Consider the following 56,629-nt stretch of genomic DNA (forward strand, 5'->3'; position numbering starts at 1 on the left):
CACGCCACCGGCGGGACAATCCCCCGCAATGTGACTCCTCGCTACACTGAAGGCATGGACCAGCACCCCGGCGCTGACGTATTCCCCGACCCCGACAGGGCCCCGGGCAAGGAACTCATGGGCCATTTTCGTCGGCTCGCCCGGTCCTCCCCCTGGCTGTGGAACACCCTCCAGATCCGGATCGGCGTCACGGACAAGGAACGGCATGCGCTGGCCTTTGCCGCCCCGAGCCTGCCCACCCACCTCACGGTGTTGATCAGGCGCCCGGACGCCATCCGTGTCGAGGACGAGGACGGTGCGGTGCTCTTCCGCACCGAGCACATCTATGATTCGCGCGATGCCGGATTCGTGGCGGCCACCCGCAAAAGCTGGTTGTTGCCGCCACAACTATTGGCCCCGGTGTACGGGGACGACGGCCTGGTCTCCCGGCGGCCCGAGGCCGCCTATGGCAACGCGTTAATGCCGGTGGGCCTGTGGAGTGCGTTCCTGGATCCGGTGGAAATCGCCGGCTTCGCACCGGGCCCTGCCGACATGGCCTTCCCCCATCCCAGCACCATCCACTCGCTGCGGGTGTTCGAGGACGAATCGGGCCGCGAATGCCTTGAGGCGGAACTCTCCCGCGGCCATTCCTACGCCCCAGTCATCGACGATGCGCCGCTGCTGGGCACTGGCCTCACGCTGATCCGCCTCGACCGGGCCACCGGCGTCTGCGTGCTGCGCCGGGTGCTCGACGGTCCTGAGTCCGGGCTCGAACACCGGGTGGCCATCACCGCCGTGGACGAATACATGATCGACGGGCTTTTCACCCAGCCGCGGGCCTCGCTCAGCGACGTGCGGCATGCACCGCTGTGGCCGATCCCGGGGCTGGCCGACACCCCCGGGCCGCAGGCTCCGGGCAGCGCGCGGCACCGGGGCGGGCCAGCGGCCTAGGACCGCGTGCCCGCCCCGACGTAACGCCCCCCTAGTGGTTCCGGTCCTCGAGCAGTTCGGTGACCAATGCCGCGATCTCGGAGCGTTCGGAGCGGGTCAGCGTGACGTGCCCGAAGAGGTGGTGTCCCTTGAGCTGCTCGACCACCGCGGCGACGCCGTCGTGGCGGCCCACCCGCAGGTTGTCGCGCTGGGCCACATCGTGGGTGAGGATCACCTTCGAGTTCTGGCCGATGCGCGAAAGCACCGTGAGCAGTACGTTGCGTTCCAGGGACTGGGCCTCGTCAACGATCACGAAGGCGTCATGCAGCGAGCGCCCGCGGATGTGGGTCAGCGGCAGGACCTCGAGCATGCCACGGCTCATGACCTCGTCGATGGCGTTCTTGGAGACCACCGCACCCAAGGTGTCGAACACGGCCTGCGCCCAGGGGTTCATCTTCTCGGCCTCGGCGCCGGGCAGGTAGCCCAGTTCCTGCCCGCCAACGGCATAGAGCGGGCGGAAGACCATGATCTTGCGGTGCTCGCGGCGTTCCATGACCGCTTCGAGTCCGGCGCACAGTGCGAGCGCCGACTTGCCGGTGCCCGCCCGCCCGCCAAGCGAGACGATGCCGATTTCCTTGTCCAGCAGCAGGTCCAGGGCCAGGCGCTGTTCCGCGGAACGCCCACGCAGCCCGAAGGCCTCGCGGTCTCCGCGCACCAGGCGCACCAGGTGGTTGCGGTCGACCCTGCCCAGGGCCGAGCCGCGCGGAGAGTGCAGGATCAGCCCGGTGTTCACCGGCTGCTCGGCGGCTTCCTCAAGCTCAAGGGATTCATCGGAGTAGAGCGCGGACATGTCCTCCTGGCTCACGTCCATCTCGTGCACGCCGGTCCAGCCGGAGTCGGCAATGAGCTCGTTGCGGTATTCCTCGGCGGTCAGGCCCATGGCCGAGGCCTTGATGCGCATGGGCATGTCCTTGGACACCAGGGTGACGTCGATGCCCTGATCGAGCAATGACTTCGCAACGGCCAGGATGCGCGTGTCGTTGTCCGAGTTGCGGAAGCCCACGGGCAGGACCTCGGACGCAATGTGGTTCAGTTCGACCCGCAGGGTTCCACCCTGCTTGCCCACTCCCATGTCGTTGGCCAACCCGCCGTGCTTGCGGCCCAGGTCCTCCAGGGTCCGCAGGGCCTCGCGGGCAAAGAAGCCGAGCGTGGGATCGTTGCGCTTGTGCTCGAGCTCGCTGATCACCGTCAGGGGCAGGACCACATGGTGTTCGGCAAAGCGCAACATTGCGTGTGGATCGGCGATCAACACCGAGGTATCCAGGACGAAGGTCCGGGTGCCTACCGCCGCTGCCACCTCGGTGGCTGTCGCGTCCGAGACGACGGGTGCGGTTGATGGGTTTTCCAGGTTCGCTGCCAAGTTTCGCTCCTCGCGGGGAGTTGCTCCCCCCGTTCGCCGGGCGATGACGGCTTCATCACCCGTTAAGCCCAAACCTACGCCGAAAACTTCGGCCGTACCTAGGGTTTGGACTGTGCCGCGGTGAAGAGAAGATGAAGATTTGGCATCGCCCGGATGTCACCGCGGGACGCGCCCCGGCAACAACGGATCAGGAACCGAAGCGGCGCTGCCTGTCGGCGAAGTCGCGCAGTGCGCGCAGGAAGTCCACGCGCCTGAAATCCGGCCACAGCGCCTCACAGAAGTAGAACTCGCTGTAGGCACTCTGCCAGGTCAGGAACCCTGACAGGCGCTGTTCGCCGGAGGTGCGGATGACCAGGTCCGGGTCCGGTTGTCCCTTGGTGTACAGATGGGTGGCCAGCTGGTCGGGATCCAGGTCCGCGGCGATCTGCGCGGCGTCCAGCCCGTTGGCATGGCCTTGGAGCAGGAGCGCCTTGACGGCATCGACGATCTCCTGCCGGCCACCGTAACCGACGGCGACGTTGACGTGGATCCCGGTGACACCGGCCGTGGAGGCTTCCAGCTCGCGCAGCTTGTTGGCCAGGTAGTCCGGCAGCAGGTCCAGCGCGCCCACCGGCTTCACGCGAACGGTCTTGGTCTCGCCCAACCGGTCCAGGGTGTTGGCAATGATGCCCATCAGGGCATCGAGTTCATCGCTGGAGCGGCTCATGTTGTCGGTGGAAAGCATGTAGAGCGTGACCAGGTTGATGTCCAGCTCCTGGCACCAGCCCAGGAATTCCAGGATCTTGTCCGCGCCGGCCTGGTGGCCGCTGGCAGTGGTTTGTCCCGACAGCTTGGCCCAGCGCCGGTTCCCGTCCACGAGCACGCCAATATGTGCCGGCAGTTTTTCCGGGGTCAACGTACCCCGCAACTGCCGCTCATAGAGCCGGTAGACGAATCCCGGAAGTTCCACGGCGATACTCCTGCTTAAAAATAGGGGGCCAACATGCGACCGCCCTCGGGCCGCGTGCTTGGCTTAACGCTACCGGGTTCCGTCCCCGGTGGTGCGCCAAGACGCGGGCATAGCGCGGTGCAATACCCCATACAACGACCCTTGTCCTCGGCGATCCCCCCGTTTTTCTCGGCATTCCGGCCACCGCTGCCGCCTTGGCCTCGATCCACAGATGGTGATCACGGCTGGGGCCGGGGGGATATACCGGCAATGCCCGTCTTGTCAGCAGAACAGGGCTAGTCACAAGCACTATTCGTTTCTGCCACGAAGGGCAGGACGCCCCGGCGAGCGCTGCGCCCGCCGGGGCGTCTGGTGAGGATGTTGATTAGTTCTTCTGCAGTTTTACCGTAGTCGTGGTTCCAAATGCGCTGAACTTGTAGACGATGGCGTCTCCAGCATGCCTGGACTCTTGTCGTCAGTTGATGCCAGGATCGCGGAATCAGTCGCCGCAGCATCCCGCTGTGAAGTCCACATGTACGACTCATTCGCTTCGGTCGGATCCTCGAAGGTTCTCATCCAATAGGTTTACGTCGCATCGCCGCCGTCGTCCCCAAAGCTACCGTCCGGTAGTTTAGGCTGGGGTCATGAGCCAAGCATCCGGGACCCCGTCACATCCAACGGTTCCGGCGCACCCGGCCAAGCCGTTGCTGCGCGGCTGGATCCATACAGTCACCGCACCCCTGGCCCTGGTCGCCGGCATCGTGCTGATCGTTATGGCCCCTGCGGGCGCCGGCAAGATCACCAGTGCCGTGTTCGCGTTCACCGGGGTCCTGCTCTTCACGGTTTCAGCTTTCTACCATCGCGGAAATTGGTCGCCGACCACCACTCGCGTGCTCAAGCGGATCGACCACACCAACATCATGCTGCTGATCGCCGGCTCCTACACGCCGCTGGCATGGGCCCTGCTTCCGGCCAGGTCGGCCACCATCCTGCTGGTCTCGATCTGGATCGGGGCCCTTGCAGGGGTTGGCTTCCGGGTGTTCTACACCGACGCACCGCGTTGGCTCTACACACCTGTCTACGTGTTGCTCGGCCTGGCATCCCTGCTGTTCATCGGGGAATTCTTCGCCGCCAGCCCGGCCGCGACAATCCTCATTTGCGCCGGCGGCGCCTTCTACATTGCCGGCGCGGTGTTCTACGCGTTGAAGGCCCCGAACCCCATTCCGGAAATCCTGGGATTCCACGAGCTGTTCCATGCATTCACGCTGATCGGTTTCTCCTGCCATTTCTCTGCCATTGCCATCGCGGTGCTCGGCACCACCTAGTTCCCCGGTCCGCTCACCGAAAGTCCCGGTGCGATGAGCGCGGCCAGCGCCGGCAGGTCACCGACCGGTGCGTGGCAAACACCTCCGCGGCACACATAGAGCCGCAGTTGCCCCTCGGGTCCCGCCGGGTAGACAGTGTCCAAAGTGTCCGCTTCGCCGGTCGGGCCGAGTTGGGCCACTGCCGCCAATGCGCCGAGGCGCACCGCTTCCCGGCGTTCGGTTTCAGTTCCTCCGGCCACGACCAGCTCCGTAGTGGAACCGTGGACGAATCGGGCAGCCACTCCCAGGGCGCTCCCGGTGCCATGGGGTGCGCGGTCGGCAAGCGCCGGCACGAATCCCAGCAACATGCGCACCAGCCCGAGGTCCGCCTCGCTGCGTTCGAACGCCGCCTCGGGGGCGTCCCCTCCCATGTCCAGCTGCCTTCGCCCGGCCCGGTTCAGCAGCGCGGCGGCCAGCAGCGAGGTCGCCGACGGCACCGCGTCATCCAGTGCCTCGGCGCTGCCCACTCCCCCGCGCATGGCCTGGACCCTGGGGTCGTTCGCTGCGCTGTCCAGTGGCATTCCCCCGTCAAGGAAAAGATCCAGGGCCGCGCTGAGCACTTCGTCGGCCCTGGCGAACCAGACCTGGTCCCCCGAGGCGGTACCGAGCTGCTGGAATCCCAGTGCCACGCCCGCATAGTCCTCAAGCACCGCGGAGATGGATGTGCTGGCCCGGCCCTGGTGGCTGATGCGGTGGAGCATTGCCCCGGCGCCACCGCTCGCCGTCACCCAGTGCACCCGGTACAGGTATTCGGCCGTCTTCGTGGCGAGGTCAAGCATGCGCGGTTCGCGCAACAGCACCGCTGCCTCGGCCAGCGAGGCAATGGCCAGGCCGTTCCACCCGGCGACGACCTTTTCGTCGCGGCCCGGCTGCACCCGCGTCGCACGCTCGGCGGCCAGTTTCCCCAGGGCATCTGCGAGCCCCGGCCATTCGGCGAGCGTCGGGGTGCGGGACAGCGCAACGGTCATCGGCACGTCCCGCGGTAGGAAATCACCCTGCCCGGCGCCTTCGCCCGGCAGCGGTGCGCCTGCCCACAATTGCTGGAAAACATTGCCGGAGGCCGGAAGCCCTTCCGTTCCCTGTTCTCCCAGGATCCTAGCGACCTCGCCCCGGCTAAAGGTGTAGGTGGCGCCCTCGTGGTGGGATCCGTCCGGCATGACGGTGTCGGCGTCAAGGGATGAGGCGAATCCCCCGCCGGGAAGCTGCATGTCTTCCTCCAGCCACTTGTGGATGCCGCGGGCGGATACGCGGCAGAGTTCGGCGACGTCCGCATCGGGCAACTGCACCGCCGCGCGGGCATACAGTCCCAGCAGCTGTGCGTTGTCGTAGAGCATCTTTTCAAAGTGCGGGATCTTCCACCCCGGATCCACGCAATAACGCGCAAAGCCGCCGCCCACGTGGTCGGCCAGTGCACTGCAGGCCATGATCCGCAGCGTCTCCGATGCCAGCGCGGTGGCCTGCGACGCCTCGGGCCCCGAGCCCAGCAGCGAAGCCCGCAGAAGGAAGTCCAACACGGAACTCGGCGGGAATTTGGGCGCCGGTGAAAAGCCTCCGGTGGGATCCTCCATGGCCGCCAACTTTCGCACGGCGGTGCCGATCAACTCGGCCAGCACCGGTTCATTGCCGGCAGTGGGCAGCGGCAGGGCCCGGGAGAACATCTTGGCCTGTCCGCCGGCGACCGAACCCAGGTGGTCGGCGAGCGTCGCTGCCTGCAGTTCCAAGGCGTCTCGGCGGTTGTCCCAGGCGTCGGTGACCGCTTCGAGCACCTGCATGAAGGCGGGCATGCCCGGCCGGGGCACCGGCGGGAAATAGGTCCCGGCATGGATGGCGCGGCCGTCGGGGAGCGTGAATACGCTCATGGGCCAGCCACCGGCACCGGTGAGCGTTTGGGTTGCGGCCATGTAGGCACTGTCGACGGCAGGATGTTCCTCGCGGTCGACCTTGATCGGCACGAAGTGTTCGTTGAGGTAGGCGGCGATCCCGGGGTCGTCGAAGGATTCGCGGGCCATCACGTGGCACCAGTGGCAGGCGGCGTATCCGATGGACAGGAAGACCGGGACGTCGCGGGACGCGGCCTCGGCGAATGCCTCGTCCCCGTAGGGCCACCAGTCCACCTGCTGGTGGGCATGCTGCCTTAGGTAAGCGGAGGCGCTCGAGGCGATTCGTTGTCCCATGTTTCCAGTCTCCCCCACGAGCGTCCTTCATGGCAGAGACCGGGAAATCGAGCGCAGGCCAATCCCGACGACCGTCGTACCTGGAGGTTCCAAGCCGGAGACATATGGAGCGTAGACATCGAGCTGGTTGCCAAGTGGTTCGCTTCGTTGGACGCCTGCAGCAGCCGGCTTCAGCTGTCCCGGCCCCGCAATGCCGCATACCCGGCACCGAGGAACACCGCCGTCCAGGCCGCCAGCACGGCAACCGCGGTGACCGGGCCGTAGGGTTGTTCCGCTGCGGTGCCCAGCACCGCCGCGGCATTGGTCGGAAGGTAGGAGGCGGCTTCCTGCACCGTCTCCGCGGCGAACAGCGGCAGGATCTGCGGCAGCCCGAAGAGCAGCACGAACGCCGCGGTCACGGCCCCGGCGCTGCTGCGCAGCACCGATCCGACGCCCAGCATCATCATGGCCAGCAGCCCCAGGTAGGTGCCGGCGCCGAGCATGGCCGTGGCCAGCTTGCCGGGCGTGAACTCGCCGTAGGATCCCGCGGCCGGTGCCGCCACCAGAGTGCCGACCCCCACCAGGACGGCCCCTGAAACGAATCCGACTGCACCCAGCACCGCGGCCTTGGATCCCAGGAACCTCAAGCGCACCGGGACCGCCTGCAGGGAGGTGGTGATGGTGCCGGAACCGTACTCGGAGGTGATGGACAGCGCCGCAAGAACGGCAATGAACAGCTGGGACAGCTGCAATGACACGAAGGCGATGAAGGGGGCCGGCATCGTCGTGTCGTAGCCGTTCTCCCCGCTGGCCTGCGCCGAGGCGCCCAGCAGCCAGGCCAGGCCGACCTGCCCGAGAAGCGCCAGCGACAGGATGATCCAGGTGGAGCGCAGGGCGGCCAGCTTGGTGGCCTCAAAGGCCACGGCCCGGCGGGCGCGCCCGCGGCGGATGGCGGCGAGTGGGGTTCCCTGGATGGCGCTCATGATGCTGTCCTTTCATTTTCGGTTGGCACGTATTCGAGGCTGGATGAGGTCAATTCGGCGTAGGCCTGTTCCAGCGAGGCCTTGCGCAGGCTCAGTTCGTTGATCCTCAGGCCCAGCCCGTGGGCAATTCCCCCGACATCCTCCAGCGAGGTGCCGGTGACCCGCAGCGTCCCGGAGTCCGTCAAGGTGACAGGGCACCCGGCGCGGGACAGCGCCTCGGCGAGCAGCGCGGCATCGGGGGTGGCGACGGTGATGGAGTTCAGCGCGCTTTCGGCGATGACGTTGTCGATGGAATCATCCACGATCAGCCTGCCCCGGCCGATGACCACCAGGCGGTCGGCCGTGGACTGCATCTCGCTCATCAGGTGGCTGGAGACGAACACCGTCGCCCCGGCGGCTGCCTTGGTGCGCATGAGCTCTCGGATCCACACCACCCCGTCGGCGTCCAGCCCGTTGACCGGCTCGTCGAAGATGAGCACCTGGGGGTCCCCCAGCAGCGCACCGGCAATGCCCAGGCGTTGGCGCATGCCCAGCGAAAAGGTGCCGATGCGCCTGGTCCCGGCTTCGGCGAGCCCGACCTCCTCCAGCACCGTCCCCACCCGGCGGGCGGGGATGGAGTTGCTGCGGGCCAGGCCCAGCAGGTGGGATGCGGCGCGCTGCCCCGGGTGCCCGATGCGCGAGTCGACCACGGCCCCCACGGTGCGCAGCGGGGTGTGGAGGGCTGCATAGGGTTTCCCGTCGATCAGCGCGGCCCCGGAGTCGGGGGTGTCGAGCCCCAGCAGCATGCGCATGGTGGTGGTCTTCCCTGCCCCGTTGGGACCCAGGAAGCCGGTGACTTTCCCCGTTTCGACGGCCACCGACAGCCCGTCCACCGCCCGCTTTCGTCCAAAGTCCTTGGTGAGTTCCTCAAGCACGATCATGGTCCTGCTCCTTGCCCGGTTGGTGTTTCTTCCTTGCCTTCAACGCTAGGTTCGGTCCCGGGCCCACCGACACCGGCGTTCGTCGGTTCTTCGGCGGCGAACACCCCTGACTTTCGTCGGTGTTCCGGCGGGCGGCGGCTCGGTAGCATGGGGTGAATGAGGATCCGTTCCGGAGCCCGTTTCCGTCCGCAGCAGGCCGGCTGGGCCGTCGTGCTGTTGCTGGCCGCGCTCGTGATGCCGGCCCTGGGCCAGGGCAATGCCCTGGCCGCGGCACTGGCGGTGGTTGCCGCCTATCTGGCCGGGCGCAGGCTGGATTCCCTCGCCGCTTCGGTGTCCATGTTGGGGGCAGGGATCCTGGTCGCGGGTGCGCTGCGGCTGGCCGCCGATCCTTCCGGGGCCGCCTCGAGGTGGCTGTTGGACGTGCTGCTGGTCTTTGCTGCGGTGGTGCTGCCCTGGTGGTGGGGCCGCTACCGGATGCTGCGCACCGCCCACCGCCGGCGCGAACACGAGGTCGTTGCCGCCAACGCCAGGCTGCTCGAGCGCACCCGCATTGCCCAGGACATGCACGATGAGCTCGGGCACGAGCTGGCGCTCATTGCCCTGGGCGCCGGCGCCCTGGAGGTCGACGCAAACTCCACGGAGCAGGGACGCCGCGCGGCGGCCGACATCCGCGAGCGAGCCGCCCAGGCAATCGATTCGCTGCACGCGATCGTGGCGATGTTGCGCCAGGACACGTCCAACGGCGCTGCCCCGCTGGTACCTGCCGGCGAATCGATCCAGGCACTGGTTGCCCGGGTGCGAACCACCGGGCTTCAGGCGGACCTCGAACAGGTGTCGGCCCCGCCCGGAACCCCGGATCCTCCACGGGCGGTGCAGGCCGCCATGCACCGGGTGGTCCAGGAGGGGCTGACCAACGCGGCCAGGCATGCCCCCGGCACCGAGGTGCACATCGGGATCGACGAAGGCAGGGACCCGGTGACCATCACGATCGAAAACCGACGCACCTCACCGGCCCCGGTCGTGGGCACCGGCGGTTCCGGGCTCGCAGGGGTCGCCGAACGGCTGCGCATGCTCGGCGGCACCTTGGAGGCCGGAATGCACGGGCAGGATTTCCGCCTGGTCGCACGCATCCCCCGGGCATCCCTGCTTCCCGAACCCGGGCCCGGCACGCTGGCGGCCGCTCCTGCTCCGGTGGACGGGTCGGTGGCCACGGCGCTTGCGGATGTCCGTCGCACCACGCGCTCGCGGCAATGGGCCACCGCGTTGCTGCCGCTGGGGCTGGCGGTGCTGTTGGCCGGCATCCTGGTGACGGTGCAGGTGCTCACGGTGGTGGACAACGCCCTGGCGCCGTCCGCCTACGCGCAGCTGCGGGTGGGGCAGGCCCGCGCAGAGATCGTGCCGTTGCTGCCCGCCGGCGGCCTGGACGGCCCCACCCCGATGATTGCCGAGACCCCGGCACCAGGGAACACTTCATGCATCTACTACCAGGCACGCAACGGCTTCCTGGATTTCAGCACCGACATGTACAGGCTGTGTTTCGGCCGCGGGGTGCTCGTGTCCAAGGACCATCTGTTGCCGCGAAACGAAGGATGACCCCTGTGCCCCTGCCCGAAGTTCCACGACCCGCCTCCGGCCCCGGGGACAGGCCCATCACGGTGTTGTTGGCCGATGACGAGGCGCTGGTCCGCGCCGGGGTCCGGGCGATCCTGTCCTCGGATCCGGGCATCGAGGTAGTGGCCGAGGCGGCCGACGGGCGCGAGGCCCTGGAACTTGCCGCCAGGTTCCGGCCTTCGGTGGCGCTGCTGGATATCCGCATGCCGGTGCTTGACGGGCTCGCCGCTGCCCGCGAACTGGCCGTGCGCTTGCCCGGCACCGCCGTCGCCATGCTCACGGTCTTCGGCGAGGACGAGTACATCGACGCTGCGCTGAAGCTGGGGGCCAGCGGCTTTTTGCTCAAGGCCTCTGCGCCGCAGGAGCTGATTGCCGGGGTCAAGGCGGTTGCCTCGGGCGCCGCCTATCTTTCACCGCGCGTGGCACGGCGGGTGGTGGACCGGCTGCGCGCGGTCGACGTCGGTGCCCCCCAGGTGGCCCGCGCGGCCGTGGCGCAGCTAAGCGGCAGGGAAACCGATGTGCTCGTCCTGCTGGGGGCCGGCTGTTCAAATGCCCAGATCGGTGCTCGGCTGCACCTGACCGAGGGCACCGTCAAGGGGCACGTCTCGGCAATCCTGCTCAAGCTGGCGGCCGGGAACCGGGTGCAGGCCGCGGTGTTGGCGCACCAGGCCGGGTTGGTTCCGCCCGGTTCCTGAACCCAAGGGCCGCGGTCACTGCAAGGCCCCCGTGAAGAGATCTACACGGGGGCCTTGCAGGATGATGGTGAGCCTAACGCGCGGGTGTGTCCCCCGGCTCGTCGGGCTGGATGTCCTTGCCCTTTTCCACCAGCTCCTGCTGGCGGGCTTGGGCCTCGCCCTGGTAACGGACCCGGCGGATGCGGCGGGTCATGTCACGGATCAGGAAGATGGTCACAATGACGAGCGCCGCGGTGGCCACAAAACCCACGAAACCCGGGCCAATGGATTGTGCCGCGTCGCCGACGGGCGCGCCGGGAACCGGCGAAGGACTAACTGATGCTGCGTACAGCAGGAACGAATACACGCGCGGGGCTCTTTCTGAAAAAGTTGGCGGCCGGTTTCACCGGCACGTTACCTATCTTAGACCGGCAAACAGGTCGGTCTCTGGGAGTGTGGTGGGAACCGAGGATTCGATCAGGGTGAAGTCCTCCCACGGCCATGACTTGGCGTAGATCGCCTCGGGCACGGCAAAGAAGAAACCTGTCGGATCGATCTGGGTCCGGTGGGCCAGCAGCGCCCGGTCGCGGTGCTTGAAGAAGACGGCGCAGTGGATCTGCGTGGTGGTCTCGTGCGGCGAGACCCAACCGAAGAGCTGCTCGTCAGGGTGTTGCTCCCAGGCGGCAATGCGCTCGGCATACGGCGACTCGATGCCGGCGTCGACCATGGCGTAGTGCAGTGTCTTGAAACGCTCGGGCGCGAAGGCGCGGTCGTAGTACAGCTTGGAGGTTTCCCAGGGCTCGCCGAGTTCCGGGGAGCTGTCGGCCTTGGCCGCTTCCTTAAAGGCGTGCACGGCGACCTTGTGCGCCTGGATGTGGTCCGGGTGCGGGTAGCCGCCGTTTTCGTCGTACGCGATGATCACGTGGGGCTTGAAGTCGCGGATCAACTTGATCAGCGGGGCTGCGGCCCGGTCCAGCGGCTGCAGGGCGAAGGCGCCGAAAGGAAGTTCCGGCAGCGGGTCGCCCTCGGGCAGGCCGGAATCAACGAAGCCCAGCCAGCGGTGCTCGATGCCCAGCACCGCGGCGGCCTCGGCCATTTCCGTGCGCCGCACCCCGGCCAGGTCCCGGTGCGCGTGGGCAAGTTCGCCAACGGCCGCGTTGAGGATGTCTCCGCGTTCCCCCCCGGTGCAGGTTGCCACCATCACCGAAGCGCCGGCCGCAATGTACGCGGCCATCGTGGCCGAGCCCTTCGATGATTCGTCGTCGGGGTGTGCATGGACCGCCAGCAAACGCAGGCCCGTTGAATCAGCGATGTGCTCCACGTTTCGTTCTTCCACCTAGGTAGCTCCAACTTCTCATGCTCGGTGAAGGGTTCCCCTTGCCAAGGCTTAGACTGGTAGGGATGATTTCCCGGCCGCGACGCCCACGAGTCGAAAGAGGCGCCAATGTCCAGCTTAACTAATAGGTACGGTTCGCCCAAGCGGGCCCTTCCCAAAAAGACCCGCAAGACGTTGATCATCGGATCCCTGGGCGTTGGCATGCTGGCTGCACTCTACTTGGCCACGGCAACTCATTCGAACGTGCAGTTCAAGGACAATTCGTTCATCGTCCGCTCCCCCACGATGGCCACCGCGATTGTGGACATTTCCAAGGAGGCCAGCGCGACCGTGCAGTGCGAGGTGCGCGCCATGAGCGATTCCTACGCCATTGTCGGATGGAAGACGCTGACCGTGGGACCCACCGAGGGCCAGGGCATGACCACCACGCGCTTTGATGTCGATCTGCGCACCGAATCGTTGGCGACCACCGCCGGCATCGAGGAATGCAGAGTCCTCAAGACCTCCTAGATTCCACACGCCCCGAGCGTCTCGGCCATTGTGAAGTCTCCGAGACGCGCCGATACGCCAAAAGCTCAAACCTTGGGCAATTAGCCAAATGACGGCTAATATCTTTCTAATACGTTAATGCCCCGCTACAGAACGTGACGGACAAAGTTCTTCACCCACTGTGCGGGGTCTTTGCTTGCAAGATGTTCGTCGCATCATCGGGCGGGACCATCTCGGCCTGTTGTTCCCCTGGGGAGTAGCGGCCCTGATTACACAAGGAGTACCACGTGACCACGACCAATCATGAACCAGTAATCTGGCTGACCCAAGAGGCGTTTGACCGCCTGACCGTCGAGCTTGAGCACCTCGCTGGGCCGGGCCGCGCGGAAATCGTGGACCGCATTGAACAGGCACGTTCCGAGGGCGACCTCAAGGAAAATGGCGGCTACCACGCAGCCAAGGAAGAACAGGGCAAGGCCGAGGCACGCATCGCGTACCTCAAGGACCTTTTGCGCCGAGCCCACGTGGGCGAGGCACCTGCCGATGACGGAGTCGTCGAGCCGGGCATGCTGGTTCAGGCCATCATCGCGGGCGACAAGACCACCTTCCTGTTTGGCAGCCGCGAGGTTGCCGGGGACACCGACCTGGAGGTCTACTCCGAGCGGTCCCCGATTGGTGCCGCAGTGCACGGCGCAAAGTCCGGTGACACGATTAGCTACACCGCACCCAACGGCAAGGAAATCACCGTCGAAATCGTTTCCTGCAAGCCGTACAGCGCATAGTTCCCTTCACCCGCGCCTTGGCGTGATCGGTGGCCCGGTGGCCGCCAATGCTTCACCCGTTTGGATGCCCATTTCCCCCTCGGGGGCGATGGCCCGGCGGGTTGCAGCATTGGCGGCCATCGGCTTTTGGCCAGTGTTTCCCGTTCGCCCGGGCAAAGGCAAGGCCCCCTTGTTCCATCCACCGCGCCGGTGGATGGAACAAGGGGGCCTTGATGCGGGATGCGGAGCTAGCCGATGATCATCGGCTGGAAGCCCTCGGCCCGCAAGTTGTTCAGCACGTATTCCGAATGCGCGTGCCCCTTCGTTTCCATGTCGATGGTGATCGCCACGTCGCCCATGGACAGCGAACCCCCAACGCGGGTGTGGTCCAGTCGGGTGACGTTGGCATCGGATTCGGCGATAACGCGGGAGATCGTTGCGAGCTCACCGGGACGGTCGTCCAGCATCATCCGCACGGTGAGGTAGCGTCCCGCCGCGGAAAGGCCGCGTTGGATGACCTTGAGCATCAGCAACGGGTCGATGTTGCCGCCGGAGAGGATCACCGCGGTCTTCGTTGGCTTCAGCCCCAGCTCCTCCAACTTCCCTTCCAGCAGCGCCGCCACGCCCACCGCACCGGCCGGCTCGACGACCAGCTTTGAGCGTTCCATGAGGAACACCAGGGCGCGCGCCAGCGCGTCCTCGGAGACTGTGACGACCTCGTCGACGAGTTCACGGATGATCTGGAAGGGAAGTTGGCCGGGTCGTCCCACGGCAATTCCGTCGGCAATGGTGCGCACGGTGTCCAACGGGACCAGCGCGTCGGCGGCCAGCGAGGGCGGATAGGCGGCGGCGTTCTCGGCCTGCACGCCGATGATCTTGATGTCGCGCCCCAGCTCCTTGGCGCGTGACTTGATGGCCACCGCGACCCCGGCAAGAAGTCCCCCGCCGCCCACGCCCATCAACACGGTGTCGACGTCTGGCAGCTGATCAAGGATTTCCAGGCCGATGGTTCCCTGGCCGGCAATGATGTCGGGGTTGTCGAAGGGGTGAACGAAGACGGCACCGGTCGCGGTGGCGTAGCGTTCGGCCTCGGCAAGCGCCTCGTCGACGTTGTGACCGTGCAGGATGACCTCGGCACCGTGGTCGCGAGTGGCGGTGAGCTTGGGCAGTGCCACTCCCAGCGGCATGTAGATGCGGGCCTTGATGCCGAGCCGGCGGGCTGCCTGGGCGACGCCCTGGGCGTGGTTTCCGGCAGAGGCCGCGACGACGCCGCGGGCACGTTCCTCCGCGGTCAGCTTCGCCATCCGGACGTAGGCGCCGCGGACCTTGAAGGACCCGGCACGTTGCAGGTTCTCACACTTGAGGTAGACCTCGGAGCCGATGTCCAGCGACAGTGCGCGCGAGTGCTCCATCGGGGTTTGGACGCTGACGCCCTCAAGCAGGGTCCGGGCCTCTTCGATGTCGGACAGGCTCACCGGGAGTGTGGTCTTCTGGATCATGGGAGCGGCTTTCTTCTGGGCGTGTATGGACACGCAAATGCAATCGGGTCGGGAAGTCTTTCGGGCCAGGACCTTGTGCCGGGCGACTTGGGCGGCGTGCGGGATCAGGAACCTGGGTCTGGTTCTTCTCCGTCAAGGTCTGCGGGAGCCGGTTCCGTGGTGCGGACCGGCTTGGTAATTCGGGATTCTCCCACAGCGGCCATGGCCGCTGTCTGGGGACCGAACGGGTTCTCGTGTTCCCAGCCCCGGTCGGCAATGTACTTGACCACGGTGTTGGCCACGGCCAGCACGGGAACGGCAAACAGGGCGCCGGCGATTCCGGCGACGATGGAACCTCCGGCCACGGCCATGACGACGGCCAGCGGGTGCAGGCTCACCGCCTTGCCCATGATCAGCGGCTGCAGGATGTGGGATTCGGCCTGCTGCACAAACAGCACGACCAGAAGCATGATCAGCGCGTTCACCGGGCCGTTGGCCACCAGTGCCAGCAGCACGGCAACCGCACCGGTGACCAGGGCACCCACGACCGGGATGAAGGACCCGATGAAGACGAGCACGCCCAGCGGCAGTGCCAGCGGCACCCCGAGGATCAGCGCGCCGACACCGATGCCCACTGCGTCGATGAAGGCGACGAAGAGCTGGACGCGCACGTACACGACCATCGAGGCCCAGCCCCGGCGGCCGGCTCCGTGGGCGGCCGCGCGGGCGCGGCGCGGCAGGATGTTCACGAAGAAGCGCCCGATCCGCTGCCCGTCGAGCAGCAGGAAAATCAGCGAGAAGAGCACCAACAGCACCCCGGTAATCAGGTGTCCCACCGTAGTGCCCCAAGACAGCGCGCCGGAAAGGATCGAGGAGGAATTGCTCCTGAGCTCGTTCAGGGCGTCCTGGACCAGCTGGTCGACATCCTGGTTGCTCAGGGCCAGCGGGCCGGTGGAGAGCCAATGCTGGATCTGGCCGATGCCGGTAAGGGCCTGGGACCACAGCGAGGCGAATCCAGTGGCCAGGCGCCGCCCGACGATCGACAGGCCGCCGACAACCAGGCCCAGGAACGCGATCATGGTCACCCCGACGGAAAGCCCCTTGGGGAAGCGCAGGGTGCGGTTCAGGAAGTTCACCACGGGGCTCAGCAGCCCCGCCAGCAGGGCCGCGATCATCAGCGGGATCAGCAGCAGGGACACATGGGACAGCAGCCAGACGGCGATGCCCACGGCGATCACGATGACGATCAGCCGCCAGGACCACGACGCCGCAATACGCACGCCGTAGGGCAGGTCATCGGCGTGGGCATGTTCGGCGTAGGAGAGTGCGCTGGCCTCATCGATCACGGGATCGGCGGCCAGGCGATGGCGCGTGGCCTGGGCACCCTGTTGCACAGCTTCGGTGGCGTCGGCCAGGCGCTTGAAGACACGCGACAGCTTCATGCCGCTCCCCCGCGGGAACCGGACCGGGGCTTCGCGTCCAAGCGCGCATGCCTTCCGGTCAAATCCATGCTGCCTGAAAATGCCATGAACATACGTTATCCCTTGAAAGTTGCCTGCGCTGAATAGATGACGCACATATTGCAGAAAAACCGCGAGGCAGTACCCAAATTATAGGTACTGCCCCGCGGTCACTCAGCAGATTGACTAGTCGTCGCCACGCAAGATGGCCAGAATGCGCAGAATCTCAACATAGAGCCAGATGAGGGTCACGGTCAGGCCGAATGCAGCTGCCCACGCCATCTTGGCCGGTGCGCCCTGGCGCACGCCCTCACTGATGTTGGTGAAGTCCAATACCAGCGCGTAGGTGGCCAGCAGCACGGCTAGCACGCCGATGCCCAGGCCGAGCAGGCCGCTGCGCATGCCGAACATGCCGTCGATGACGCCGAACATCATCAGGCCGAAGTTAAGCAGCGAGAACAGGCCGTAGCCGATCATCGCAATCATGAACATGCGGGTCATCTTCGGGGTGGCACGGTACTTGCCGGAGCGGTACAGCATCAGGGTCACGCCGAAGACCGAGAAGGTCGCAAGCACGGCCTGGACGGCGATGCCGGGGTACATGTTCTCAAAGACGCCCGACAGGCCGCCGAGGAAGATGCCCTCGAAGCCCGCGTAGAGCATGATCAGGATCGGCGAAGGCTGGCGCTTGAAGGCATTAACCAACCCCAGGACCAGGCCGACAAGTGCGCCGACAAGCATGAGTCCCGGGAACTGCCAGCCAATTGCGGCACCGATGACGACAAGGCCCAGCGTCAGCATGGTCTTGTTGATGACATCGGCATAGGTCATGCGGCCGGTGTCCTGCGGCGATGCGGACGGCTGCGTGTACAGGTCCTGCAGGGCTTGAGCGCTCATCGGCTGAGCATAGGTCGTGGACGCGGCACCCGTTGCGCCGGCCGCACGGGTCTGCTCGCGGTAGTTCTTGGACTTGAAGACCGGGTTTCCGCCCAGGGCCATGGTGTTTCTCCTCCGTAGGGTTGTTAGTAAATAGCCTACGTTGGTAGAACGCTCGATGCAGACCAATAAATCCCCAAATCACCACCTTTTTGCCGGAAAACGAGTGGTTTCGGATTTTTGGCCCGGAAAGCGGCAGCTCAGTTCATGTGCGCCGCCGCAATCCGTTAACCAGACCGTTATCAAATCGGGCAATCAGGGGGAGCCCAGTCATAGGACTTCAACCTGTCATGGCACTACGATAAGCACACGTGAGTGACATGTATCACATGCGGGCCCGGCGCTGGTGGTCGCGGGGCGGATAGCGACGAGAGGGCTCGTAACGTGCTTCGTCAAGGCAACGCAGCGTTGACCCACTTGGTGGGGGTCGCCGGATTCATCGTCTTTTTTGCGTGGCTGGCCATCGGCTCCGCAGCGCCCGCGCTGGCACAGTACGCGGCCCAGCCCGCCGGTCACATCCAGGTGCCGCTGCAGCAACAGGAACTGACCATCCGCGGCACCCTCCGTGCCGCGTCGGAGCCGATCGCCGGCGTGCGCATCGTGGCCACCACCCCCGACGGATTCAGCGCCGAGGCGACCAGCGACGAGAATGGCCGCTGGGTCATCGTGGTTCCGGAAAAGGGAACCTACGAGGTCCTGCTGGATGTCGCCACGCTGCCGGCGGACAAGCCATTGGGCGAGGGCGAAGAGAATCCGCGCATCGTGGAGTTCGGCACCTCCTCGAACATGGGAGTCATTTTCAAGGTCGGTGAGAGCGCCGCGGTTGAAACCGCGAGCTTTGGTTCGATCTTGGCCGAGCGTGCCGTGGCCGGCCTGAGCTTCGGCTTGCTTCTGGCCCTGACCGCGGTCGGCTTGTCCCTGGTCTTCGGCACCACCGGCCTGACGAACTTTGCCCACGGCGAGATGGTCACCTTTGGTGCCGTCGCCACGTTCGCGCTCGCTGCGTGGGGGTTTCCGCTCTGGGCTGCGCTGGCGGTTGCCGTCCTGTTGGGCGGCGCGCTTGGTTGGGTACAGGATTGGGGCCTCTGGAAACCGCTGCGGCACCGCGGCTCGGCTCTGGTGCCCATGATGATCGTCTCCATCGGTCTTGCCCTGGCCATGCGGTACATCATCCTGTTCTTCTTTGGCGGAACCACCGAGCAGCTGCCCTCGGCGCAAAGCCCGATCGTTGAGGTGTTGGGCGTCTCCACCTCCCGCAATACCCTGGTGTCCCTGGTGGTCTCGCTGGCGGTCATCATCGTGGTCGCGTTGCTGTTGCTCAAGACCCGGTTCGGCAAGGCGACCCGTGCCGTCGCGGACAATCCGGCGCTGGCCGCCGCCTCCGGCATCGACGTGGACCACGTCATTCGCATGGTGTGGGTGGTCGGCAGCATGCTTGCGGCGCTGGGCGGGATCCTGTGGGCCTACTACCGCCCCGGCGTCGCCTTCAACATGGGCCAGCAGATCCTGCTGATGATCTTCGCGGGCGTCACCCTGGGCGGCCTCGGCACGGTGTTCGGGGCGCTGCTTGGCTCGGTGCTGGTCGGGCTCATGGTGGAGATCTCGACGATCTGGCTGGAAGCTGACCTGAAATACGTCGGAGCCCTGGCCGTCATGATCCTGGTGCTGCTGTTCAAGCCCCAGGGACTGCTGGGACGCCGCGAGCGTGTGGGCTAGGGGAAGGAACGAATCATGGACTTCGCCGCGATCTTCACCAATGCGCTGACGGAAATCGTCAGCCCCATCACCGCGTCCTACGCGCTCGCCGCGCTGGGGCTCGCCGTCCACTTTGGCTATTCGGGTCTGCTGAACTTCGGCCAGGCCGGCTTCATGGCGGTCGGCGCCTACGGCTTCTCGATCTCGACTCTGAGCTTTGGGGCCCCATTGCCGGTTGCCGTGCTGACGGCGCTCGTGGCCTCGGTGTTGTTCGCCCTGCTGCTGGGCATACCCACGCTGCGCCTGCGCGCCGACTACCTGGCCATCGTGACGATCGCGGCAGCCGAGATCGTGCGCTACATCGTCACCACGAACTCGCTAACCAGCGTCACCGGATCGGCCAACGGCCTGGCCACGTTCGAGCGCGGATTCTATGAGCTGAACCCCTTCCCGCCGGGCGACTACCCGATCGGCCCGCTGAACTTCAACGACCGCAGCCTTTGGGTGACGATCGTTGCCTGGTGCCTCGTGATGCTCTGCGCCTTGGTCGTCTGGGCGCTCATGCGCAGCCCGTGGGGCCGGGTGCTCAAGGGCATCCGCGAGGACGAGAACGCGGTCCTCTCGCTGGGCAAAAATGTCTTCGTGTACAAGATGCAGGCACTGATCATCGGCGGCCTGTTCGGTTCGCTCGCCGGCATCCTGTTCACCCTGCCCACGGGGGCGGTCCAGCCGGCCAACTACGGTTCCGAGTTGACGTTCTTCTTGTGGACGGTGCTGCTGCTGGGCGGCATGGCCACGGTCTTCGGTTCGGTGCTCGGAGCCATGATCTTCTGGGTCGTGCTCTCGCTGACGCAGGGCATCCTGCTCGGACTCATCGAGTCCGGATACATCACCATCCTCTCAAGCGCCCAGGCCGGGCAATTGCGCTACATCCTGGTGGGGGTGGCCCTCATGCTGCTCATGATCTTCCGCCCGCAGGGAATCCTGGGCAACAAGAAGGAGCTGGCGTTCTCATGAATGATCCGCAGCAAATCCCGCCGGCGCAGGTCCCCGGCCAGGGACCTGGATCCGTGCCGGACACCGTTGAAGGTCCCATCTCCGTGGGTGCGGCCACGCCCGGCTGCAAGAAGGTCGACCCCATCGTCGTCGCCGACGGCGTGCGCCGCACCTATGGAGCGCTAAAGGCGGTGGATGTGGACCATGTCGAGATCCCGCGCCACCGGATCACCGCCCTCATCGGCCCCAACGGCGCGGGAAAAACCACGTTCTTCAACCTTCTCACGGGCTTCGACACCCCCGACTCGGGATCCTGGACCTTTGACGGGCATGCCCTCGCCGGCGTCAGGTCCCACCGGGTGGCCAGGATGGGCATGGTGCGCACCTTCCAGCTCACCAAGGTCATGGGCAAGCTCACCGTCCTGGAAAACATGCGCCTCGGCGGTGCCGAACAGCCCGGCGAGGCGCTGTGGCGGGCCATGTTCCCGTGGCTGTGGCGGGCGCGCGAGGCCGAACTCACCCGCACCGCCGATTCCCTGTTGGCCATGTTCAAGCTGGGCGAGAAGCGCGAGGACTACGCGGCATCGCTCTCCGGCGGCCAGCGCAAGCTCCTGGAAATGGCCAGGGCGCTGATGGCGGACCCGAAACTCATCATGCTCGACGAGCCCATGGCGGGGGTCAACCCCGCGCTGACCCAGTCGCTGCTCGACCACATCAAGAACCTCAAGTCCACGGGCATGAGCGTCCTGTTCGTGGAACACGACATGCACATGGTCAGGCACATCGCCGACTGGGTCATCGTGATGGCCGAGGGCCGCGTCGTGGCCGAGGGGCCACCGCACGAGGTCATGCAGGACCAGGCCGTCATCGATGCCTACCTGGGGGCGCACCACGATGTCGACCTGGGATCGCCCGAGGGAGCCGCACGGCTGGAGGACGTCCTGAGCGAGGACTCCGAGTCCGTGGTGGGCACCGCGGACGCCGGGGAGCTTCTGACGGTGCACGAGGAACCGGACACCCCGGAACCGGGCGGGAGGGAATCATGAGTGTCGAGGCGGAGGTCGCGGTAGTCAGCGTCACCGATCTGGTCGCGGGCTACTTGCCCGGGGTCAACATCCTCAATGGCTGCAACCTGGAGGCGCGCCCGGGCGAACTCATCGGCATCATCGGCCCCAACGGGGCGGGTAAGTCGACGCTGCTCAAGGCAATGTTCGGCCTGGTGAAGGTCCATTCCGGAAGCGTGGTCGTCCACGGGGCGGACCTGACCGGGCTCAAGGCAAACAAGCTGGTCTCCCGCGGGTTGGGCTTCGTGCCGCAGAACGACAACGTCTTCCCGACGCTGAGCGTGCAGGAAAACCTCGAGATGGGCATCTTCCAGCGGCCCAAGGACTTCGCCTCGCGGTTCGAGTTTGTCACCTCTCTCTTTCCGGAGCTGGGCAGGCGGAGGGGCCAGCGGGCAGGTTCCCTCTCCGGCGGCGAGCGGCAAATGGTGGCCATGGGGCGGGCGCTGATGATGGAACCGGCAGTGCTGCTGCTCGACGAGCCGTCCGCCGGCTTGTCCCCCGTGCGCCAGGATGAGACGTTCCTGCGTGTGCACGAGATCAACCGCGCCGGCGTGTGCGTGATCATGGTTGAGCAAAACGCCAGACGCTGCCTGCAGATCTGCGACCGCGCCTACGTCCTGGACCAGGGCAGGAACGCGCACACGGGAACCGGACGCCAACTGCTGCACGACCCGAAGGTCATCCAGCTCTATCTGGGGAACCTGGCCGAAACCGTGGAACGCGAGGAAGCGGACCGCGAGACGCCGCCGCCGGCGGTGTAGCGCGCTCCTTGCAAGGTTCCGGCATGGAAGAGGACCGGAGCGGGCGTCTTGCCGGCTTCGGTCCTCTTCGCGATCCCTGCCCGGGCGGGTCGCTAGACGGCCCCGGATTCCTCGCGCAGCGGCTTGGGAACGTTGTTGCCGTCGTACTGGTAGACGCCCATGATCCCCTCGGTGATGTCACCCTTCTCGTCATAGGTCACCGGCCCGGCAATGCCGTCGTAGTCGATGTCCTTGCCTTCGTCGAGCAGCTTCTTGCACGCGGAGAAGTCGGAGCACTTCTCGCCGTCGCGCGAGACCGCCTGCAATTGCGCGGCGATTGCCGCTCCGTCATTCGACTTCGCGACCGTGGAGGCCAGCGCGATCAAGGTGGTGGCGTCGTATGATTCCGCCGCGTAGTTCCAGTCCTTGAGGGAGTCGTTCACGGATTCCAGGCGCTCCTTGAAGTCGTCCTTCGCGAACGAGCCCGGTTGGGTTCCCATGGCGCCCTCGAGGGTTCCCTTGTCGAAGTCCTCCGAGTAATCAAGGATGTTGCCGTCCACGAAGTACACCGTGGAGGGATCCACGCCCTTCTGGATCAACAAGGGAATGATGGAACGCGCCTGGTCGAAACTGAGGACGGCGATGGCATCGGGATTGGCGCCCACCACCTCGTCGACCTGGGACGAGAACTGCGAGTCCCCTTCGTTGAACATCGATTCCGCGACGATTTCCCCGTTTGCCCCTTCGACTGCCGTCCGGATGTTCTTGGCCAGGCCGGTGCCGTAGGCATCGTTGAGTACGATCATCCCCACCGTTGCGGCACCCTGGCCCACCATGACGTTGCCGAGGATCCTGCCCTGCATGACATCCGACGGAGCTGTGCGCCAGTACAGGCCCTTGTCGTCCCAGGTGCTGAAGTCCGGGGAGGTGTTGGCCGGAGACATCATGAGTGTTCCGGACCCGGTGACCTGGTTGATGACTGTCTTGGTGACGCCAGAGGAAGCAGCACCAATGATCGCGGCGACGTCCTGGCCGAGCATTTCATTGACCGATTGCGTGGCGATGTTGGTCGTGGTGTCGCCGGAGTCCCGGTGAATGACGGTGACGTCCTTGCCGTTCACTCCGCCGGCCTCGTTGATTTCCTTGACGGCCAGGTCAACTCCGGCGGTCATGGGCGGACCAAAGAAGGAGAGGTTGCCGGTGTTGGGCAGCAGCGTTCCCAGCTTGAGCGGCCCCTCCGCGGCGGGCGCCGAACCCGTGGCCGTGGGCGAAGCGCCAGGGGCGTCGCCGCCCCCGCCGGCGCATGCGGTGGCGGTCAGGGCCAGCGCTGCTCCGACGGCCAGATATCGGCTTCCTCGAGTAAAACGCGACCGTGCAAGTGCGATCATGTTAATTCTCCTCAAAAGTGTGCCCGCAAGGCAGCGGCCCGATGGGCGGCCAAGGTACCTCGGCTATTAAGGAACGTAGCCCAAAAAACCCGCGAATATAAGGAGAAAACCATTACATCAAGATAACGGAGGCACCGGGAAGCCCACCCGCTTAACGACCGAGGGGTGTGTCCGGACCTTCCGGTCCGGGCACACCCCTCGGTGTCATCTTTTTGTACCCCCAGTGGGACTCGAACCCACAAGCCTTTCGGCAGCTGATTTTAAGTCAGCCGTGTATGCCAATTCCACCATGGGGGCCTACTGGACCAAGCGTACAAGATCGTTCCCTCGGTTGAGAAACGACCGGGTACCCGCCCGTGCATGAGGAAGGGCGGCGACATCGACATTCTCGGTTCCCGGGCCGTGGGCCTATCACTTTGGGACCCGGGATCCGCGACGCGTTGTCACCGCCCCCACTCGTTGCTGCTAGGCGCGCGGCTTCGGCGTGGCTGCCTCGACGAAGGTGGCGCGCGGGGTTTCGAGGTTGCTCAGCTGCAGGGTGTCGCGCTGGAAGAACAGTGCCACCATCCAATCACCCAGGACGCGGAACTTGCGCTCGAAGGTCGGCATGGCCATGCCGTGGTAGCCACGGTGTGCCATCCATGCGGGCCAGCCCTTGAGCTTGATGCCCATGACCTTGGCGACGCCCTTGTTGGCGCCGAACCCGGCAACCGCGCCGAGGTTCTTGTGCTTGTAGTTCTTGACCTGGCCCACGCCGTAGCGGGTGGAGTACAGGTTGTGTGCCAGCAACTTGGCCTGGCGAACGGCGTGCTGGGCATTGGGCACGCAGGTGCCGTCGGGCAGGCCGCCGGTTACGTCGGGCACGGCCGAGACGTCGCCCGCAGCCCATGCACCCTCGATGGCGATTCCGTCTTCGCCGGTGATGCGCAGGTCGGTGCCGGTCATGACACGGCCGCGGGGCTCGATCGGGAAGTCGGTGGAGCGCACCATCGGGTTGGCCATGACGCCTGCGGTCCAGATCAGGGTGTCGGTCTCGAAGGTCCCCGCGTCGGACTTGTCCGGCATATTGATCAGTGCCATGACACCTTCCTCGGCGTTGGCCAGCGAGGTGTTCAGCAGCACCTCGATGCCGCGGCTGCGCAGGTGGTCAACCACCCACAGTGCCTGGTCCTCGGTGACCTCGGGCATGATGCGACCCATGGCCTCGACCAATACGAAGCGCAGCTCGTCCTTGCCGATGCGGCCGTTCAGGTCCGCGGCGTGGCGGGCCATGTCCTCGATCTCGGCGATGGTCTCGATGCCGGCGAAGCCGCCACCGACCACGACGAAGGTCAGGGCGCGCTTGCGCTCGGTGGCATCGGTCATCAGCGAGGCGGATTCGATGCGCTCGAGGATCTTGTTGCGCAGGGCGACGGCTTCCTCGATGGACTTCAGGCCGATGCCCGTGTCGGCAAGGCCCGGGATCGGGAAGGTGCGGGTGACGGCGCCGGCGGCCAGGACGACGTCGCGGTACTCGAGCTCGAACGGCTCACCAACAGCCGGCACGACGACGGCCTTGTTGTTCTTGTGGTCAATGGCCGAGACACGGCCGGTGATCAGTTCGGCGTGCTTGAGGTGCTGGCGGTGCGAGACCACGGCATGGCGCGGTTCGATCTGGCCGCCGGCAACCTCGGGAAGGAAGGGCTGGTAGGTCATGTACGGAAGCGGGTCCACCACGGTGACGATGCCGCCATGGGCCTTGACCTTCTTCTGCAGCTTCATTGCGACGTAAAGTCCAACGTAGCCGCCACCCACGACAAGGATGCGCGGGCGATCGGAAAATTGTTCAGTGATAGGCATGCAACCCATCCTATCCCCAGAAACGCTGTTTGTGAAAGTCTTCACTAGCTCCTATCGGGGTGGCAATTGCCACTTTTTCCCGGGAGTTGCTAGACGTCCCTGCCCGACTCCGGCAGCTCATCGAAAATGTCCTTGGCCCCCGCGCGGTCATTGAGTTTCAGCGCCGCAACGGGTGCGCTCTTGGCTGCTTCCGCCACTGCCGCGCGGTTCCGGATGCGGGTGTAGTGCATGATCCCGCCCAGTGTAGTGAGCACCAGCAGGCCGCCGAAGCCGAGCACCAGCAACGGGGGCAAGAAGCCGGCCTCGTCACCCGGGGCCACCGGAGCAGGTGCGGCAATGGGCTTGATGCTGGATTTCTCTGTGGAGATGCCGGGGTCCGCGGTGGGCCCGGTGCGGACCTCAGGGCCGCGGCGGTGCACCCGGATCCATTCGGTGATGGTGTTCATGGGGTTGGCCTCGACCTGGGGAACCGGTGCCGTGAGCGCCGCGTAGGCGTCGAGGATGCCATGGCCGTACAGGTTGTCGACGCCAGCTGGCCCCGCGGGGCGCGCGGTGGACAGGATCCGGTTGATGACCTGTGGCGCCTTCATCTCCGGGTACTTGGAGCGGATCATTGCCGCGACGCCGGCAACCAGCGGCGCTGCGCCGGAAGTGCCCGACCAGTCGGCGTAGCCGCCGCCGGGCAGTCCACCCACCAGCGGATCCGCGGGTGCGGCAACGCCGATGCTGATGCCCTCTGTCGAGGAATCGACGCTTGCCTTGCCGTTGCGGTCGATTCCTGCCACCGTGAGGACGCCGGGGATTGTTGCCGGCGCCCCGACCTGCTTCATGCCGCCGGCACGGTTGCCGGCCGCCGCGACCACGACCACGTCGTTGTCCTCCGCGTACTTGAACGCGGTGTCCCAGCTGACCGGCCAGTCCGGCTGGGTGGAGCCCAGGGAGATGTTGATGACCGAGGCGCCGCTGTCCACCGCCCACTTCACGGCCGCGGGAACCTGGTCCTCGACGGAGATCCCCGCGGGGTTTTCGGTGCCCATCCACAACGACACGGAGAGCACCTCGGCCTCCGGTGCGACTCCCAGCACGCCGTCGGGCCCGGGACCCGGCTTCGGGATCTCGATCGCCTCAGGCGCCTTGGGCGGATCCTCTTTGGCTTCCTTCGCCGACTTGACTGCCCTGTCATAGGCGATCTTCTGGGCCGCCGCATCGGCCTTGGCCGCAGCGATCGCCGCGTTGTTGTTGCCGCGGCCGGCCAGCAGCGTTGCCACGAGGGTGCCGTGCTCGGGCAGGGTTCCCAGCGGCTTCGAGCCGTCCGGATTTCCGGAACCGGAAACGTCCTTGCCGCCGCTCACCACGCCGCGCAAATCCGGGTGGGTGGTGTCAATGCCGGTGTCAATGACTGCGACCTTGACCCCCGCGCCCTTGGAAACCTCCCAGGCGTTGGAAATGCCGGAGGCCTTGAGCCACCATTCCCCGTCGCGGGCCGCATCGGCCTGTGCGACTCCGGCGGTGCCCAGCACCGCGGAGAAGCAGAGTGCCAGGCTCAGGAGCATGGCGGCGGCGCGGCGCAGTCTGTGGCTCAAGTGTTCTCCTAGCGTGGTGCGTTCAGGGGGGTCCGGCGGTGGTTCTCAGTGGCCGGTGCCAAGCCCCAGGGCAATTCCGTCAAGAATATCGTGTTCAGAGGCCGTGGCGGTGGTGATCCGTCCCGAGCTCGCCTGCGCGACGCGTTCCAGGATGCATCCGTAGATCAGCGCCCCCGCGGCAATGACGTCCACCCGACCCGGGTGCATGAACCCAAGTGAAGCGCGGGTTTCCCGCTCAGCCTCGAGCATGAACGCGACGGTGGATTCGAGTTTGTCGATGTCGATCTCGGCACCGTGGATGAGTGTCGAGTCATACTGGTCCAGGCTCAGCGCGGCGGCGGTGAGCGTGGTGATGGTTCCGGCGACGCCCACGATTCGGTCCACCAGCGAAAAGTCGACGTCGCGCTGGACCTCGTCGAGCACCGCGTTGACCTGGGCGCGGGCAGCTGCGATCGATTCGGGTGTCGGCTTTTCCAGGCGCCAGAACCGCTCGGTCAGCCTGACACAACCCATGTCCATGCTGCGCGAGGCCACCGGGCCAAGCCCGTTGCCCAGGACGAACTCGGTGGATCCCCCACCCAGGTCAACGACCAGGATGTGGGTTCCGGGGGCTGCCGGTGCCACGGAGGAGGCACCGGCATAGGACAGCGCCGCCTCGACCTCGCCGGGCACGACCTCCGGGTCGACGCCCAGGCGCTGACGCACGCCGGCGGCAAATTCGTTCCTGTTCTTCGCATCCCGTGTGGCAGAGGTGGCAACGAAGCGGATCGATGTGGCCCCGTGTTCGCGGATCAGCTGCGCGTATTCGTCGATGGCGGCGAAGGTGCGCGTCAATGCCTCGGGCGCAAATTCGCCGGTGGCGTCAACGTCCTGGCCCAGGCGCACCACGCGCATCTGGCGAAGCACGTCGATGAGCGACGGGCCGTTGGGCGTTTCCACCAGGTCGGCAATGAGCAGGCGGATGGAGTTGGTTCCGCAGTCGATGGCGGCGACGCGTGTCATGCTCCCGGTGCTTCCTTCGTGTTGGCGGAACCATCGTTTGCGGCGGCCTCGCGGGCGGCACGGGCGGCTGCGCGTTCGGCCTTCTTGATGGCCGGGTCCACTGCCTGGGTCTTCACGTGCCGTGAACGGTCCTGGCTCGGTGCCGGGGCCTGCGTGTCCCAGGCTCCGGCGCAACGGCAGGTGTCCTTGGTCCACCATTCGGCGATGGCTTCCAGGGCCCTGTCCCCCAGTGGGTTCACGCCCGGGCCGGCGGCCAGCGAGTGGCCGACCAGCACGTGCAGGCACTTGACGCGAGTGGGCATGCCGCCGGCGGAGACACCGGCGATTTCCGGCACCGCGCCGGTCCCGGAGCGCTCGCCAATGGCGTCGCGCACGGCAAGGTAGTGTTCGTGGGCCTGGACGTAGGCGGCGGCCAGCGCCGGGTCCTGCTCCAGTTCGGCGTTCATCTCATTCATCACGCCGCCAGCCTCGAGGCGCGACACCGCGGCGGTGATCACCGGGTGGGTCAGGTAATACGTGGTCGGGAACGGGATGCCCGAGGACAGCCGGGGCGCGGTGGTGGCCACCAGCGGGTTCCCGCAGACGCAGCGGGCGCCGATTTCCACGACGTCGCGCACCGGGCGGTTCAGTTGGCGGGACAGGGTCTCCAGGTCTGCGGCGCTGGGCACCCGGGCGGCAGCATCGAGTGCTTCGTGGTTTTGGTTCGCGGCGTCCACGGTTGGGAGCATCTCCTCGCGTCGGTGGGTCAGGGGGGTGTGTGGAGCAGGCTCAGTCGGTGGCGGCGCGCTGCACCGAGTCAAAGAGTGCATCGACCCAGGGAAGGTCCGTGCGGACTTCCTCGGGGCTTTGGTTGGCCTCGCCGGGAGCTTCTTCGTCGGGCCGTTCGCCGACGACCATGTAGTTGCGTTCGCCGGGCATGACCAAGTTTATCCGGTCGCGGGCCTGCTGCTTGATATACAGCGGATCGTCCCAGCGGGCGATCTGGTCCTTGAGCGCTTCCTGTTCCGCTTCCATGGCCGCGATCGAGGTGCGCAGGTCCGAAATTTCGTCGCGCTGGCGCGCATAGGTGCCAATGCTGGGGATCAGCAGGACGGCGAACACCGACAGCGCAATGCTCAAGGCCAACAAGCGGCCGGAAAAGCTGCGCGCCGGAATCGGCACCTTGGGCCCGTCATCGCCCTTGCGCGGGGTTTTCCGTGCTGCCGTTTCACCCTTGCGCACCGCTCCGGAGAGGAGGTTCCGGTCTTCGATGCGCCGCTGCGAGGCGGTGGCCTTGGACGTGGGCTTGGGCTTCGCGCTGCCGCTGGCGTTCGCCTTGGGCTTGGGTGAGGCCTTGGAAGGCGAGGCCTTTGCTGTGCTTGCCCTGGAGGCGGCAGGCTTTGGCTTGGCGGGCTTGGGGGTGCCGGGCACGGGCTTGCCCGAGGCGTTCACCTCACCCAGCGGCACGACCTTGGCGCGCGGGGCCGCGGGGCGCACAGGTCCGCGCGGGGCCGCGGTGCGGTGTGCCGCGGGAGCGGCCTCGGGCGGGGACTCGCGGTAGGGGCGCGGTCGCTTGGGCGCTTCGTCGGGTGCCTGCGAATCGGCGCCGTGGCGGGGATCCGCTCTGCCATCGCGCGCGGGGTCATTGGCGGAGGACCCGGAGCGTGGCATGGGGGGACGTCGCGTGGCCATCTGACTCCTTGCCCGGTAATGCCGGAGCCCTTTTCAGGTGGCCCCGGAAGGTTCGTGGTGGCGAGCTTTCGGGGGTTAACACAAAAACTCGTGGGGGAACCAAGAATAGTTCCCCCACGAGCCTACGTGTAATTACGGCTTGCTATGCACCGAAACGCGGGAAGGCGCCGGCACCGGCGTAAACCGCCGCATCGCCGAGTTCTTCCTCGATGCGCAGCAGCTGGTTGTACTTGGCAACGCGCTCCGAACGGGCCGGGGCACCGGTCTTGATCTGGCCGGCATTGGTGGCAACGCAGATGTCGGCGATCGTGGTGTCTTCGGTCTCACCCGAGCGGTGCGAGGTGATGGTGGTGTAGCCGGCACGCTGGGCCATGGACACCGCGTCCAGGGTCTCGGTCAGCGAACCGATCTGGTTGACCTTCACCAGCAGCGAGTTGGCGGTGGCCGTCTCGATGCCGCGGGACAGGCGCTCCGGGTTGGTGACGAACAGGTCGTCGCCCACCAGCTGGACCTTGTCGCCGATGGCGTCGGTGAGGGTCTTCCAGCCTTCCCAGTCGTCCTCGTCCAGCGGGTCCTCGATGGACACCAGCGGGAAGTCGGCAACCAGCTGGGCGTAGTAGTCGCTCATCTCCTGGGCGGTGATCGACTTGCCCTCGAACTGGTAGGTGCCGTTCTCGAAGAACTCGGAGGAGGCAACGTCCAGCGCCAGGGCAATGTCGGTGCCCGGGGTGTAGCCGGCCTTGGTGATGGCCTCGGTGATCAGTTCCAGTGCCGCACGGTTGGACGGCAGGTTCGGGGCGAAGCCGCCCTCGTCGCCCAGGCCGGTGGACAGGCCCTTTTCCTTGAGCACGGACTTGAGGTTGTGGTAGACCTCAACACCCCAGCGCAGGCCCTCGGAGAAGGTTGCGGCGCCGATCGGGGCGATCATGAATTCCTGGATGTCGACATCGGAGTCGGCGTGCGAGCCGCCGTTGAGGATGTTCATCAGCGGAACCGGCAGCACGTGGGCGTTCGGGCCGCCCAGGTACTTGTACAGCGGCAGGTTCGCGGACTCGGCGGCGGCGTTGGCCACTGCCAGCGAGACGCCCAGGATGGCGTTGGCGCCCAGCTTGGACTTGTTGGACGTGCCGTCCAGGTCGATCATCGTCAGGTCGATGGCGCGCTGGTCGGTGGCGTCCATTCCCTCGATGGCTTCGCCGATGTCGTCGATGACGGCTGCGACGGCACCGAGGACACCCTTGCCCTGGTAACGCTTCGGATCCTCGTCGCGGCGCTCTGCTGCCTCGAAGGCACCGGTGGATGCACCGGACGGGACTGCTGCGCGGCCCATCGAGCCGTCGGAGAGCAGGACCTCAACCTCAACGGTTGGGTTGCCGCGCGAATCGAGGATTTCGCGGGCGTGAATGGCTTCAATCAATGCCATGGGAAGGTACTCCTTCAAGGGGTGTGGATGTTGGTCAAACGTGAACTGCATCATGCAGGCGCCGTTGCCTGCCCCTAGCCTAGCTTGGGCGAGACCCAGTTCACGAAGTTGTTTCTGGTGTTTCGGCCCCGGCCTGCGCAATGCGCTGTTGCACGACGTTGCGCAGGGCCCGTTCGGCGTCGAGCCCTTGGGTCTGGGCCTGGGCGCACAGGGCGAGCAGGTGCTCGCCCAATTCCTGTTCGCTTTCCGGGACGCCGCCTTGCAGCGGTTCCCCCAAGCGGACAGAATCCTGGATGTCCCGCTTCCCCGCGGCGCCGGGTTCGTCCCGGGTTTCGGTGATCGCGGCGTGGCGGGCGGTGCGGGAGAGAAATGACTGGGCGTAGAGCAGCGCCGGCAGGTTGGAGGGCAGGCCCGCGGCGGCCGATTCGTTCAGCGGTTTTTCCGCCCGCTTCGCGCGGTCCCACGAGTCGATGATCTCGGCAATCGAGTCGGGGAAACTGTCCTTAAGGCTGCCATCGGCATGGAAGACGTGGGTGTTGCGGCGAATCATTTTCTCGGCCAGGTAGGCCGCTATCGACTCCAGGTCGAAGGCCCGCCGTTCCTCCCCGATGGCCGCATGAAGGACTACCTGAAGCAGGATGTCGCCAAGCTCGGCCTCGAGTTCGGCATCCGGTGCGTGGGTCTCGATGGCCTCGGTGAGTTCGTAGGACTCCTCGAGCAGGTATTGGACCAGCGACTCGTGGGTCAGCGCCGCGGTCCAGGCGCAGTGCTCGCGGAGTTGGGAAATGATCTCGACGAGACGGTCGACCTGCTCACTCACTGCTGCTTCTCCCCCTGGTCGGCGAAGGGCCCGGTGCAACCGGTGCCGGCGACGGCACGGTGCGTGGAAGACCCCTGGGCGGCGTTGCCCGCATCCAACGATATCCGAATCCCGGGTACCCCCTTCGCGCGGCAGGAACCGGTGTCGGTCACATCCGCGGCCACCAAGGTGGATGTCCGCATGAGGCCTTAAACACCAAGACCGGTGCACCCATGCTCCAAGACGAGCATTGATGCACCGGCGTTCGGTGGCGAGGTCAGGTGCGCCGAACCCCGCGTGGGGGCAATACCCCCTTAGTCTTCGTCCTCGTCGTCGAGGTCCTCGTACTCGAGGTCATCGTCGTCGTCTTCGTCGTTGAGCGCGTCGTAGGCCTCGTTGATGAAGTCGACCAGGGCCTCGCGCTCCTCCAGGGGAAGGAAGGCGGCCTCGGCGGCGTTCAGCGTGAGGTCCATCAGGTCCTCGAGGTCGTAGTCGAACGCCTCGACGAGCAACTCGAACTCGTCCGAGATCGTGGTGCCACTCATCAACCGGTTGTCCGGGGAGATGGTGACGTTGAAGCCGGTCTGGATCAGCAGGTCCACCGGGTGGGACTCGATGCCCTCGCCAAATGCTGCGGTGGCGCCGGTCTGCAGGTTGGAGGACGGGCAGATTTCCAGGGCAATGCCGCGGTCGCGCACCCAGTTGGCCACCGGGCCCAGGTTGACCAGGCCGGTGTCCTCGCCGACTTCCTCGCCGTCGTCGTCGAGTCCGCCGTACTGGATCTCGATGTCCTCGGCAATGCGCACGCCGTGGCCCAGGCGCTGTGCACGTCCGGTGATCAGTGCGTCGCGGATTGATTCAAGGCCCGCTGCCTCTCCTGCATGCACGGTGGCGGGGAAGAAGTTCTCCGCCAACAAGTCGAACGCCTTCTTCATCCGCGAGGGCGGGAAGCCTTCCTCGGCACCGGCGATGTCGAAGCCGACGACGCCGCGGCTGCGGTGGCGCAGTGCGAGTTCGGCGATTTCGACGCCGCGGTCGGCGTGGCGCATGGCGGTGAGAATCTGGCCGACCTGGATCGGGGTGCCTGCCTCGGTCAGCCGGGTGCTGGCCTCCTCGATTCCCGCCTGCACGGCCTCGACGGCGTCGTCCAGGGACAGGCCCTCGCGCTGGTGCTGTTCGGGTGCCCAGCGCACCTCGCCGTAGACCACGCCGTCGGCGACGAGGTCCTCGACGAATTCGATGGCCACGCGCTTGAGCGCGTCCTTGGTCTGCATCACGGCAATGGTGTGGTCAAAGGTTTCCAGGTAGCGATCCAGCGAACCGGAGTCGGCCGAGGCCCGGAACCAGGCTCCGAGCTCCTCTGCGTTGGTGGAGGGAAGCGCGTGGCCGGCCTCTGCCGCCAGCTCGATGATGGTTTGCGGACGCAAGCCCCCGTCGAGGTGGTCGTGCAGCGATACCTTGGGCAGGGCCCGGAAGTCGAAGGAAGGGTCATAGGCAATGTGGATCATCTCGTCAGTCACCTGCCCAGCCTAGCGGTGTGCCGCGGGTTCCAACAGTGGGTGCAGGTGACGTGGGGGCAAATGTTCACCCAACGCTTCCAAGGAGTTCTAGTTGCCGTCCGACGCCATTGGTTCAGGCTCCGGTTCCTGCCCGGGAACGCGCACCGGGCGGGGCGCTTCGATGGCGATTGCCTGGGCATTGGCGCCGCGCTTTTCGCGTTCGGAAATGCGGCGCCCGGTCCGCACCAGGATGGCGTGGGAGAGCTTGTCGATCAGGTAGCCCATGACGATGGCCAGGGCGACAGAGAGGACGATCCCCAGCAACTGGTTGTCGTGGAACCAGGCACCGGCAACCACGCCGATGGCCACCGAATAGCTGGACCAGGTCAGGCACCCGGCGACATCCAGCACGGTGAAGCGCCGGTGCGAGAAGCCGGTCGCTCCGGAACTGAGGTTCACCACCACCCTGCCAATGGGAACGTAGCGGGCGGTGAAGATCAGCATGGCCCCGCGCATGTTCAGTTCGCGGCGGGCAAAGGCAAAGAGTCTCTGCATGCGCGGGCGCCTCATCCAGCCGAACCGCTCGGTGCCGATGCGCCTGCCCAGCAGGTAGGCCATCTGGTCCCCGGTGATCGCCCCCACGGCCCCGGCAAGGATCAACAGGTAGACGTTGGGGATCCCGGTGCCAGCAGCCACGACGCCCAGGGCGACGAGAAGCGTCTCCGAGGGAAGGATGGGCAGGAAGCCGTCGATAAAGCAGAAAAAGCAAACGATCGGCAGGATCCACCACGCGTTAGCCGCGTGGACGATGGCCTCGTTGATCAGGTCCACTGGGAAACCGTCTTTCATTTGCATTGGCGGCGCACCGCTGGAAACCCCAAGGCGCGGCAACTCGTGGCCCCAAGAACCACTTGGCTCCCATTCTCCCGCATTTCACCGGTCCCGTGAATCATTCCCCGGGTTGAATAATGGGTTCCGTGCATCGTCCGTTCGGACCATGCGCGCCAGGGACGGGGACGCCTCAGGAAGCGGTGATCCTGTCGATGACCAGTGCCATGTCCGGACGGCTTCCGACCGGTGCGATGGTTGCCGCGCCCTCGAGCAGGGCGCGGGCGCGTTCGAAGCGTTCGGGGGTGTCGGTGAGCATGGTGGCCAGCGGCGCGCCGCGGCGCACCAGGTCGCCGGGCTTGGCATGCAGGCGCACGCCGGCCCCTGCCTGCACGGGGTCTTGGCGGCGGGCCCGTCCGGCGCCCAGGCGCCAGGCGGCAACTCCCACATCCATGGCGTCGAGTGAGGTGAGGACACCGTCTGCCTGCGCGTAGACGACCTCCGACTCCTTCGCCACCGGCAACGGCGCGTCGTTGTCCCCGCCCTGCGCGGCGATCATGGCGCGCCACTTGTCCATCGCCCTGCCGTCCTTCAGTGCAGCCGCGACATCCACGTCGCGGATACCCGCCCCGGCAAGCATCTCCGTGGCCAGCGCGAGGGTCAGCTCCACCACGTCGGAGGGCCCGCCCCCGGAGAGCACCTCGATGGATTCCTCGACCTCGATCGCATTGCCGGCGGTGAGCCCCAGCGGGGTGTCCATGTTGGTCAGCAGCGCCACGGTGTGCACCCCGGCGTCGGTGCCCAGGTTCACCATGGTGGCGGCAAGTTCCCGGGCGTCGGCGAGGTTCTTCATGAACGCGCCGGATCCCACCTTCACGTCCAGCACCAGCGCCCCGGTGCCCTCGGCGATCTTCTTGCTCATGATCGAGGAGGCAATCAGCGGGATCGACTCGACGGTGCCGGTGACGTCACGCAGCGCGTAGAGCTTCTTGTCCGCCGGGGCCAGGGAAGCGCCGGCGGCGCAGATCACCGCGCCGACCTCAGAGAGCTGGCGCAGCATGGCCTCGTTGCCCAGCTCGGCCCGCCACCCGGAAATCGCCTCGAGCTTGTCCAGTGTGCCGCCGGTGTGCCCCAGCCCGCGGCCCGAGAGCTGCGGGACGGCAACGCCGAAAACGGCTACGAGCGGCGCCAGCGGCAGGGTGATCTTGTCCCCCACCCCGCCAGTGGAGTGCTTGTCCGTGGTGGCCATCGCCCGTCCGGCGGGCGTGCGGAGCGTGGAGAAGTCCATGCGCTGCCCCGAGTTGATCATCGCGGTGGTCCAGCGGGAGATCTCCGCCCGGTCCATGCCGTTGAGCAGGATTGCCATGTTCAGCGCCGCCATCTGTTCCTCGGCGATCACCCCGCGGGTGTAGGCGTCGATGGTCCAGTCGATCTGCTCCCCGGACAGGGTGCCGCGGTCGCGCTTGATGCGGATGATGTCAACGGCGTCAAAGTTCTCGGTGCTCATCTGTCTTCCTTGATCCGGACGCCTTCCCCCGCGGGTGTGGGGGGCCGCGGCCTAGAGGTTGTGCTTTCCGAAAGCGTCGGGCAGCACCTGGTCCATGGTTTGGATGCCGCGCGGGGTCATCAACTGCATCCGCTCACCGCTGTGTTCGAAGAGCAGCTGCCGGCAGCGCCCGCAGGGCATCAGCGAGGTGCCGGTGGCATCCACGCAGTAGAAGGCATGCAGCTTGCCGCCGCCGGTGGCAAAGAGTTCGCCGATCATGTTGCATTCGGCGCACAGCGTGACGCCATAGGCGGCGTTTTCCACGTTGCAGCCCGAGACCGTGCGCCCGTCCTCGGTCAGCGCCGCGGCACCGACCTTGAAGTTCGAGTAGGGCGCGTAGGCGCGTTCCATGGCGGCGACGGCGGCCAGCCGCAGGGCCTCCCAATCGGCCTGGCCCACCACGGGCAGGGCGGCGGGGGAATCAGTCATCGCTTCCCCCTCCCTAGCCCTTCACGTAGGGTTGGCCGGTGGCAGCCGGTGCCCGTGACTTGCCGACCAGGCCGGCCACGGCAAAGACCGTGACCACGTAGGGCAGCATCGCCATGAACTGGCTGGGCACCGGGGTGCCGATGATGGTGAGGATCGACTGTAGGTTGTCGGCGAAGCCGAAGAGCAGTGCGGCGAAGAAGGCCCCGATGGGATTCCAGCGTCCGAAGATCACCGCGGCCAGGGCGATGAAGCCGCGCCCGCCGGAGATTTCCTTGGTGAAGGAGTCGATGGCCACCAGCGTGAAGAAGGAACCGCCGATACCGGCGATCGCCCCGCCCATGATCACGTTGACGAACCGCGTGGTGTTGACCTTGATGCCCAGGGTGTCGGCGGCCTTGGGGTGTTCGCCCACGGCGCGCACGCGCAGCCCCCACCGGGTCTTGAAGAGCCCGATCCACACCGCCGCCACGGCGATGTACATCAGGTAGCCCACGATGGACTGGCGGAAAAGGATCGGGCCGATGATCGGGATGGCCGAGAGCACGGGGATCTCGATGACCGTCAGGCGCCCCGGGGAGTTGTAGAGTTCCGGGTCGGTCTGCATCACGGTGGTGAACAGGAACCCGGTGATGCCCGAGACCAGCACGTTGAGCACCACGCCGACGATGATCTGGTTGACCACGTACTTGATGGAGAAGATGGCCAGCACCACCGAGACCAGTGCGCCTGCCACCGCTGCGGCGAGCAGGCCAAGCAAGGGGCTGCCCGTCACCGAGGCGATGATCGCGGCGCTGAAGGCGCCGCCGAGCAGCTGGCCCTCGATGGCGATGTTGACCACGCCGGCGCGCTCACACAGGACCCCGGAAAGCGAACCGAAGACAAGTGGCACCGCCAGGGTCACCGACCCGGCAATCAGCCCGGCCAGGGAGATCTGCGGGGTGCGGGCGCCGGAGACGACCCAGACCAGGAACGCGAAGATGAACAGCGCGGCGAAAACCATGGGCACCCAACCCGGGGTGGGTCGGTGCTCACGCGTCATGAAGATCGAGTACCCGGCCAGCACGCACATGGCCAGGCCCAGCACGATTCCGGTGGCAATGCCGGGAACCACTACGTTCGGCAGGGTGAACACGTCGCCGCCGGTGGAGATCCCGAAGGTGGCGGTTTGCGCGGAGCCGCCGAAGCCGAAGAACACCAGCGAGAGCAGTCCGATGACCGAGAGCATGATGGGGGTCTTCCAACCCACCGGCGCATGCACCAGGGACTTGGCGGACAGGGTTGGGGCCGGCGCGCTCATGCGCCACCTCCTTGGCTGGCAGGTGCAGCGGGCGCCGGCGCCTCGTGCTTGGGTTTCTTCTGTGGCTTGTTCTTTGACTTGCGGTTCAGCCCGAACATGGCGCGAACCAGGGGCGGTGCGGCAATGAAGAGCACGATCAGCGACTGGACGACCAGGACGATGTCGATGGGGGTGCCGGTGGAAATCTGCATGGTTACCGCCCCGGCACGGAACGCGCCGAAGAGCAGGCCGGCAAAGAAGGTGCCCCACGGGGTGGAGCGCCCCAGCAGTGCCACGGTGATCGCGTCGAAGCCCAGGGATGCGGCGATGCCGGCGGTGAGCACCTTTTCGGTGCCCGCCACCTGGGCCACGCCGGCGGCCCCGGCCAGGGCGCCGGCGATGGCCATCACCAGGATGGTGGAACGCGCGACGTTGACCCCGGCGGTGCGGGCGGCAGCGGCATTGGCTCCCACGGCGCGGAACTCGAAGCCGATGGTGGAGCGCTTCAGGATCCAGGCAACCAGGACTGTCAGGGCGATGGCCATGACGAAGCCCAGGTGCAGGCGGGATCCGGGCAGCGCCGGGAAGACGGCGCTGGGATCCAGGATGGGTGAAATCGGGTTGGTCTCCCCCGGACGCTGGAAGGCCTCGGTGTTGAGCAGGAAGTCAAGGAAGTACAGGGCCACGTAGTTGAACATGATCGTGAGGATCACTTCGTGGGCGCCGGTGCGTGCCTTGAGCAGGCCCACCAGACCGCCCCAGACCGCTCCGCCGAGGATGCCCATGAGGATCACCAGCAGCAGGTGCAGGCCGAAGGGCAGGTGCCAGGCAAAACCTGCATAGGAGGCCATGACGGAACCAATGATGATCTGGCCCTGGGCACCGATGTTGAACAGCCCGGCGCGGAACGCCAGGGCAACGCCCAGGCCGGCGCAGATCAGCGGGGTGGAAACCGTGAGGGTTTCCAGGAAGGGAGCAAAGCCCTGGCGCGAATTGTAGATCGAGCCCTGGAAGAGCGAGACGTAGGAGTCGGTTCCCGCCGCCCACAACGCCTGGAAAAAGTCCGAGGGGCGCGAGAAGAGATAGCCGGCGGTGGTGGCGACCTTGGCGTCGGTAACGGCAATCAGCAGCCCGCCGAGCACCAGGGCCACGATGACCGCCAGGACCGAGACGAGGCCCGGGCCCTGCGTGATTCGCTCCCAGGTGCTGCGCTGCTTCTCTTCGGTGGTTTTGGCGTGCAGCGGTGGAGGGCTGCCGGGGGAAAGTTCGCTCTGGCTCACGCGAAGTCTCCTTCCATGTCGTCGGGGGAATCCTTGTGGGCGCTTTCGGCTTCGGTCGGCGAGACGCCGGCCATCATCAGGCCCAGGACATCGCGCGGGGTGTCGGCATCCACGATGCCGATGAGCCTGCCCTTGTAGATCACGGCGATGCGGTCCGCGAGCTGGAGCACCTCGTCGAGTTCGGTGGACACGATCATCACCGGGGTGCCGCCGTCGCGTTCGGCAAGGATGCGGCGGTGCAGGAATTCGATGGACCCCACGTCGACGCCGCGGGTGGGCTGGGAGGCGATGAACAGGCGCAGCGGGCGGGAGAGCTCGCGGGCCATCACGACCTTTTGCTGGTTGCCGCCCGAGAGGGAGGAAGCCAGGTTCTCGGCCGATGGGGTGCGCACATCGAACTCGGCGACCCGGGACTCCGCATTCTTCGCGACCTGGGCCGGGCGCATCGAGATGCCCTTGGCGAAAGGTGCCTTGTCGTAGAGGTCAAGGACCAGGTTTTCGGCAATGCTGAAATCCGAGATCAATCCATCGGCGGTGCGGTCCTCGGGAACGAAGCCGATGCCCGCGCCCAGGACCTGCTTGACGCTGCGACCCAGCAGTTCCTTGCCCTCCAGGGTGATGGAACCGGAGACCCGGTCCTGGATGCCAAGGATCGCCTCGGTGAGTTCGGTTTGCCCATTGCCCTGGACCCCGGCGATGGCCAGGATCTCGCCGCGGCGGATCTCGAAGCTCAGGTCATCGACCACGTGTTGGCCGGTGATGGAGGTGACGGTGAGGTTCTTGACCTTGAAGGTCGCCTCGCCCGGGTTGGCCGGGTCCTTGTCCATGGTGAGCTTGACCTCGCGGCCGACCATCATCGAGGCCAGCTCGGTGGTCTCGGCATCCGGTGGGGCATCGCCCACGACGCGGCCGCGACGGATCACGGTGATGACGTCCGAGACGGCCTTGACCTCGCGCAGCTTGTGCGAGATGAAGACGATGGAGGTGCCGTTGGCCTTGAGCTGGCGCATGATGTCCAGCAGCTCGTCGGTTTCCTGCGGGGTCAGCACGGCCGTGGGCTCGTCGAGGATCAGCACCTCGGCGTTGCGCACCAGTGCCTTGATGATTTCCACGCGCTGCTGCACGCCCACCGGCAGGTCCTCGACCAGCGCGTCGGGGTCGACGTGGAATCCGTACTTGTCGGAAATTTCCCGGATCTTCTTCCGGGTGACCTCCAAGTCAAGGAAGCCGCCGCCCTTGGTGGACTCGGCGCCCAGGGCGACGTTTTCGGCCACGGTGAAGACGGGGACCAGCATGAAGTGCTGGTGCACCATGCCGATGCCCGCGGCCATGGCATCGCCGGGGCCGCGGAAGGTCACCGGTTTGCCGTCCACCAGGATGCGTCCGGCCGTCGGCTCGTAGAGGCCGTAGAGCACGTTCATCAACGTTGACTTGCCGGCACCGTTTTCGCCGAGCAGGCAGTGGATCTGCCCTTCGTCGACAACGAGGTCGATGTCCTCATTGGCGTAGAACGATCCAAACGCCTTTGAGATTCCTTGGAGTTCGAGTTTCACGACACCACCATTCTTGCTTGTCAGATAGCGGTGGGAGCCCTGATGGGGGCCATCCCGCCGCATTGCCCGTGCCAGCTGGTTCCAAGACTATGCAGGCCAACGGCGCACCACCAGCCCCCCACTGCCACCCCCCACGTGTCGTGGGGAGGTGCGAGGGAGAGCCGGCAGCGCGCCGTGTGGTGCCGGTGTCCGGAAACCGCCGGATGTGCGGGGTGCTAGGACTTCGGGCTGGCCTGTGATTCGACCTTGATCGAACCGTCGATGATTCCGGCCTTCAGTGCCTCGAGCTCGGCCTTGGTCTCGGCGGAGACGTCGGAGTCGAAGTCGTGGAACGGAGCCAGTGCAACACCGGTGTTTTCCAGGGTGCCCACGTATGCCTCCGAATCGAAGGTGCCTGCCTGGTCGTCGGTGATGACCTGCTCCACCGCGGTGTCCATGGTCTTGATGACCGAGGTCAGCATGACGTCCTTGTAGTCAGGTGCGGTGAGGAAGCCGTCGGAGTCGACCCACACCAGCAGGGCGTCCTTGCCCGCTGCGTTGGCTTCCTTCACGGCCGCGCCGGCGCCCTTGCCGACCGGGCCTGCCACGGGCATGACGATGTCGGCACCCTGGTCGAGGAAGTTCTTGGTGACCTGCTTGCCCTTGTCCTGCTTCTCGAAGTCGCCGGTGAAGGTGCCGTCCTGCTTGTCCTTGTCCCAGCCCAGCAGCTTCACGTTCTCGTTCTTGTCGGCGTTGAACTTGTCGACGCCATCGGCAAAGCCGTCCATGAAGATGGTCACGGTCGGGATCTTGATGCCGCCGAAGGTGGCAACGGTTCCGGTCTTGGACTGGGCCGCGGCGACGTAGCCCGCCAGGTAGGCGGCCTGGGCCGTGTCGTAGATGATCGGCTTCACGTTTTCGATCGGCTTGTCGTAGGCGAAGTCGACGATGGCGAAGTGCTTGTCGGGGTTGGCCTCGGCAGCTGCCTTGGTGGCATCGCCGAGCAGGAAGCCAACCGTGATGGTGAGATTGCAGCCCGCACCCATCATTCCGTTGAGGTTGGTGGCGAAGTCCGAGTTGGCCTTGGACTCGGCGGTCTTCGGCGTGAAGCCCAGCGTCTCGGCGGCCTTGCTCAGGCCGCGGAAGGAAGATTCGTTGAAGGACTGGTCGTCGAATCCGCCGGAGTCGGAAACGATGCAGCCCAGGTAGTCCGATGCCGCGTCCGGGCCGCCGTTGCCCTCTTCGGGTGCAGCGCCACAGGCGGTCAGGACGAGTGCAGAAATGCCGAGCACGGCAGCAGCCATACCGGTCTTGCGCTTGAAGTTGCGCATAGGGAGTTCCTCCATATAGTTACGAGCTACAAGTACCGTGGCCCGGATTCGCGGGGGTTGCCCGGCCGGGAATCCATACCCACGATTGGTGGGGCACTGCCGCCGGCAACTTGCCGCGCCGGCATGAATCCGCGGCTTCCCGCGACGTCCCCGGCCTCCACAATTGTGGGGCAGGGCACGTTCGGAAAGAACGGCTTCACAACCACATAGCCTAACCTGTAAAACGCTTGACGCATTATGGAAGAAGGTTACAACCAGATAACGCTACGGATCGGACCTACTCTTCGGTAGCCAACCTCAGCTGCTCGATGGCCCGCAGTGCTGCCGAGGCCATGACCGTCACGCCCACCTCGATGGCCGACTCGTCGGGAATGTAGTCCCCGCGGTGCAGGTCGTAGTTCTCCCCGCCCCGGGTTCGCGTACCCAGGCGCATCATGGCACCGGGCACCTTGCTGGTCATCCAGGCGAAGTCCTCCCCGCCCATGGATTGCGGGGTGAGCACGATGGATCCGGAACCGAACTCGGCGCGCGCCGAATCCTCGATGAGGTCGGTCTCCTCTTCGGTGTTGATCACCGGGGGGACGCCGCGGATGTGCTCGAGCTTGACCTCGACTCCGTAGGGGCTGGCCACCTGGCGCACGACCTCGTCCAGCAGGTCCCCGGCACCCTTCCAGGCTTCCCCGTCGAGGCAGCGCATGGTTCCGGCCAAATAGCCGGTGGCAGGGATCGCGTTGGGAGCGCTGCCGGCATGGATCTGGCCCCAGACCACGGAGACCGCGCTGCGCACGTCGATGCGCCGACCCAGGACGGCTGGCACGTTCGTGGCGATCTGGCTCATCGCGAAGACCAGGTCCTCGGTCAGGTGCGGGCGGGAGGTGTGCCCGCCGCGGCCGACGAGTTCAATTTTGATGGTGTCGGACGCGCTGGTGATCGCGCCGATGCGGGTGCCGATCTTTCCGGCGTCGATGCGCGGCTCGCAGTGCAGGGCCACGATGCGCGGGACCTCGTCCAGGACGCCGGCGGCAATCACGTTCAAGGCGCCGCCTGGCATCTTTTCCTCGGCGGGCTGGAAGATCACGCGGATCCTCGCGCCCAGCGGCGACTGGTCGTCGATGGCCTTGAGCACTTTGGCAACCCCGAGCATCACGGTGGTGTGGATGTCGTGGCCGCAGGCATGCGCAACCCCGTCCACCACCGAGGCGTAATCCAGGCCAGTTTCCTCCAGGATCGGCAGCGCGTCGATGTCCGCGCGCAGCGCCAGGGCGATGGGCCCGTCGCCGATGTCTACGTACGCTCCGGTGTCCTCCAGCGCGACAGGGGCCAGGCCCACCTCGCGCAGCCGGGTGAGGATCCGTTCGGTCGTCTTGTATTCCACGAACGAGAGCTCCGGATTCGCATGGACCTCTCGACGGAATGCCACCAGCTCGCCAACCAGGGGCTTCACCCAGGGCTTGACGGACGGGATCTTCAGGTCTTCATTCATACTCGTGCGCACCTTACCGACAATACGCGCTGGGACCTGAGCTTGCGCTGTTCGCTTCCAATTGTTGCCTCGCTCACTTTCGCCTCCTTTTTAATGCGGACGTTGATGCGCAACCCTTTCCGCCGAATGAAAATGCCCCGCGGCAAACGCTTCTCCAGCACTGCCGCGGGGCATCGGACAGGGGCCGGTGGCTTCCGGCCCGTGCACCTACAGGACGTCGACGGCGCCCTCTGCCTTGAGCTTTTCCACGGTGCCCTTCACCGACTGGGCATGTTCCTTGGTGGTGACCAGCAGCGCGTCGGGAGTGTCCACCACGACCACGTCGTGGATGCCGATCAGGGCAATCACGCGCTTGGAGTCGGTGACCACCACGCCGGTCGCGTTGTCCGAGTACACGCGCGGGTTCGCGCCCACCACGGTGACGCCAGTCTTCTCGCTGGCCGGATTCAGCCGGCCGATGGCGGCAAAGTCCCCGACGTCGTCCCAGTTGAACACCCCGGGAATCACGGCCACGTCCCCGGCCGCGGCGGCAGGCTCGGCCACTGCGTAGTCGATGGCGATCTTGGGCAGCGTTGGCCAGATGCGGTCCATGGTTGCCACGCGATCGCCGGTTTCCCAGGCGGCTGCGATTTCCATGAGGCCGGCGTGCAGCTCCGGCTGGCTGCGCTGCAGGTGCTCGAGCATCAGTGACACCGGGGCCACGAACATTCCTGCGTTCCACAGGTAGCCGCCGTCGGCGAGGTAGCGACGGGCGGTGTCCTCGTCGGGCTTCTCCACGAACTCGACCACGTCGCGCGCGGTGGGTGCGCCCGAGATGTCCATGCGCTCCCCGGCCCGGATGTAGCCGAAGCCGGTGGACGGCAAGGTCGGACGGATGCCGATGGTGACGATCTTGCCGGTGGCAGCGGTGTGGATCGCCTCGCGCACGGCCTCCTGGAAGACCTCCACCGGGACGATGACCTGGTCCGCGGCGAAGGAGCCCATGATGGTCTCGGGGTTGCGCAGGTACAGGATCGCCGCGGCCAGGCCGATGGCTGCCGCGGAGTCCTTGGGATCCGGCTCAAGGACCAGGTTCAGGTCGCCGAGCTCCGGCAATTGCGCCAGCACCGCGGTGCGGTGCGCGCGGCCGGTGACCACCATGATGTTGTCGCCCGCCAGCGGGATCAACCGCTCGTAGGTGGCCCGAATCAGTGTTGATCCGGAGCCGGTCAGGTCGTGGAGAAATTTCGGGGCGGCGGCGCGCGAGAGCGGCCACAGACGGGTGCCGACACCACCTGCAGGGATGACCCCGTGGAATCGTGCCATGAGTTCAGCGTTCATCCGACTAAGGCTAATGGATGAACCTCGGGAAAGCGGTGCCGGCCCCCCATGAAATACGGCATTGGAATCTAATGTATTTCGCGCATTTCCCGGATGTTTAGCCGATCAACCCCATGTTCCGGTGAGGCTACTCACACGGATAGCCGAAAGAATGGGCACCCTTGTCGATGGTGGTCTAAGATCGGGCAAGGAACGCTCGCACCAAGGCGTCAATTTATTGTGTGGAAAATACACATGCGCCCTTGCGAGTCATGGAGGTTAATTCAGTGTCGAAGGCTTCGTCAGGCACCCTCTACCGCGGCCATGAAGGCATGTGGTCTTGGGTGGGGCACCGCGTAACGGGTGTCGTAATATTCTTATTCCTTTTGGTACACGTGCTCGATACGTCCCTGGTCCGGGTCTCCCCCGGCGCCTACGACGCGGTCATGTCCACGTACAAGAACCCGCTGATGGCCCTGGGTGAAACCGCCCTCGTCGCTGCCATCGTCTTCCACGCGTTCAACGGCTTGCGCCTGATCCTGGTCGACTTCTGGAAGTCGGGAACCAAGTACCACCGCCAGATGCTCTGGGGCGTTTTGGCCCTCTGGGTCATCACCATGGTGGCATTCTCCATCCGCCACCTGTCACTCGCCTTTGGAGGTCACTAACCCATGTCGGCAGAAATCGCTGCACCCCGCAGCCAACGCATCGATCCGAAGTACAACCGCGCCCGCAAGTCGCGCGGCAGCTTCGAAATGGTCGCATGGCTCTTCATGCGCCTCTCCGGCGTCGCACTGGTCGTCTTGATATTCGGACACCTCTTTGCGAACCTCATGGTCGGCGACGGCATCAACGCCATCGACTTCGGCTTCGTGGCCGGCAAGTGGGCCGATCCGGTCTGGCAGTTCTGGGACCTGGCAATGCTCTGGCTGGCCATGCTCCACGGCACCAACGGCGTGCGCACCATCATCAATGACTACGCCGAGAAGCCTGCCACCCGCGTGTGGCTCAAGGGCATCCTCTACGTTGCGACCATTGTCATCGTCGTCATGGGCACCCTGGTGATCTTCACCTTCGATCCTTGCATCGCCGGTAACTCCATCGCGGCTTGCCAGTAATCTTCGGCTCCCCGTTCGTTCGCTGAAGCAGAGAATTCAAGAAAAGAGAGCATCAGGTATGCAGGTACACAAGTACGACGTCGTGATTGTCGGAGCAGGCGGCGCAGGCATGCGCGCGGCCATTGAATCCGGCCAGCGCGCACGTACGGCCGTTCTCACCAAGCTTTACCCAACCCGCTCGCACACCGGTGCGGCACAGGGTGGCATGTGTGCGGCCTTGGCCAACGTAGAAGAAGACAACTGGGAATGGCACACCTTTGACACCGTCAAGGGCGGGGACTACCTGGTTGACCAGGACGCCGCCGAGGTCATGGCGAAGGAAGCCATCGACGCGGTGCTCGACCTGGAAAAGATGGGTCTTCCGTTCAACCGAACCCCGGAAGGCAAGATCGACCAGCGCCGCTTCGGCGGCCACACCCGCGACCACGGCAAGGCCGCCGTGCGCCGCGCGTGCTACGCAGCGGACCGCACCGGCCACATGATCCTGCAGACGCTGTACCAAAACTGCGTCAAGCACAACGTCGAGTTCTACAACGAGTTCTACGTCCTGGACATGCTCATGGTTGAGGAGGATGCCTTCCGCGAGGACGGCACCGCCTACAAGCAGAAGCGCGTTGCAGGCGTGGTTTCCTACGACCTGGCCACCGGCGAACTCCACGTCTTCCAGGCCAAGTCCGTCATCTTCGCCACCGGCGGCGCCGGCAAGGTCTTCAAGACCACCTCCAACGCCCACACCCTCACCGGTGACGGCATGGGCATCGCGTTCCGCAAGGGCATCCCGCTCGAGGACATGGAATTCGTGCAGTTCCACCCGACCGGCCTGGCCGGCCTGGGCATCCTGCTCTCCGAAGCAGCCCGTGGCGAAGGCGCCATCCTGCGCAACTCGGAGGGTGAGCGCTTCATGGAGCGCTACGCCCCGACCATCAAGGACCTCGCACCGCGTGACATCGTCGCCCGGTCGATGGCCAACGAGGTGCGCGAGGGCCGCGGCTGTGGCCCGAACAAGGACTACGTCCTGCTCGACCTGACCCACCTGGAGCCGGCTCACATCGATGCCAAGCTCCCGGACATCACCGAGTTCGCCCGCACCTACCTGGGCGTCGAGCCGTACACGGAGCCGGTGCCGGTTTTCCCGACCGCGCACTACGTCATGGGCGGCATCCCGACGAACATCGAAGCCGAGGTCCTCCAGGACAACGACACCGTGATCCCGGGCCTCTTCGCCGCCGGCGAGGTTGCCTGCGTTTCGGTTCACGGCTCCAACCGCCTGGGCACCAACTCGCTGCTGGACATCAACGTGTTCGGCAAGCGCGCCGGCATCTCCGCTGCCAAGTACGCCCTGGGCGCCGAGTTCGTCGAGCTTCCCGAGGATCCGGAGGCATTCACTGCCAACCAGATCGATGCCATGATCAACTCCACCGGAACCGAGCGCGTTGCAGTCTTGCGCAAGGAACTGCAGGACATCATGGACGCCAACGTCCAGGTGTTCCGCGACAAGGACTCGATGAACCGTGCACTCGTGGTCATCGAGGAACTGCGCGAGCGCTACAAGAACGTGGCGGTCCAGGACAAGGGCAAGCGATTCAACCTCGACCTGCTTGAGGCCATCGAGCTTGGCTTCCTGCTGGACATGGCCGAGGTCATGACCGCAGCCGCCATGTACCGCAAGGAATCCCGCGGCGGTCACTACCGCGAGGACTTCCCGAACCGCGACGACGAGAACTTCATGAAGCACTCCATGTCGTACCGCGACGCAACGGCCACCACCGAGGGCATTTCCGGCATTCGCATGGAAACCAAGCCCGTCATCTTCACCCGTTACCAGCCGATGGAGCGTAAGTACTAATGAGCACGGAACTTCCGGAACCAGCATCGAAGATTGAGCTGAAGCCAGGTGTTGGCGGCGGCGGAGAAATCCCGCAGTTCAACATCACCTTGCGCGTCCGCCGGTACCTGCCGGAGACCACCGCAGACGCGTACTGGGAAGACTTTGAGCTGACCATGTACGGCACCGACCGCGTGCTGGATGCCCTGCACAAGGTCAAGTGGGACCACGACGGTTCGCTGTCCTTCCGCCGTTCGTGCGCCCACGGCGTCTGTGGCTCCGATGCCATGCGCATCAACGGCCGCAACCGCCTGGCCTGCAAGACCTTGCTCAAGGACCTGGACCACTCCAAGCCGATCACCGTTGAAGCCATCAAGGGCCTGCCCCTTGAAAAGGACCTCATCGTCGACATGGAGCCGTTCTTCCAGTCCTACCGCGAGATCATGCCGTTCCTGATCAACAAGGGCCACGAGCCCTCGGCGGAGCGCTACCAGTCGGCAGAGGACCACGCCAAGTTCGAGGACACCACCAAGTGCATCCTCTGCGCCGCGTGCACCTCTTCCTGCCCGGTCTTCTGGACCGATGGCCAGTACTTCGGCCCGGCGGCAATCGTGAACGCACACCGCTTCATCTTCGACTCGCGCGATGATTCAGGCGACATGCGTTTGGAGATCCTGAACGACAAGGAAGGCGTGTGGCGCTGCCGCACCACCTTCAACTGCACCGAAGCATGCCCGCGTGGCATCCAGGTGACCCAGGCAATCGCCGAGGTCAAGCAGGCCATCCTGGCCCGTTCCATCTAGTTTCAAACTAGGCCCTCGTGTGGCCCGGTTTCCCTTGCGGGAAGCCGGGCCACACTGCTTTAAGCAGTACCTGGGGGCGGTCGACGGGACGGCCATCCGTGCAGTCCATTCCCATGCCATGGGGAAGGACCCATTGCGCGTGCCCTGTGGGCGGGGGGGTGTCCAGGGAAGGCGGAAGCTCTGCTTTTGCCGCTCAGGCGCGTTTGGCGCGAGCGCGTTCCACGTCCGCCGAGCGAACGGCCACGACGGCCGCCGAGAGCAGGTACACGTGTCCGAGCAGGTTGAACCAGATGAACAACCCCAGGATCACGGCAAAGGGCGCCAGCACGGCATTGTTGGTCAAGGAGGCCAGCAGCATGGCGGAGAGGAAGCGCAGGATCGTTGCACCGGCTCCCGCCAGCAGGACGCCACCCGCCAGTCCCCCGTCAATGACCTTGGCCCGTGAGGCCACCCGCAAAAGCACCCATGCGGTGGCGCAATCCAGGCCGAACATCGCCACGACGAAGCCCACCCGGCTCAACGCGTTGGTCCACCACCCATTGAGGTGGAGCACTGCCGACAGGGATTCAACCATCGAGGAACTGGCAATGGCCAGGGTGCTCGAGGCGATCAGGGCCACTGCGAGGACCAGCAACAACAATGCGTCGCGCAGCTTGGACACCACCGGGTTGGAGCGGTCCCGATGCAGGCCAAGGATGGTGCGGATGCCCTCGCGAAGGCCGGAAAGCCAGCCCAACGACGTGAAGACCAGGGCACCCAGGGAAACTGCAAGGGTGAGCCCGAAACTGCGAAAGCCCAGGAGTTGTTCCGGGTTGGCCAGTCCCCCGTGGCCGGTGTCAAGCAGTCCGGGTGTGCCGGCCGCGACCATGGCGATCACGCCGTCGCGCAGCACCGGATTGTCGCTGGCAAACATTCCCAGCACGGCGAACCCCGCCACAAGCATCGCGGCGATCGAGAAGAACATTCGGTATGCGCTGCCGGCGGCCAGCAACGGTCCGCGGCGCCTGACGTATAGGTTCCAGACCCTCAGGGGGTAGAGCGCGTAGAATCTGGCGGTGAGCAGGAGGCAGAAGGTCTTGAAACGCAGCCACGGCGTGCCGGAGGCACGCGCTTGGTAAAGTTCCTGCGCCTTCAGCCGGATGAAGGCGTGAAGTGCCCGGGGGTCCAGAGGGGAAGGCGGGGCCGCGACCGGAGCGCCGACAAAGCGGCGGGCCACCACGCCGGGGGCCCGGGTCCCAAGTTCCCCGGCAACGGGGTCAATGGACGTACTCGCCGAAGCGGCCGGCTCAACGTCGTCGGCTGTGTCCCAGGCCGGCGCCGTTGATCCCTTAGCTCGACGGCCCACCAAGACCCAGCTCCTCACGAAGCGACCAGGCACCGGTGGCATCGAGGGCAAAGAGGCCAATGCTTTGGACCGTGAAGCTCAGGGATTCGCCCTTGAGTTCTTCCTGGGCCAGGTCCATGACAGCCTCTTCGACCTCGTGGGCGATCGTGAGGTGCGGGTGGTAGCCGTAGGCCACCTCGTGCCGCATGGGACCGTCAACCAACGCGTCATGCAATTCGCTGCATGAATCGGCGCCGTTCTCCACGTTCAGGAACACCACCGGCGTGATGGGCCTAAACGTCCCGGTCCCGCGCAGGCTGACCTCGAAGGGCTCCGCCTGGGCAGCCACCTTGTGAACATGCTCCACCGCGGAATCCCAGTCGGTGGTGGAGCCGGAGACCAGGGTGATGTGCGGGGCGACGGCCGCTGCCGCCACTCCGCCGTAGCGCCGGAGCCACGTGCGCAGTGCTGCGTCGTGCGGTGCAGGGATCTCAATGACCACCCCGAGAGCCGTCGCCTGCGCGACGTCGGAGCCGGTCCTTTCCCCTGCATTGGTGCCCATTGCTAGCGGATCCCTCCCAGGGGAGCCATGAAGCCAACGCGCTCGTACACGTCTGCCAGCGTCTTGGAAGCAACCTCGCGCGCCTTGAGGGCGCCGGCGGCAAGGAGCGAATCCAACTCGGCCGGGTCCTGGAGCAGTTCGAGGGTCCGGGCCCGCACCGGGGTCAGCGCTTCGACGACGGCGTCCGCCACCGCCACCTTCAGGTGGCCGTACATCTTGCCCTCGAACTCGTTGACCAGCGCCGGGATCGGGGTCCCGGTCACTGCCGAGAGGATCTCCAGCAGGTTGGTCACCCCGGGTTTGTTGGCGCGGTCGTGGGCCACGACGGTGTCGGCGTCGGTGACGGCGGACTTGATGCGCTTGGCCACCAGCTTCGGCTCGTCCAGGATGTTGATCAGGCCGTTGGGGCTGGAGGCGGACTTGGACATCTTGGAGGTCGGGGCCTGCAGGTCGTAGATTCGGGCGCCTTCCTTCTTGATGAAGGCCTCCGGCACCACGAAGGTCTCGCCAAAGCGGTGGTTGAAGCGGGTGGCCAGGTCGCGGGCCAGCTCCACGTGCTGGCGCTGGTCATCGCCCACCGGGACGCCCTGGGGCTGGTACAGGAGGATGTCCGCGGCCATGAGCACCGGGTAGGTGAACAGCCCCACCGACGCGACGTCGGCACCGCCCTTGGAGCTCTTGTCCTTGAACTGCGTCATCCGGCTGGCCTCGCCGAAGCCGGTGATGCAGTTCAGCACCCAGGCAAGCTGCGCGTGCTCGGGCACCTGCGACTGGACGAAGAGCGTTGACTTCTCTAGGTCGATGCCGCCGGCGATGTACTGGGCCGCGGTGACCCGGGTGCGGTTGCGCAAGTCGGCCGGATCCTGCGGCACCGTGATGGCGTGCATGTCCGGGATGAAGAAGAACGCCTCGTAGTCATCCTGGGCCTTGACCCAGTTGACCAGGGCACCCAGGTAATTGCCCAGGTGCAGGGAATCGGCCGAGGGCTGCATGCCCGACAGGACGCGCGGACGGGTGGTGGTGGCCAGTGTTTCGCTCATGCGTTGGATGGGTCCTTTAGAACTGGTAGTCGACGACCAGCGGAGCATGGTCGGAGAAGCGCAAATCGTAGGCCGAGGCGCGATCCACATGGGACTTGACGGCCTTCTCAGCGAGCTGAGGGGTGGCCATGTGGTAGTCGATGCGCCACCCGGCGTCGTTGTCGAATGCCTGCCCGCGGAAGGACCACCAGGTGTAGGGGCCCTGCGCGTCGGGGCCGGCCAGTTCCCGTGCCACGTCCTTGTACCCGATGCCATCGCCGAAGAACCCGTCGAAGTAGGCGATCTCCTCGTCCATCACGCCGGCGCGCTTGTTGTGGTTCGGCTTCCAGTTCTTGATGTCCTTCTCGGTGTGCACGACGTTCAAGTCGCCCACCACCAGAACGTGGTCTTTCTCGTTCTTCAGCTCGACCAGGCGCACATTCATGCGCTCGAGGAAGCGGTACTTGTCCACCTGCTTCTGGGTGTTCAGCTCACCGGAGTGCACATAGGCGGAGACAACGCACAGCGTGCTGCCGTCCTCCATGGTGAAGTCCGCTTCCACCCAGCGCCCGGACTCGGCGAAGTACTCCTCGCCGATGTGCCCGCGCACGGCGGTCGGCTCGGCGCGCGAAAGCACCGCCACCCCGGCGCGCCCCTTGTCCTTGGCTTCGGCGTGCAGCATGTGCCAGCCCTCGCCGACCAGCTCGCGCACGATCGCATCCGGCGCGCGCACCTCCTGCAGGCAGAGGATGTCCGTGTCGCGGGCGTCGATCCAGTCGGCCATGTTGCGCTTGTAGGCAGCACGGATGCCGTTGACGTTCACCGAGGCAACGCGCAACGCACGCTCGGACTTGGCCAGGATCTCTTCTGAGGTAGGTATCACGCCATCCACCTTATCGATATTTGTTCGAGGGGTTGTCGCCGGCACTGCCGGGGTGTCGCCTTGTCGGCGACGGCTCCGAATATTTAGTCGATGACCTCGCCGGTCATGGGCTCTCCACGACCGGAGGGCTTCATCATGTCACGGGCGTTGGAAGCGGTGATCTCGATGGTTTCCAGGGCGCGGTCAACCATGCCCTTGGCATCCTCGCCGCCTTGCGCCCGGTATTCATTCACGACACCGACCTGCACCTGAATGATCTTGAAGGAGTGGTCAAGCTTCAGGTCGCGATTTCGCGTTGCCTCGTCCATGACGACGGGGCTGGTGCTTGGAGCTCCCTGGCCGCGGGTGGCGGCTGCCGCTGTGGCGGCCTTCAGCTGGGTACTCATCTTCGCCGCACCCCGCTTGAGTCCAAGGACCAGGAACGCCGACAGCAGGAGCCAACCCAAGGAAATCACCACAACGAGCCAGCCAATGACGTCGTTCTGGTTCGCCGCGAAGACGACGGCCACCAAGAAGATGGTGACCATGACGGCGAAGGAGAGGGTCGAGGCGTTGATGGTGATCTTTTTGCCCTGCGCGCGGGCCGAGTTACTACCGAGGGGTTCCATGGTTATATTCTCTCAAACACGCGGCTGCCGGACCGAATCCGGGCGCGGATTACGCTTGTCAGCTTAATTGACCAACCTCTGGGCCGCACGTGCAGGTTTCAGGGGACGACCCGGGCCTTGCCGATCGCGTGTTTGGCGCCCCTTTTGGAGCAAGGACGCGCCTGGCACTGCGCCCAGGGCGTTTCCCTCCCCCGGTACCGTGAGTCCCCGCGATTTCCCGCGCCGGCCCGTACAACGACCGGTGATGTCGGTTCAGTCGTCGCGGGACTCCTTCACCCGTGCCACCAGCTGGGTCGGGTTCACGAACCGCAGCGCAACCACCAGGATGACCAGCATCATCGCGGTGTAGAGCACGCCCATGCTGGAGACCAGTTGCCGGGCCTCGCCGCCGCCGGAGGAGGTCATGGCCCGGTAGATGGCCACCACCAGGGTGTCCGAAGTCGGACCGGAGACCAGGTAGGTCAGCTCGAACATGCCAACGGTCCTGACCAGCACCAGGATGGCCGCAGCCAGGATCCCCGGCACCAGCAGCGGGGCGAGGATCCGGGTGAAGACCCGGCGCATGCTCGCTCCGGACATGCGGGCGGCGTTCTCGATCGCCGGATTGATCTGTTCGATGAACGGTGTCATGGTCAGGATCACGAACGGGACCGACGGGACCAGGTTCACCAGGATGACCGCCAGCACCGTGCGGCCCAGGCCGAAGTTGTACATGACAGTGGCCAACGGGATGCCGTAGGTGATCGGCGGCATCAGCACCGGCAGCAGGAAAAGCACCGTCACGAGCTTCTTGAAGGGGAAGTCCCGGCGCGCGAGCACGTAGGCGGCGGGCACCCCGATCAGGACCGAAAGGACGACGACCGTGAAGGAGGCACCGAGGGTCACCAAGACGATCTGGCCCAGGTTGAACCGTTCCCAGGCCCCGGTGTACCAGTCGAGGGTGAACGTCTCCGGCAGCCAGGTGTCGAACCACGGCTTGCCGAACGAGTCGACCACAACGCTGGAGATGATCCCGACAAGGAAGATGAAGAACGCCGCGATGCCCGCCCAGACGAACCATGTGCCAGGGGAGGCTATGAGCGCTCTTTCACCGGGCGGGCGGGCTGGCTTGGCGTACGGTTTCTTGCCGCGCTTGCGGGCGGGCCCGGGCTCCGGGGCCGATTCGACCATGGGCGTGATTGCCATTATCCCTTGCCTCCTGTTGACCCTTTGTAGAGGAACGAGCGCCACAGCAGCACCACGGCGATCACGACCAGTTCCACGACGCCCATCATGATGGCGATCGTCGAGGCCATGGCGTAGTCCTGCTGCTCGCCGAACGCGCGGTACGCCATCAGCGCCATCACCCTCGTCTCCCCCAGCGGGTCACCAACCAGCCGTGCGGACGGGAAGACGCTGAACGCCAGCACGAAGGTGAGGATGAACGTCGTGGCCAGACCGGGGGCGAGCAGCGGAAGGATGATGCGCCTGAAGCGCTGCTTCCAATCCGCGCCCAGGGTCTTGGCAGCCGCCTCGATCGCCGGGTCGATGCCGGAGAGGTAGGAGGAGATCAGCAGGAACGCGAACGGGAATCCGGAGATGACCAGCGAAAGCATGACGCCGAGGTAGTTGTTCACGATCGGGAACGGTTCGTTGATGATGCCCGCTTCCATCAGGAAGCGGTTGACCCAGCCCTGGCGGCCGCCGAAGATCAGCAGACCCTGGGCCGTGAGGACCGTGCCGAGGGTGATCGGCAGGACCAGCAGGGTGGACAGCAGCCGCTTGCCGCGGAACCGGTGTCTGAGCTTGAAGGCGATCGGCACCGAAACCAGCACGTTGAACAGAGCCACCGGCAGCGCCAGCCGCATCGTGATCCAGACCGAGTCGAACAGGAACGGGTCCTTGAAGAACGCGATGTAGTTGGCCAGGAAACCGCCGCCCCACTGTTCCTGGGTGCGTGGCAGTGGCTGGAAGGTCAGGCCGATGCCGTAGGTGAACGGGTAGACGAAGAGCACCAGCCCGAAGAGCAGCGCCGGGATAAGCATCAGCAGCTGGCTGTCGATGCCGCGCTCCGCGAGCCGGTGCCGCCGGCTGGCCGAGGCCTTGGGGCGCGGTTCCGTCTTGGACGTACTCATCCGCGCACCTGCAGGAGTTCCTGCTCCTCGGCGGAGACTGCGGCCAGGGAGGTGCGGTAGACCAGTGCCCTGGCCGGGTCCAGCAGCAGCGTGACGGTTTCCCCGGGTGTCGGCGCATATTCGGAATGCACGAACAGGTTCTTGCCCGTGCCCGTGGTGACCCCGACCGCGAATTCGCGGCCCTGGTATTCAACCACCGACACGGTCGCCTCGAATGCGTTGCGCCCATCGGTCGGCTGGCCCTCGCGGGCAACGACGAGGTCGTGCGGGCGGATGGCCACCCGTACCTCGTCGCCGACTGCCGCGGACTGGACCAGCGTGGCATCCAGCAGCAGCCCGTCGCCTTCGACCCGCGCGGAGCTCCCGGAGACCGAGACCACCTTCAAATCCAGCAGGTTGCGGTAGCCCATGAAGTCTGCCACGTGCCAGTTGGCCGGGTTGTCGTGCAACTCCGCCGGGGTGCCGATCTGCTGGACCTGGCCCTCGCGCAAGACCACCAGCCGGTCCGCCAGGCTGAGCGCTTCCTCCTGGTCGTGGGTGACGTAGATGGTGGTCAGGCCCAGGGACTGGTGCAGACGGCGGATTTCCGTGCGCATCTCCAGCCGTAGCTTCGCGTCCAGGTTGGAAAGGGGCTCGTCCATGAGTACCAGCCGCGGCTCGATCACGATGGCGCGGGCGATGGCGACACGCTGCTGCTGGCCTCCGGAGAGCTGGCCGGGAAGTTTTTTGGCGTGTTCCTCCAGCTTGACCAGGGCGATGGCTTCCTTGACGCGGCGGGAGACTTCCGCGCGCGGCCTGTTGCGCATCTGCAGCCCGAAGGCCACGTTCTTTTCCACCGAAAGGTGGGGGAAGAGCGCGTAGTTTTGGAAGACCATGCCGAAGTCGCGCTTTTCGGACGGCAGGACGTCCACGCGCTTGCCGTCGATGAGAATTTGTCCGTGGGTGAGGGGAAGCAGTCCGGCAAGGCAATTCAGCGCCGTCGATTTCCCGCAACCCGACGGTCCAAGCAGGGCGATGAACTCGCCCGCCCGGATCGTCAGGTTCAGGTCGACCAATGCGTCGTGGCCTCCAAAACTGCGTCCTACATTCTTCAGTTCAAGGGATCCGAATGCGTTGGCCGAGGTTGCCATGGTTACTTGGCCTCGAACTTTCCGGCGCCGATTTCGCGGTCCCAGATATCGAACGCCTGGACCATCTTCTCCGGGGTCAACGGCGTCACCTTTTCCTTCTCCTCGATCAGCGCGTCGTACCAGTCGCGGCCGAATTCGGCGATGGTGTCCTGGCTTTCCTGCGGAGCCTTGTCCAGGGTGGCATCCTTGACTGCCGGGCCGGGATAGAAGTAACCCGAATCGTAGGCCTTGGCATTCTGCTCGGGGGTGAGCATGTTCTGGAGCATCAGCAAGATCGCCGAGATCTTGTCGGCCGACTGGCCCTTCGGGACCACTGCGTAGTGCGCGTCGGTCACCCAGGTGAAGTCGTCGAACGCAGCTGCCTCGATCTTGTTTGGCTCCCGGTTTTCGGCCCGCGGTTCGATGTCCCAGCCGGTGGTGGTGGGGATCAGCGACCAGGTTCCGTCGGACATGTTGGTGATGACCTGGCCGGTGCCGGTCGGGTAGTTGTCAATGGTGGCACCCAGTTCCTTGAGGTACGCCCAGGTCTTGTCCCAGCCGTTCTCGGGATCGGTCGGATCCGAGTCGCCCAGGATGTAGGGAAGGCCCATCAGGAATGTGCGGCCGGGACCGGAGTTTGCCGGGCGGGCGTAGCCGAACTTACCGGGGTTGGCCTTGGCCCAGGCCAACACTTCCTCGGGCGTGCTGGGCACGTCCTTCACCACGTCCGGGTCGTACTGCAGCAATGGTCCGGACGGGTAGTAGGTGACAACGGCACCGAAGCCGCCGGCCAGTTCCTGCATGGCGGCTGCAGGCTCCAGGTAGTTGGCCTGGTTGGAGAGTCGGTCTCCGTATTCCGTCACCAGCGGGACCCACAGGTCCTGCCCGATTCCGGCCGAGAGTCCGTCGTTTCCGGTCAGGACCAGGTCGACTTGAAGCGACCCGCTGTCCACCTGCGGCTTGATGGTGCCGACCAGGTCCGGCGCGCCGCCGGTCTCCCAGGTGACCGAGGAGATGACATCCGGGTTTGCCGCCGCGAAGTCCTCGACCATCTTGCCGGTGAGTTTCTGGTTTCCCGCAACGTCCAGGATGTGCAGGGAGACGGGCGCGGACGGCTTGTCCGGCACCTCACCGCCGCT

The 56,629-nt window shown here is 65.7% G+C and carries 52 protein-coding genes and 1 tRNA gene (1 of these 53 cut by a window edge); 14 read left to right on the forward strand and 39 right to left on the reverse strand.

Annotated elements, in window-relative coordinates; translation table 11 throughout:
- The first annotated feature begins 54 nt into the window (after window positions 1-54).
- The gene (locus ACIPUB_RS11665) at window positions 55-930 is read left to right on the forward strand and encodes a hypothetical protein (RefSeq protein ID WP_407607520.1); all 876 of its coding nucleotides are present in this window, start codon (window positions 55-57) and stop codon (window positions 928-930) included.
- Between the two features lie 31 nt (window positions 931-961).
- Here ACIPUB_RS11665 and ACIPUB_RS11670 read toward each other — a convergent pair whose 3' ends face one another.
- Entirely contained in the window at window positions 962-2,266 is a 1,305-nt protein-coding gene (locus tag ACIPUB_RS11670; RefSeq protein WP_407607576.1) for a PhoH family protein, read from the reverse strand.
- Between the two features lie 250 nt (window positions 2,267-2,516).
- Window positions 2,517-3,278 (reverse strand): isoprenyl transferase, encoded by a 762-nt coding sequence (locus ACIPUB_RS11675; protein ID WP_407607521.1) that lies wholly within the window; start codon window positions 3,276-3,278, stop codon window positions 2,517-2,519.
- A gap of 623 nt (window positions 3,279-3,901) precedes the next feature.
- On the opposite strand from ACIPUB_RS11675, the gene ACIPUB_RS11680 reads away from it, so the two are divergent.
- Window positions 3,902-4,582, forward strand: coding sequence for a hemolysin III family protein (locus tag ACIPUB_RS11680; RefSeq protein WP_407607522.1), 681 nt, complete (start codon window positions 3,902-3,904; stop codon window positions 4,580-4,582).
- Here the strand turns inward: ACIPUB_RS11680 and ACIPUB_RS11685 are convergent.
- The 3 genes from ACIPUB_RS11685 to ACIPUB_RS11695 form a co-directional block, all read right to left on the reverse strand.
- Entirely contained in the window at window positions 4,579-6,795 is a 2,217-nt protein-coding gene (locus tag ACIPUB_RS11685) for a thioredoxin domain-containing protein (RefSeq protein ID WP_407607523.1), read from the reverse strand. The two genes, ACIPUB_RS11680 and ACIPUB_RS11685, sit on opposite strands and share 4 nt — an antisense overlap.
- Window positions 6,796-6,965: 170 nt before the next feature.
- Complete coding sequence (locus tag ACIPUB_RS11690; protein WP_407607524.1) at window positions 6,966-7,757, reverse strand: ABC transporter permease; 792 nt, start codon at window positions 7,755-7,757, stop codon at window positions 6,966-6,968.
- On the reverse strand, window positions 7,754-8,677 hold the full coding sequence (locus tag ACIPUB_RS11695) for an ATP-binding cassette domain-containing protein (RefSeq protein WP_407607525.1): 924 nt from the start codon (window positions 8,675-8,677) through the stop codon (window positions 7,754-7,756). Before ACIPUB_RS11695 ends, ACIPUB_RS11690 begins: the two co-directional genes overlap by 4 nt.
- Window positions 8,678-8,833: 156 nt before the next feature.
- On the opposite strand from ACIPUB_RS11695, the gene ACIPUB_RS11700 reads away from it, so the two are divergent.
- Together ACIPUB_RS11700 and ACIPUB_RS11705 are read left to right on the forward strand one after the other, a co-directional pair.
- Window positions 8,834-10,270 carry a sensor histidine kinase gene (locus ACIPUB_RS11700; protein ID WP_407607526.1) on the forward strand — a complete coding sequence of 479 codons (1,437 nt, stop codon included), beginning with the start codon at window positions 8,834-8,836 and terminating at the stop codon, window positions 10,268-10,270.
- Window positions 10,271-10,275: 5 nt separating this feature from the next.
- Window positions 10,276-10,983 carry a response regulator gene (locus ACIPUB_RS11705; protein ID WP_407607527.1) on the forward strand — a complete coding sequence of 236 codons (708 nt, stop codon included), beginning with the start codon at window positions 10,276-10,278 and terminating at the stop codon, window positions 10,981-10,983.
- Window positions 10,984-11,056: 73 nt separating this feature from the next.
- Here the strand turns inward: ACIPUB_RS11705 and ACIPUB_RS11710 are convergent, their stop codons facing one another.
- Complete coding sequence (locus ACIPUB_RS11710) at window positions 11,057-11,329, reverse strand: hypothetical protein (protein WP_407607528.1); 273 nt, start codon at window positions 11,327-11,329, stop codon at window positions 11,057-11,059.
- 51 nt (window positions 11,330-11,380) lie between these two features.
- A complete protein-coding gene (mca, locus tag ACIPUB_RS11715; RefSeq protein WP_407607529.1) occupies window positions 11,381-12,298 on the reverse strand; it encodes a mycothiol conjugate amidase Mca in 918 nt (305 codons plus the stop codon).
- 108 nt (window positions 12,299-12,406) lie between these two features.
- Between mca and ACIPUB_RS11720 the strand changes: the two genes are divergently transcribed.
- The gene (locus tag ACIPUB_RS11720; RefSeq protein WP_407607530.1) at window positions 12,407-12,808 is read left to right on the forward strand and encodes a DUF4307 domain-containing protein; all 402 of its coding nucleotides are present in this window, start codon (window positions 12,407-12,409) and stop codon (window positions 12,806-12,808) included.
- 266 nt (window positions 12,809-13,074) lie between these two features.
- A complete protein-coding gene (gene greA, locus ACIPUB_RS11725; RefSeq protein WP_264268271.1) occupies window positions 13,075-13,569 on the forward strand; it encodes a transcription elongation factor GreA in 495 nt (164 codons plus the stop codon).
- A 227-nt stretch (window positions 13,570-13,796) separates the two neighbouring features.
- Here greA and ilvA read toward each other — a convergent pair whose 3' ends face one another.
- The 3 genes from ilvA to ACIPUB_RS11740 all read right to left on the reverse strand — a co-directional run bounded on the left by ilvA (window position 13,797) and on the right by ACIPUB_RS11740 (window position 17,485).
- Window positions 13,797-15,047: a threonine ammonia-lyase gene (gene ilvA, locus ACIPUB_RS11730; RefSeq protein ID WP_264268272.1), complete on the reverse strand. Its 1,251-nt coding sequence runs from the start codon at window positions 15,045-15,047 to the stop codon at window positions 13,797-13,799.
- A 104-nt stretch (window positions 15,048-15,151) separates the two neighbouring features.
- Window positions 15,152-16,468 carry an AI-2E family transporter gene (locus ACIPUB_RS11735; RefSeq protein ID WP_407607531.1) on the reverse strand — a complete coding sequence of 439 codons (1,317 nt, stop codon included), beginning with the start codon at window positions 16,466-16,468 and terminating at the stop codon, window positions 15,152-15,154.
- A 204-nt stretch (window positions 16,469-16,672) separates the two neighbouring features.
- Window positions 16,673-17,485, reverse strand: a complete 813-nt coding sequence (locus ACIPUB_RS11740; protein ID WP_407607532.1) for a Bax inhibitor-1/YccA family protein — start codon at window positions 17,483-17,485, stop codon at window positions 16,673-16,675.
- 354 nt (window positions 17,486-17,839) lie between these two features.
- On the opposite strand from ACIPUB_RS11740, the gene ACIPUB_RS11745 reads away from it, so the two are divergent.
- From ACIPUB_RS11745 to ACIPUB_RS11760, 4 genes are read left to right on the forward strand one after another with little or no spacing between them, the layout of a single operon-like run.
- Window positions 17,840-19,138 carry a branched-chain amino acid ABC transporter permease gene (locus tag ACIPUB_RS11745; protein ID WP_407607577.1) on the forward strand — a complete coding sequence of 433 codons (1,299 nt, stop codon included), beginning with the start codon at window positions 17,840-17,842 and terminating at the stop codon, window positions 19,136-19,138.
- Window positions 19,139-19,153: 15 nt separating this feature from the next.
- Window positions 19,154-20,134 carry a branched-chain amino acid ABC transporter permease gene (locus ACIPUB_RS11750; protein WP_407607533.1) on the forward strand — a complete coding sequence of 327 codons (981 nt, stop codon included), beginning with the start codon at window positions 19,154-19,156 and terminating at the stop codon, window positions 20,132-20,134.
- Entirely contained in the window at window positions 20,131-21,159 is a 1,029-nt protein-coding gene (locus tag ACIPUB_RS11755) for an ABC transporter ATP-binding protein (RefSeq protein ID WP_407607534.1), read from the forward strand. The genes ACIPUB_RS11750 and ACIPUB_RS11755 overlap by 4 nt, the downstream gene beginning before the upstream one ends.
- On the forward strand, window positions 21,156-21,938 hold the full coding sequence (locus ACIPUB_RS11760) for an ABC transporter ATP-binding protein (RefSeq protein ID WP_407607535.1): 783 nt from the start codon (window positions 21,156-21,158) through the stop codon (window positions 21,936-21,938). The genes ACIPUB_RS11755 and ACIPUB_RS11760 overlap by 4 nt, the downstream gene beginning before the upstream one ends.
- Before the next feature lie 92 nt (window positions 21,939-22,030).
- Here ACIPUB_RS11760 and ACIPUB_RS11765 read toward each other — a convergent pair whose 3' ends face one another.
- From ACIPUB_RS11765 to ACIPUB_RS11860, 20 genes are all read right to left on the reverse strand, one after another.
- A complete protein-coding gene (locus ACIPUB_RS11765) occupies window positions 22,031-23,305 on the reverse strand; it encodes an ABC transporter substrate-binding protein (protein ID WP_407607536.1) in 1,275 nt (424 codons plus the stop codon).
- A gap of 215 nt (window positions 23,306-23,520) precedes the next feature.
- Window positions 23,521-23,602: transfer RNA gene (locus ACIPUB_RS11770), tRNA-Leu, on the reverse strand.
- A 168-nt stretch (window positions 23,603-23,770) separates the two neighbouring features.
- Window positions 23,771-25,144 (reverse strand): NAD(P)/FAD-dependent oxidoreductase, encoded by a 1,374-nt coding sequence (locus ACIPUB_RS11775; protein WP_407607537.1) that lies wholly within the window; start codon window positions 25,142-25,144, stop codon window positions 23,771-23,773.
- 89 nt (window positions 25,145-25,233) lie between these two features.
- Entirely contained in the window at window positions 25,234-26,697 is a 1,464-nt protein-coding gene (locus ACIPUB_RS11780) for a S8 family serine peptidase (RefSeq protein ID WP_407607578.1), read from the reverse strand.
- Window positions 26,698-26,772: 75 nt separating this feature from the next.
- Entirely contained in the window at window positions 26,773-27,729 is a 957-nt protein-coding gene (locus tag ACIPUB_RS11785; protein WP_407607538.1) for an exopolyphosphatase, read from the reverse strand.
- On the reverse strand, window positions 27,726-28,445 hold the full coding sequence (locus ACIPUB_RS11790) for a DUF501 domain-containing protein (RefSeq protein ID WP_407607539.1): 720 nt from the start codon (window positions 28,443-28,445) through the stop codon (window positions 27,726-27,728). The genes ACIPUB_RS11785 and ACIPUB_RS11790 overlap by 4 nt, the downstream gene beginning before the upstream one ends.
- 52 nt (window positions 28,446-28,497) lie before the next feature.
- A complete protein-coding gene (locus tag ACIPUB_RS11795; RefSeq protein WP_407607540.1) occupies window positions 28,498-29,400 on the reverse strand; it encodes a septum formation initiator family protein in 903 nt (300 codons plus the stop codon).
- A gap of 142 nt (window positions 29,401-29,542) precedes the next feature.
- Window positions 29,543-30,823, reverse strand: coding sequence for a phosphopyruvate hydratase (gene eno, locus ACIPUB_RS11800; protein ID WP_407607541.1), 1,281 nt, complete (start codon window positions 30,821-30,823; stop codon window positions 29,543-29,545).
- 100 nt (window positions 30,824-30,923) lie between these two features.
- Window positions 30,924-31,643: a MazG nucleotide pyrophosphohydrolase domain-containing protein gene (locus ACIPUB_RS11805; protein ID WP_407607542.1), complete on the reverse strand. Its 720-nt coding sequence runs from the start codon at window positions 31,641-31,643 to the stop codon at window positions 30,924-30,926.
- The gene (locus ACIPUB_RS11810) at window positions 31,640-31,825 is read right to left on the reverse strand and encodes a hypothetical protein (protein ID WP_407607543.1); all 186 of its coding nucleotides are present in this window, start codon (window positions 31,823-31,825) and stop codon (window positions 31,640-31,642) included. Before ACIPUB_RS11810 ends, ACIPUB_RS11805 begins: the two co-directional genes overlap by 4 nt.
- Window positions 31,826-31,936: 111 nt before the next feature.
- On the reverse strand, window positions 31,937-33,130 hold the full coding sequence (locus ACIPUB_RS11815; protein WP_407607579.1) for an adenosine deaminase: 1,194 nt from the start codon (window positions 33,128-33,130) through the stop codon (window positions 31,937-31,939).
- Between the two features lie 99 nt (window positions 33,131-33,229).
- Window positions 33,230-33,952 carry a DedA family protein gene (locus tag ACIPUB_RS11820; RefSeq protein WP_407607544.1) on the reverse strand — a complete coding sequence of 241 codons (723 nt, stop codon included), beginning with the start codon at window positions 33,950-33,952 and terminating at the stop codon, window positions 33,230-33,232.
- 190 nt (window positions 33,953-34,142) lie between these two features.
- Window positions 34,143-35,456: a thymidine phosphorylase gene (locus ACIPUB_RS11825; RefSeq protein ID WP_407607545.1), complete on the reverse strand. Its 1,314-nt coding sequence runs from the start codon at window positions 35,454-35,456 to the stop codon at window positions 34,143-34,145.
- Window positions 35,457-35,507: 51 nt separating this feature from the next.
- Window positions 35,508-35,924 (reverse strand): cytidine deaminase, encoded by a 417-nt coding sequence (locus ACIPUB_RS11830; protein ID WP_407607546.1) that lies wholly within the window; start codon window positions 35,922-35,924, stop codon window positions 35,508-35,510.
- Between the two features lie 13 nt (window positions 35,925-35,937).
- On the reverse strand, window positions 35,938-37,221 hold the full coding sequence (locus ACIPUB_RS11835) for an ABC transporter permease (protein ID WP_310289141.1): 1,284 nt from the start codon (window positions 37,219-37,221) through the stop codon (window positions 35,938-35,940).
- Window positions 37,218-38,441 (reverse strand): ABC transporter permease, encoded by a 1,224-nt coding sequence (locus ACIPUB_RS11840; RefSeq protein WP_407607580.1) that lies wholly within the window; start codon window positions 38,439-38,441, stop codon window positions 37,218-37,220. Before ACIPUB_RS11840 ends, ACIPUB_RS11835 begins: the two co-directional genes overlap by 4 nt.
- Before the next feature lie 35 nt (window positions 38,442-38,476).
- Window positions 38,477-40,033, reverse strand: coding sequence for an ABC transporter ATP-binding protein (locus ACIPUB_RS11845; protein WP_407607547.1), 1,557 nt, complete (start codon window positions 40,031-40,033; stop codon window positions 38,477-38,479).
- 215 nt (window positions 40,034-40,248) lie between these two features.
- A complete protein-coding gene (locus ACIPUB_RS11850) occupies window positions 40,249-41,343 on the reverse strand; it encodes a BMP family protein (RefSeq protein WP_407607548.1) in 1,095 nt (364 codons plus the stop codon).
- A gap of 277 nt (window positions 41,344-41,620) precedes the next feature.
- Window positions 41,621-42,826 carry an amidohydrolase gene (locus ACIPUB_RS11855; protein WP_407607549.1) on the reverse strand — a complete coding sequence of 402 codons (1,206 nt, stop codon included), beginning with the start codon at window positions 42,824-42,826 and terminating at the stop codon, window positions 41,621-41,623.
- A 207-nt stretch (window positions 42,827-43,033) separates the two neighbouring features.
- On the reverse strand, window positions 43,034-44,146 hold the full coding sequence (locus ACIPUB_RS11860; RefSeq protein WP_264268292.1) for a mannose-1-phosphate guanylyltransferase: 1,113 nt from the start codon (window positions 44,144-44,146) through the stop codon (window positions 43,034-43,036).
- A gap of 251 nt (window positions 44,147-44,397) precedes the next feature.
- On the opposite strand from ACIPUB_RS11860, the gene sdhC reads away from it, so the two are divergent.
- From sdhC to ACIPUB_RS11880, 4 genes are read left to right on the forward strand one after another with little or no spacing between them, the layout of a single operon-like run.
- A complete protein-coding gene (gene sdhC / locus ACIPUB_RS11865; RefSeq protein WP_217388615.1) occupies window positions 44,398-44,793 on the forward strand; it encodes a succinate dehydrogenase, cytochrome b556 subunit in 396 nt (131 codons plus the stop codon).
- A gap of 3 nt (window positions 44,794-44,796) precedes the next feature.
- Complete coding sequence (locus ACIPUB_RS11870; protein WP_407607550.1) at window positions 44,797-45,243, forward strand: succinate dehydrogenase hydrophobic membrane anchor subunit; 447 nt, start codon at window positions 44,797-44,799, stop codon at window positions 45,241-45,243.
- A gap of 58 nt (window positions 45,244-45,301) precedes the next feature.
- On the forward strand, window positions 45,302-47,089 hold the full coding sequence (sdhA, locus tag ACIPUB_RS11875; RefSeq protein WP_407607551.1) for a succinate dehydrogenase flavoprotein subunit: 1,788 nt from the start codon (window positions 45,302-45,304) through the stop codon (window positions 47,087-47,089).
- Window positions 47,089-47,871 carry a succinate dehydrogenase iron-sulfur subunit gene (locus ACIPUB_RS11880; protein WP_264268295.1) on the forward strand — a complete coding sequence of 261 codons (783 nt, stop codon included), beginning with the start codon at window positions 47,089-47,091 and terminating at the stop codon, window positions 47,869-47,871. Before sdhA ends, ACIPUB_RS11880 begins: the two co-directional genes overlap by 1 nt.
- 193 nt (window positions 47,872-48,064) lie before the next feature.
- Here the strand turns inward: ACIPUB_RS11880 and ACIPUB_RS11885 are convergent, their stop codons facing one another.
- The 9 genes from ACIPUB_RS11885 to ACIPUB_RS11925 all read right to left on the reverse strand — a co-directional run.
- Window positions 48,065-49,216, reverse strand: coding sequence for a YihY/virulence factor BrkB family protein (locus ACIPUB_RS11885; protein WP_407607552.1), 1,152 nt, complete (start codon window positions 49,214-49,216; stop codon window positions 48,065-48,067).
- On the reverse strand, window positions 49,200-49,757 hold the full coding sequence (locus ACIPUB_RS11890; protein ID WP_407607553.1) for a 2'-5' RNA ligase family protein: 558 nt from the start codon (window positions 49,755-49,757) through the stop codon (window positions 49,200-49,202). Before ACIPUB_RS11890 ends, ACIPUB_RS11885 begins: the two co-directional genes overlap by 17 nt.
- A 2-nt stretch (window positions 49,758-49,759) precedes the next feature.
- A complete protein-coding gene (trpS, locus tag ACIPUB_RS11895) occupies window positions 49,760-50,797 on the reverse strand; it encodes a tryptophan--tRNA ligase (RefSeq protein WP_407607554.1) in 1,038 nt (345 codons plus the stop codon).
- Window positions 50,798-50,813: 16 nt separating this feature from the next.
- The gene (locus tag ACIPUB_RS11900; protein WP_407607555.1) at window positions 50,814-51,659 is read right to left on the reverse strand and encodes an exodeoxyribonuclease III; all 846 of its coding nucleotides are present in this window, start codon (window positions 51,657-51,659) and stop codon (window positions 50,814-50,816) included.
- Between the two features lie 83 nt (window positions 51,660-51,742).
- Complete coding sequence (locus tag ACIPUB_RS11905) at window positions 51,743-52,267, reverse strand: hypothetical protein (protein WP_407607556.1); 525 nt, start codon at window positions 52,265-52,267, stop codon at window positions 51,743-51,745.
- Window positions 52,268-52,519: 252 nt separating this feature from the next.
- Complete coding sequence (locus ACIPUB_RS11910) at window positions 52,520-53,452, reverse strand: ABC transporter permease (protein ID WP_407607557.1); 933 nt, start codon at window positions 53,450-53,452, stop codon at window positions 52,520-52,522.
- Window positions 53,452-54,381 carry an ABC transporter permease gene (locus ACIPUB_RS11915; RefSeq protein ID WP_407607558.1) on the reverse strand — a complete coding sequence of 310 codons (930 nt, stop codon included), beginning with the start codon at window positions 54,379-54,381 and terminating at the stop codon, window positions 53,452-53,454. The genes ACIPUB_RS11910 and ACIPUB_RS11915 overlap by 1 nt, the downstream gene beginning before the upstream one ends.
- Complete coding sequence (locus tag ACIPUB_RS11920; RefSeq protein WP_407607559.1) at window positions 54,378-55,511, reverse strand: ABC transporter ATP-binding protein; 1,134 nt, start codon at window positions 55,509-55,511, stop codon at window positions 54,378-54,380. The genes ACIPUB_RS11915 and ACIPUB_RS11920 overlap by 4 nt, the downstream gene beginning before the upstream one ends.
- 2 nt (window positions 55,512-55,513) lie before the next feature.
- Window positions 55,514-56,629 carry the 3' portion of an extracellular solute-binding protein gene (locus ACIPUB_RS11925; RefSeq protein ID WP_407607560.1) on the reverse strand. It continues 111 nt past the right edge of the window, so the window shows 1,116 of its 1,227 coding nt (coding positions 112-1,227); the start codon falls outside the window, past its right edge; it ends in the stop codon at window positions 55,514-55,516.

Origin of the sequence: Paeniglutamicibacter sp. ORCA_105 (genome assembly GCF_045798545.1) — a bacterium.
Classification (GTDB): domain Bacteria; phylum Actinomycetota; class Actinomycetes; order Actinomycetales; family Micrococcaceae; genus Paeniglutamicibacter; species Paeniglutamicibacter sulfureus.

What these genes read in the sequence shown, in the direction of transcription:
- ACIPUB_RS11665 (WP_407607520.1), top strand. Translation starts at nt 55, where the DNA reads ATGGACCAGCACCCCGGCGCTGACGTATTCCCCGACCCCGACAGGGCC.
- ACIPUB_RS11680 (WP_407607522.1), top strand. Translation starts at nt 3,902, where the DNA reads ATGAGCCAAGCATCCGGGACCCCGTCACATCCAACGGTTCCGGCGCAC.
- ACIPUB_RS11685 (WP_407607523.1), bottom strand. Translation starts at nt 6,795, where the DNA reads ATGGGACAACGAATCGCCTCGAGCGCCTCCGCTTACCTAAGGCAGCAT.
- ACIPUB_RS11690 (WP_407607524.1), bottom strand. Translation starts at nt 7,757, where the DNA reads ATGAGCGCCATCCAGGGAACCCCACTCGCCGCCATCCGCCGCGGGCGC.
- ACIPUB_RS11695 (WP_407607525.1), bottom strand. Translation starts at nt 8,677, where the DNA reads ATGATCGTGCTTGAGGAACTCACCAAGGACTTTGGACGAAAGCGGGCG.
- ACIPUB_RS11700 (WP_407607526.1), top strand. Translation starts at nt 8,834, where the DNA reads ATGAGGATCCGTTCCGGAGCCCGTTTCCGTCCGCAGCAGGCCGGCTGG.
- ACIPUB_RS11720 (WP_407607530.1), top strand. Translation starts at nt 12,407, where the DNA reads ATGTCCAGCTTAACTAATAGGTACGGTTCGCCCAAGCGGGCCCTTCCC.
- ilvA (WP_264268272.1), bottom strand. Translation starts at nt 15,047, where the DNA reads ATGATCCAGAAGACCACACTCCCGGTGAGCCTGTCCGACATCGAAGAG.
- ACIPUB_RS11735 (WP_407607531.1), bottom strand. Translation starts at nt 16,468, where the DNA reads ATGAAGCTGTCGCGTGTCTTCAAGCGCCTGGCCGACGCCACCGAAGCT.
- ACIPUB_RS11740 (WP_407607532.1), bottom strand. Translation starts at nt 17,485, where the DNA reads ATGGCCCTGGGCGGAAACCCGGTCTTCAAGTCCAAGAACTACCGCGAG.
- ACIPUB_RS11750 (WP_407607533.1), top strand. Translation starts at nt 19,154, where the DNA reads ATGGACTTCGCCGCGATCTTCACCAATGCGCTGACGGAAATCGTCAGC.
- ACIPUB_RS11755 (WP_407607534.1), top strand. Translation starts at nt 20,131, where the DNA reads ATGAATGATCCGCAGCAAATCCCGCCGGCGCAGGTCCCCGGCCAGGGA.
- ACIPUB_RS11760 (WP_407607535.1), top strand. Translation starts at nt 21,156, where the DNA reads ATGAGTGTCGAGGCGGAGGTCGCGGTAGTCAGCGTCACCGATCTGGTC.
- ACIPUB_RS11765 (WP_407607536.1), bottom strand. Translation starts at nt 23,305, where the DNA reads ATGATCGCACTTGCACGGTCGCGTTTTACTCGAGGAAGCCGATATCTG.
- ACIPUB_RS11775 (WP_407607537.1), bottom strand. Translation starts at nt 25,144, where the DNA reads ATGCCTATCACTGAACAATTTTCCGATCGCCCGCGCATCCTTGTCGTG.
- ACIPUB_RS11780 (WP_407607578.1), bottom strand. Translation starts at nt 26,697, where the DNA reads ATGCTCCTGAGCCTGGCACTCTGCTTCTCCGCGGTGCTGGGCACCGCC.
- ACIPUB_RS11785 (WP_407607538.1), bottom strand. Translation starts at nt 27,729, where the DNA reads ATGACACGCGTCGCCGCCATCGACTGCGGAACCAACTCCATCCGCCTG.
- ACIPUB_RS11795 (WP_407607540.1), bottom strand. Translation starts at nt 29,400, where the DNA reads ATGGCCACGCGACGTCCCCCCATGCCACGCTCCGGGTCCTCCGCCAAT.
- eno (WP_407607541.1), bottom strand. Translation starts at nt 30,823, where the DNA reads ATGGCATTGATTGAAGCCATTCACGCCCGCGAAATCCTCGATTCGCGC.
- ACIPUB_RS11810 (WP_407607543.1), bottom strand. Translation starts at nt 31,825, where the DNA reads ATGCGGACATCCACCTTGGTGGCCGCGGATGTGACCGACACCGGTTCC.
- ACIPUB_RS11815 (WP_407607579.1), bottom strand. Translation starts at nt 33,130, where the DNA reads ATGATCCACATTGCCTATGACCCTTCCTTCGACTTCCGGGCCCTGCCC.
- ACIPUB_RS11825 (WP_407607545.1), bottom strand. Translation starts at nt 35,456, where the DNA reads ATGAGCACCGAGAACTTTGACGCCGTTGACATCATCCGCATCAAGCGC.
- ACIPUB_RS11830 (WP_407607546.1), bottom strand. Translation starts at nt 35,924, where the DNA reads ATGACTGATTCCCCCGCCGCCCTGCCCGTGGTGGGCCAGGCCGATTGG.
- ACIPUB_RS11835 (WP_310289141.1), bottom strand. Translation starts at nt 37,221, where the DNA reads ATGAGCGCGCCGGCCCCAACCCTGTCCGCCAAGTCCCTGGTGCATGCG.
- ACIPUB_RS11850 (WP_407607548.1), bottom strand. Translation starts at nt 41,343, where the DNA reads ATGCGCAACTTCAAGCGCAAGACCGGTATGGCTGCTGCCGTGCTCGGC.
- ACIPUB_RS11855 (WP_407607549.1), bottom strand. Translation starts at nt 42,826, where the DNA reads ATGAATGAAGACCTGAAGATCCCGTCCGTCAAGCCCTGGGTGAAGCCC.
- ACIPUB_RS11860 (WP_264268292.1), bottom strand. Translation starts at nt 44,146, where the DNA reads ATGAACGCTGAACTCATGGCACGATTCCACGGGGTCATCCCTGCAGGT.
- sdhC (WP_217388615.1), top strand. Translation starts at nt 44,398, where the DNA reads ATGGAGGTTAATTCAGTGTCGAAGGCTTCGTCAGGCACCCTCTACCGC.
- ACIPUB_RS11870 (WP_407607550.1), top strand. Translation starts at nt 44,797, where the DNA reads ATGTCGGCAGAAATCGCTGCACCCCGCAGCCAACGCATCGATCCGAAG.
- sdhA (WP_407607551.1), top strand. Translation starts at nt 45,302, where the DNA reads ATGCAGGTACACAAGTACGACGTCGTGATTGTCGGAGCAGGCGGCGCA.
- ACIPUB_RS11880 (WP_264268295.1), top strand. Translation starts at nt 47,089, where the DNA reads ATGAGCACGGAACTTCCGGAACCAGCATCGAAGATTGAGCTGAAGCCA.
- ACIPUB_RS11890 (WP_407607553.1), bottom strand. Translation starts at nt 49,757, where the DNA reads ATGGGCACCAATGCAGGGGAAAGGACCGGCTCCGACGTCGCGCAGGCG.
- trpS (WP_407607554.1), bottom strand. Translation starts at nt 50,797, where the DNA reads ATGAGCGAAACACTGGCCACCACCACCCGTCCGCGCGTCCTGTCGGGC.
- ACIPUB_RS11905 (WP_407607556.1), bottom strand. Translation starts at nt 52,267, where the DNA reads ATGGAACCCCTCGGTAGTAACTCGGCCCGCGCGCAGGGCAAAAAGATC.
- ACIPUB_RS11910 (WP_407607557.1), bottom strand. Translation starts at nt 53,452, where the DNA reads ATGGCAATCACGCCCATGGTCGAATCGGCCCCGGAGCCCGGGCCCGCC.
- ACIPUB_RS11915 (WP_407607558.1), bottom strand. Translation starts at nt 54,381, where the DNA reads ATGAGTACGTCCAAGACGGAACCGCGCCCCAAGGCCTCGGCCAGCCGG.
- ACIPUB_RS11920 (WP_407607559.1), bottom strand. Translation starts at nt 55,511, where the DNA reads ATGGCAACCTCGGCCAACGCATTCGGATCCCTTGAACTGAAGAATGTA.